At 34.3% G+C, this 57,671-nt stretch carries 58 protein-coding genes and 1 pseudogene (2 of these 59 running past the window's edge); 40 read left to right on the top strand and 19 right to left on the bottom strand.

Annotated features, from left to right (window positions below):
* Positions 1-472, top strand: the 3' portion of a protein-coding gene (locus WAX78_RS04880) for an HAD family hydrolase (protein WP_336481368.1). 212 nt of this gene lie to the left of the window's left edge; 472 of the gene's 684 nt are visible here — the last part of the coding sequence; its start codon lies beyond the left edge, outside the window; its stop codon occupies positions 470-472.
* A 1,276-nt stretch (positions 473-1,748) separates the two neighbouring features.
* Here WAX78_RS04880 and WAX78_RS04875 read toward each other — a convergent pair.
* The 3 genes from WAX78_RS04875 to WAX78_RS04865 all read right to left on the bottom strand — a co-directional run bounded on the left by WAX78_RS04875 (position 1,749) and on the right by WAX78_RS04865 (position 3,582).
* Entirely contained in the window at positions 1,749-2,189 is a 441-nt protein-coding gene (locus WAX78_RS04875; RefSeq protein ID WP_230577047.1) for a DUF2269 family protein, read from the bottom strand.
* A gap of 18 nt (positions 2,190-2,207) precedes the next feature.
* On the bottom strand, positions 2,208-2,558 hold the full coding sequence (locus WAX78_RS04870) for an ASCH domain-containing protein (RefSeq protein ID WP_336481367.1): 351 nt from the start codon (positions 2,556-2,558) through the stop codon (positions 2,208-2,210).
* 532 nt (positions 2,559-3,090) lie between these two features.
* The gene (locus tag WAX78_RS04865; RefSeq protein ID WP_336481132.1) at positions 3,091-3,582 is read right to left on the bottom strand and encodes a DinB family protein; all 492 of its coding nucleotides are present in this window, start codon (positions 3,580-3,582) and stop codon (positions 3,091-3,093) included.
* A gap of 612 nt (positions 3,583-4,194) precedes the next feature.
* On the opposite strand from WAX78_RS04865, the gene WAX78_RS04860 reads away from it, so the two are divergent.
* Positions 4,195-4,968 (top strand): Cof-type HAD-IIB family hydrolase, encoded by a 774-nt coding sequence (locus tag WAX78_RS04860; RefSeq protein WP_336481131.1) that lies wholly within the window; start codon positions 4,195-4,197, stop codon positions 4,966-4,968.
* A 45-nt stretch (positions 4,969-5,013) separates the two neighbouring features.
* Here WAX78_RS04860 and WAX78_RS04855 read toward each other — a convergent pair whose 3' ends face one another.
* From WAX78_RS04855 to WAX78_RS04835, 5 genes are all read right to left on the bottom strand, one after another.
* Positions 5,014-5,541: an HXXEE domain-containing protein gene (locus tag WAX78_RS04855; RefSeq protein ID WP_336481130.1), complete on the bottom strand. Its 528-nt coding sequence runs from the start codon at positions 5,539-5,541 to the stop codon at positions 5,014-5,016.
* Positions 5,542-5,605: 64 nt separating this feature from the next.
* Complete coding sequence (locus WAX78_RS04850) at positions 5,606-5,848, bottom strand: hypothetical protein (protein WP_336481129.1); 243 nt, start codon at positions 5,846-5,848, stop codon at positions 5,606-5,608.
* Positions 5,849-6,038: 190 nt separating this feature from the next.
* On the bottom strand, positions 6,039-6,863 hold the full coding sequence (locus tag WAX78_RS04845; RefSeq protein WP_336481128.1) for a class I SAM-dependent methyltransferase: 825 nt from the start codon (positions 6,861-6,863) through the stop codon (positions 6,039-6,041).
* A gap of 157 nt (positions 6,864-7,020) precedes the next feature.
* On the bottom strand, positions 7,021-7,461 hold the full coding sequence (locus tag WAX78_RS04840; protein ID WP_336481127.1) for a MarR family winged helix-turn-helix transcriptional regulator: 441 nt from the start codon (positions 7,459-7,461) through the stop codon (positions 7,021-7,023).
* 746 nt (positions 7,462-8,207) lie between these two features.
* The gene (locus WAX78_RS04835) at positions 8,208-8,435 is read right to left on the bottom strand and encodes a hypothetical protein (RefSeq protein ID WP_336481126.1); all 228 of its coding nucleotides are present in this window, start codon (positions 8,433-8,435) and stop codon (positions 8,208-8,210) included.
* A gap of 367 nt (positions 8,436-8,802) precedes the next feature.
* On the opposite strand from WAX78_RS04835, the gene WAX78_RS04830 reads away from it, so the two are divergent.
* From WAX78_RS04830 to WAX78_RS04810, 5 genes are all read left to right on the top strand, one after another.
* The gene (locus WAX78_RS04830; RefSeq protein ID WP_336481125.1) at positions 8,803-9,681 is read left to right on the top strand and encodes a methyltransferase domain-containing protein; all 879 of its coding nucleotides are present in this window, start codon (positions 8,803-8,805) and stop codon (positions 9,679-9,681) included.
* A 348-nt stretch (positions 9,682-10,029) separates the two neighbouring features.
* Positions 10,030-10,236 (top strand): DUF3311 domain-containing protein, encoded by a 207-nt coding sequence (locus WAX78_RS04825; protein WP_336481124.1) that lies wholly within the window; start codon positions 10,030-10,032, stop codon positions 10,234-10,236.
* Positions 10,237-10,252: 16 nt separating this feature from the next.
* Complete coding sequence (locus WAX78_RS04820) at positions 10,253-11,707, top strand: sodium:solute symporter family protein (RefSeq protein ID WP_336481123.1); 1,455 nt, start codon at positions 10,253-10,255, stop codon at positions 11,705-11,707.
* 256 nt (positions 11,708-11,963) lie between these two features.
* Complete coding sequence (locus WAX78_RS04815) at positions 11,964-12,635, top strand: HAD family hydrolase (protein WP_336481122.1); 672 nt, start codon at positions 11,964-11,966, stop codon at positions 12,633-12,635.
* 74 nt (positions 12,636-12,709) lie between these two features.
* Complete coding sequence (locus WAX78_RS04810; protein ID WP_336481121.1) at positions 12,710-13,210, top strand: GNAT family N-acetyltransferase; 501 nt, start codon at positions 12,710-12,712, stop codon at positions 13,208-13,210.
* A 196-nt stretch (positions 13,211-13,406) separates the two neighbouring features.
* Here WAX78_RS04810 and WAX78_RS04805 read toward each other — a convergent pair whose 3' ends face one another.
* Entirely contained in the window at positions 13,407-13,766 is a 360-nt protein-coding gene (locus WAX78_RS04805; RefSeq protein ID WP_336481120.1) for a winged helix-turn-helix transcriptional regulator, read from the bottom strand.
* 146 nt (positions 13,767-13,912) lie between these two features.
* On the opposite strand from WAX78_RS04805, the gene WAX78_RS04800 reads away from it, so the two are divergent.
* Complete coding sequence (locus WAX78_RS04800; protein WP_336481119.1) at positions 13,913-14,932, top strand: zinc-binding alcohol dehydrogenase family protein; 1,020 nt, start codon at positions 13,913-13,915, stop codon at positions 14,930-14,932.
* Between the two features lie 308 nt (positions 14,933-15,240).
* Positions 15,241-15,807 carry a hypothetical protein gene (locus tag WAX78_RS04795; protein WP_336481118.1) on the top strand — a complete coding sequence of 189 codons (567 nt, stop codon included), beginning with the start codon at positions 15,241-15,243 and terminating at the stop codon, positions 15,805-15,807.
* Positions 15,808-16,122: 315 nt separating this feature from the next.
* Here the strand turns inward: WAX78_RS04795 and WAX78_RS04790 are convergent, their stop codons facing one another.
* The gene (locus tag WAX78_RS04790; protein WP_336481117.1) at positions 16,123-17,523 is read right to left on the bottom strand and encodes a protoporphyrinogen oxidase; all 1,401 of its coding nucleotides are present in this window, start codon (positions 17,521-17,523) and stop codon (positions 16,123-16,125) included.
* Positions 17,524-18,383: 860 nt separating this feature from the next.
* On the opposite strand from WAX78_RS04790, the pseudogene WAX78_RS04780 reads away from it, so the two are divergent.
* Both WAX78_RS04780 and WAX78_RS04775 read left to right on the top strand, forming a co-directional pair.
* Positions 18,384-18,565 (top strand): annotated as a pseudogene (locus WAX78_RS04780) (TetR/AcrR family transcriptional regulator); the annotation flags it as partial.
* A gap of 258 nt (positions 18,566-18,823) precedes the next feature.
* Positions 18,824-19,324, top strand: coding sequence for a GNAT family N-acetyltransferase (locus WAX78_RS04775; RefSeq protein ID WP_336481116.1), 501 nt, complete (start codon positions 18,824-18,826; stop codon positions 19,322-19,324).
* A 59-nt stretch (positions 19,325-19,383) separates the two neighbouring features.
* Here WAX78_RS04775 and WAX78_RS04770 read toward each other — a convergent pair whose 3' ends face one another.
* Entirely contained in the window at positions 19,384-19,869 is a 486-nt protein-coding gene (locus WAX78_RS04770; RefSeq protein WP_336481115.1) for a hypothetical protein, read from the bottom strand.
* Positions 19,870-20,047: 178 nt separating this feature from the next.
* A complete protein-coding gene (locus WAX78_RS04765; RefSeq protein WP_336481114.1) occupies positions 20,048-20,473 on the bottom strand; it encodes a hypothetical protein in 426 nt (141 codons plus the stop codon).
* Positions 20,474-20,664: 191 nt separating this feature from the next.
* Between WAX78_RS04765 and WAX78_RS04760 the strand changes: the two genes are divergently transcribed.
* The 8 genes from WAX78_RS04760 (at position 20,665) to WAX78_RS04725 (ending at position 26,439) form a co-directional block, all read left to right on the top strand.
* Positions 20,665-21,219 (top strand): GNAT family N-acetyltransferase, encoded by a 555-nt coding sequence (locus tag WAX78_RS04760; protein WP_336481113.1) that lies wholly within the window; start codon positions 20,665-20,667, stop codon positions 21,217-21,219.
* 57 nt (positions 21,220-21,276) lie between these two features.
* Complete coding sequence (locus WAX78_RS04755) at positions 21,277-21,705, top strand: YkvA family protein (protein ID WP_336481112.1); 429 nt, start codon at positions 21,277-21,279, stop codon at positions 21,703-21,705.
* Between the two features lie 151 nt (positions 21,706-21,856).
* Entirely contained in the window at positions 21,857-22,417 is a 561-nt protein-coding gene (locus WAX78_RS04750; protein WP_336481111.1) for a class I SAM-dependent methyltransferase, read from the top strand.
* A 726-nt stretch (positions 22,418-23,143) separates the two neighbouring features.
* Positions 23,144-24,052, top strand: coding sequence for an acyl-ACP desaturase (locus tag WAX78_RS04745; RefSeq protein WP_336481110.1), 909 nt, complete (start codon positions 23,144-23,146; stop codon positions 24,050-24,052).
* Positions 24,053-24,267: 215 nt separating this feature from the next.
* Entirely contained in the window at positions 24,268-24,729 is a 462-nt protein-coding gene (locus tag WAX78_RS04740) for a CarD family transcriptional regulator (protein ID WP_336481109.1), read from the top strand.
* Between the two features lie 559 nt (positions 24,730-25,288).
* A complete protein-coding gene (locus WAX78_RS04735; RefSeq protein WP_253629179.1) occupies positions 25,289-25,453 on the top strand; it encodes a BC1881 family protein in 165 nt (54 codons plus the stop codon).
* 279 nt (positions 25,454-25,732) lie between these two features.
* Positions 25,733-25,966, top strand: coding sequence for a hypothetical protein (locus WAX78_RS04730; protein ID WP_336481108.1), 234 nt, complete (start codon positions 25,733-25,735; stop codon positions 25,964-25,966).
* Positions 25,967-26,205: 239 nt separating this feature from the next.
* Entirely contained in the window at positions 26,206-26,439 is a 234-nt protein-coding gene (locus tag WAX78_RS04725) for a YuzF family protein (RefSeq protein WP_026591141.1), read from the top strand.
* A gap of 67 nt (positions 26,440-26,506) precedes the next feature.
* Here WAX78_RS04725 and WAX78_RS04720 read toward each other — a convergent pair whose 3' ends face one another.
* On the bottom strand, positions 26,507-26,782 hold the full coding sequence (locus WAX78_RS04720) for a hypothetical protein (RefSeq protein WP_336481107.1): 276 nt from the start codon (positions 26,780-26,782) through the stop codon (positions 26,507-26,509).
* 550 nt (positions 26,783-27,332) lie between these two features.
* Here WAX78_RS04720 and WAX78_RS04715 point away from each other — a divergent pair.
* Complete coding sequence (locus WAX78_RS04715; RefSeq protein WP_413789156.1) at positions 27,333-28,967, top strand: peptide ABC transporter substrate-binding protein; 1,635 nt, start codon at positions 27,333-27,335, stop codon at positions 28,965-28,967.
* A gap of 442 nt (positions 28,968-29,409) precedes the next feature.
* Here the strand turns inward: WAX78_RS04715 and WAX78_RS04710 are convergent, their stop codons facing one another.
* Positions 29,410-30,627 carry an aspartate aminotransferase family protein gene (locus WAX78_RS04710; RefSeq protein ID WP_336481105.1) on the bottom strand — a complete coding sequence of 406 codons (1,218 nt, stop codon included), beginning with the start codon at positions 30,625-30,627 and terminating at the stop codon, positions 29,410-29,412.
* Positions 30,628-31,223: 596 nt separating this feature from the next.
* Between WAX78_RS04710 and WAX78_RS04705 the strand changes: the two genes are divergently transcribed.
* Complete coding sequence (locus WAX78_RS04705) at positions 31,224-32,117, top strand: mechanosensitive ion channel family protein (protein ID WP_336481104.1); 894 nt, start codon at positions 31,224-31,226, stop codon at positions 32,115-32,117.
* A 255-nt stretch (positions 32,118-32,372) separates the two neighbouring features.
* Entirely contained in the window at positions 32,373-33,062 is a 690-nt protein-coding gene (locus WAX78_RS04700) for a hypothetical protein (RefSeq protein ID WP_336481103.1), read from the top strand.
* Between the two features lie 64 nt (positions 33,063-33,126).
* On the opposite strand, the gene WAX78_RS04695 is transcribed toward WAX78_RS04700, so the two are convergent.
* Positions 33,127-34,506 (bottom strand): aldehyde dehydrogenase, encoded by a 1,380-nt coding sequence (locus WAX78_RS04695; protein ID WP_336481102.1) that lies wholly within the window; start codon positions 34,504-34,506, stop codon positions 33,127-33,129.
* An 829-nt stretch (positions 34,507-35,335) separates the two neighbouring features.
* Here WAX78_RS04695 and WAX78_RS04690 point away from each other — a divergent pair.
* Positions 35,336-36,166, top strand: coding sequence for an alpha/beta hydrolase (locus WAX78_RS04690; RefSeq protein ID WP_336481101.1), 831 nt, complete (start codon positions 35,336-35,338; stop codon positions 36,164-36,166).
* Positions 36,167-36,456: 290 nt separating this feature from the next.
* Positions 36,457-37,926, top strand: a complete 1,470-nt coding sequence (locus WAX78_RS04685) for an RNA-guided endonuclease InsQ/TnpB family protein (RefSeq protein WP_336481100.1) — start codon at positions 36,457-36,459, stop codon at positions 37,924-37,926.
* Positions 37,927-37,976: 50 nt separating this feature from the next.
* On the opposite strand, the gene WAX78_RS04680 is transcribed toward WAX78_RS04685, so the two are convergent.
* Positions 37,977-38,543 (bottom strand): hypothetical protein, encoded by a 567-nt coding sequence (locus WAX78_RS04680; RefSeq protein WP_336481099.1) that lies wholly within the window; start codon positions 38,541-38,543, stop codon positions 37,977-37,979.
* A gap of 543 nt (positions 38,544-39,086) precedes the next feature.
* On the opposite strand from WAX78_RS04680, the gene WAX78_RS04675 reads away from it, so the two are divergent.
* The 7 genes from WAX78_RS04675 to tlp all read left to right on the top strand — a co-directional run bounded on the left by WAX78_RS04675 (position 39,087) and on the right by tlp (position 43,520).
* A complete protein-coding gene (locus tag WAX78_RS04675; protein ID WP_336481098.1) occupies positions 39,087-39,416 on the top strand; it encodes a hypothetical protein in 330 nt (109 codons plus the stop codon).
* 239 nt (positions 39,417-39,655) lie between these two features.
* Positions 39,656-40,669, top strand: coding sequence for a hypothetical protein (locus WAX78_RS04670; protein ID WP_336481097.1), 1,014 nt, complete (start codon positions 39,656-39,658; stop codon positions 40,667-40,669).
* A gap of 296 nt (positions 40,670-40,965) precedes the next feature.
* Positions 40,966-41,541, top strand: coding sequence for a redoxin domain-containing protein (locus tag WAX78_RS04665; protein WP_336481096.1), 576 nt, complete (start codon positions 40,966-40,968; stop codon positions 41,539-41,541).
* Positions 41,542-41,701: 160 nt separating this feature from the next.
* Positions 41,702-42,592 (top strand): 3'-5' exonuclease, encoded by an 891-nt coding sequence (locus tag WAX78_RS04660; RefSeq protein ID WP_336481095.1) that lies wholly within the window; start codon positions 41,702-41,704, stop codon positions 42,590-42,592.
* Positions 42,593-42,866: 274 nt separating this feature from the next.
* Positions 42,867-43,010, top strand: a complete 144-nt coding sequence (locus tag WAX78_RS04655) for an FbpB family small basic protein (RefSeq protein ID WP_098309921.1) — start codon at positions 42,867-42,869, stop codon at positions 43,008-43,010.
* A gap of 42 nt (positions 43,011-43,052) precedes the next feature.
* Complete coding sequence (locus WAX78_RS04650; protein WP_098309920.1) at positions 43,053-43,187, top strand: acid-soluble spore protein N; 135 nt, start codon at positions 43,053-43,055, stop codon at positions 43,185-43,187.
* Between the two features lie 105 nt (positions 43,188-43,292).
* Positions 43,293-43,520: a small acid-soluble spore protein Tlp gene (gene tlp, locus WAX78_RS04645; protein WP_336481094.1), complete on the top strand. Its 228-nt coding sequence runs from the start codon at positions 43,293-43,295 to the stop codon at positions 43,518-43,520.
* A 17-nt stretch (positions 43,521-43,537) separates the two neighbouring features.
* Here tlp and WAX78_RS04640 read toward each other — a convergent pair whose 3' ends face one another.
* On the bottom strand, positions 43,538-44,827 hold the full coding sequence (locus WAX78_RS04640; protein ID WP_336481093.1) for a glycosyl hydrolase family 18 protein: 1,290 nt from the start codon (positions 44,825-44,827) through the stop codon (positions 43,538-43,540).
* A gap of 109 nt (positions 44,828-44,936) precedes the next feature.
* On the opposite strand from WAX78_RS04640, the gene WAX78_RS04635 reads away from it, so the two are divergent.
* A complete protein-coding gene (locus WAX78_RS04635) occupies positions 44,937-45,356 on the top strand; it encodes an acyl-CoA thioesterase (RefSeq protein ID WP_154711127.1) in 420 nt (139 codons plus the stop codon).
* Positions 45,357-45,381: 25 nt separating this feature from the next.
* Here the strand turns inward: WAX78_RS04635 and WAX78_RS04630 are convergent, their stop codons facing one another.
* Together WAX78_RS04630 and plsY are read right to left on the bottom strand one after the other, a co-directional pair.
* Positions 45,382-45,672 carry a HesB/YadR/YfhF family protein gene (locus WAX78_RS04630; protein ID WP_336481092.1) on the bottom strand — a complete coding sequence of 97 codons (291 nt, stop codon included), beginning with the start codon at positions 45,670-45,672 and terminating at the stop codon, positions 45,382-45,384.
* A 108-nt stretch (positions 45,673-45,780) separates the two neighbouring features.
* Positions 45,781-46,383 (bottom strand): glycerol-3-phosphate 1-O-acyltransferase PlsY, encoded by a 603-nt coding sequence (gene plsY / locus WAX78_RS04625; protein WP_336481090.1) that lies wholly within the window; start codon positions 46,381-46,383, stop codon positions 45,781-45,783.
* Between the two features lie 274 nt (positions 46,384-46,657).
* On the opposite strand from plsY, the gene WAX78_RS04620 reads away from it, so the two are divergent.
* From WAX78_RS04620 to WAX78_RS04585, 8 genes are all read left to right on the top strand, one after another.
* Positions 46,658-48,526, top strand: a complete 1,869-nt coding sequence (locus WAX78_RS04620) for an anaerobic ribonucleoside triphosphate reductase (RefSeq protein ID WP_413789155.1) — start codon at positions 46,658-46,660, stop codon at positions 48,524-48,526.
* Complete coding sequence (gene nrdG / locus WAX78_RS04615) at positions 48,523-48,975, top strand: anaerobic ribonucleoside-triphosphate reductase activating protein (protein ID WP_336481089.1); 453 nt, start codon at positions 48,523-48,525, stop codon at positions 48,973-48,975. The genes WAX78_RS04620 and nrdG overlap by 4 nt, the downstream gene beginning before the upstream one ends.
* Before the next feature lie 15 nt (positions 48,976-48,990).
* Complete coding sequence (locus tag WAX78_RS04610) at positions 48,991-49,668, top strand: response regulator transcription factor (protein WP_336481088.1); 678 nt, start codon at positions 48,991-48,993, stop codon at positions 49,666-49,668.
* A gap of 176 nt (positions 49,669-49,844) precedes the next feature.
* Complete coding sequence (locus WAX78_RS04605) at positions 49,845-51,059, top strand: S1C family serine protease (RefSeq protein ID WP_336481087.1); 1,215 nt, start codon at positions 49,845-49,847, stop codon at positions 51,057-51,059.
* Positions 51,060-51,131: 72 nt separating this feature from the next.
* A complete protein-coding gene (locus WAX78_RS04600; protein ID WP_336481086.1) occupies positions 51,132-51,545 on the top strand; it encodes a CoA-binding protein in 414 nt (137 codons plus the stop codon).
* A 526-nt stretch (positions 51,546-52,071) separates the two neighbouring features.
* Positions 52,072-54,036: a DNA topoisomerase IV subunit B gene (gene parE, locus WAX78_RS04595; protein ID WP_336481085.1), complete on the top strand. Its 1,965-nt coding sequence runs from the start codon at positions 52,072-52,074 to the stop codon at positions 54,034-54,036.
* 1 nt (position 54,037) lies between these two features.
* Entirely contained in the window at positions 54,038-56,461 is a 2,424-nt protein-coding gene (parC, locus tag WAX78_RS04590) for a DNA topoisomerase IV subunit A (protein WP_336481084.1), read from the top strand.
* Positions 56,462-56,602: 141 nt separating this feature from the next.
* Positions 56,603-57,671, top strand: the 5' portion of a protein-coding gene (locus WAX78_RS04585; protein WP_336481083.1) for a branched-chain amino acid ABC transporter substrate-binding protein. Its footprint extends 134 nt past the window's final position; 1,069 of the gene's 1,203 nt are visible here — the first part of the coding sequence; its start codon is at positions 56,603-56,605; its stop codon lies off the right edge, out of view.

Raw genomic sequence — 57,671 nt, 5'->3', positions numbered from 1 at the left:
ATATAGATTGCCAAGCAATGACATTCAGGATTTTTGGAATAATAATTTTCCACATTGTTTTTCTATAGACCAAAATACTATTAATATCATAAACACTATAAAGAAGCATGTTAAAGTTGCAATTATTACAAACGGTTCAACTCAGAGACAAAAAGCTAAAATAATGAACACTAATTTAAATAGTTTTTTTGATATAATAATTATTTCTGAAGAAGTGGGATTTAGTAAACCTGACAAACGCATATTTGAATTAGCATTAAATAAGCTTAATGTGCAACCGGAAACGGTATTATTCGTTGGAGACGATCTAGAAAGGGATATTGGTGGTTGTCAAAATGCAAATATAAAGGGCATATGGTTCAATCCTTATATGATCAAGAATGATACTGAAATAAAACCATATGCCGAGATCAATTCTTTTGATAAATTACTAAGTTATTTTACATATTCAGCATTTTCGTTATTCCGTTAACGGGCGCTTTAATTGAGCAAGGATAACAAAAAATTATCAAACTTTTTTATAAAAGGATGAGTCAATTGAATATAGAAAAAGCGTGTTTTGATCAATCTTTTTTTCAAAACACACTTTTTCTATTTGCCTCTTTTATCAAGGTTTATTAGGTTAATTTAATCAAACTTTATTTCAAGGATACAATTACACTCAAATCACGTACGTTAGGAAACGAAAAGTGGTTCCTTGAGTTATCAAGACCTAAATTATAAAAATTCATAAAATAAAAAGACTATCACATATTAGTCATGATTAACATGTGATAGCCTTTTTATTTGTTAGTTATGCTACATATTTGTCGAGTGACAATGATTAGGTATACTGCAATGAAGCATGAGTTTAGTATGAAAAAAAATTTATAGCATAAAAAAGGAAGGTGACGAAAGTTATCTTTCTTTTTTTATGCTTGCGAATCATTTTTCGATTTTTGTGCTTGTGAGCATCAGCTATCCTTAGATGGCTTGCGATTCCATATGCTGACATCGCAATGTTGTCTTTTGATTGTAGCGATATCGGAACAATCAAAAAATCTAGAGTGAGATGTTATGTTAACAAAAAGGTTGTTTATTTAATTATTTTTCCTTGTTCTATAAAGCAAGTACACACCAACTAAAAATAGAAGCATTCCTATCTGCCAATATATTCTGTTCACGTCTTGAAACAAGATAAATTCCCAATATTCAGAAGTATAATTCCAATGCTTGTATGGATATATAAGTATTACTGGTATCAATCCAAAGATAGAAGAAACTGTTCCGATTACAGTTAAAAATATCCCTAACAGCTTGATAACTATCTCCCCTTTATGATAATAAATTTAGTGTAATTTTACACCTAAAGGAAATAATTGTAAATAATAATATCTGAGTTTTATAGAATTTATTACCTGGTTATTTAGTCAGTTATTGGTTTGGAATAAAGTTTGATGTAGATTTGAAATAAAGTCGTACCGTTTATAACTAAAGTAATTGTTGCTGTAAATGTGCTTTTCATGAGGATGTGTTGTTGTTGTAAATGAGGTCATGCAGAGGTCTATAAAATTAAAAAAGTACACCACTTTCATTAAGCGGTGTACCAATATTTATATAATATGTAACATTATATAGAACCTCTTGTTTTTGTAAGAGAGGATAGCTATTGCAATTTCTTTATTTTACATAGTAGGCTTGTCCTTATTCCATGCCGCCCGGCGAATTCAAACGGCAATCACACAAAGCCGCTATCCGCCCTAGATCTATCACCCCTGCCACAACGCAGGCTTTGTCACCATGAACCATAACATCGCCATTAAAAGAACAATGTAAATCCAAACAGAACGCCGCAACAATTGAATCAAGGCGTCCTTGTCTTGGCCGGTTTCACTGAATTTCCGAATGGTCGGCGAAAAGGCGCGGGCCAGGAAAAATAATGAACTCGCCATGAGAATAAGGGTCATCACTATCCAAGGGGTCTTCCAAGTCCAAGGGCCCGCCAGTACAAGCAGAACCCCGGATGCAACCAGCACATGCCCGGCATGCTTGGCCAGCCTGACCGAAAATCGGAATACATCCAGATAAGCCTGCTGTGTTCGGGCCTCTGAAGCCCGCAGTTTTTTGATGAGCGGAAGCAATACAAAAAACGGGCCGATGGATAAGATTACACTGAAAATATGTACATACAGAAGAAGTCGATACAACATGTCCATCCTTATATCACATTAACCTTCGATGGGACGGAACTCATGAACCCAAACTCTCATCTTTGGCAGCCACGGCATGCCAGGGTGAAGAGACAGGATAGATTGCTTATATTCCTCCACATTCGCATAGCCTTCTTGATGGGCATGCTCATCAGTCAATTCGCCAAGTGACTGCGAATAGACCTTCTCCACAACATATCGGTGACCTTGAAGCTCCATCACTTCCCCGACATCCGCATATCTCCCGTTGCGGCGAGTAGCCGTTTTCTGTCCTGCAAGCACTTTTTCAATGTCCTCCTGAATCGTGATGAGACGTTCAATCGTACATGTTTTTGGCGGTAAAGCGTTCGTTTCATTTTGGTTTGTCATCCGAGTCACTCTCCTTTTTTTATTTAAACATAAGTCTACTTTATCATATAAAAAAATTATTCTATATAGCAAGTTTCTACTTAATAGGGATAACAAACTTTCATACAATGTTTATACGATAAACACCAATAATGGGAAAAAGCAGCGCTTGGTTTTGGTGCAAAAACCTCAAGATAATTGCAATTAATCTCTGAATCTTGGACATATTGATACTAGTACTCTAAAAAAGGGATGTAATCGGTATGGAAAATCAAAATTTGTTCAAATGGAAGTTTCACTTTATCTCTCTATAGTTGTCTACGAAAATTCAGTTCATTTTTTCATTTTGGGGAACAAGAGATTTCTTAAGTTGATGGCGATGTGGCGGTACCCCATAGAAATATAGTAAAAGCTTATTCCATAATTGGGAGCATAAGTGGAGTAACGAAAAAAACCCCAATTTAACTGAGAAATTGGGGTTTTATTTGATGTAACAGTTAGCCACTTTCAATTGTTTTTTTAGGTGTGAAACTCAAGCAATTTTAATCATCGTTTATAAATATGAACGCTGAGCTGGCCATGAACCTTGGAGTTTGCGAAGTTGTACAATTTGTCCTGTATGATAAGCATCGTGCAAAAGGATATTAAGATATTGTTGCCAAACTGGTAGAGAAGGACTTGGTTCATCCAGTTCTGCTTCTTGAAGGGATGTTAATGAAGATTGTAAGGCATCATGTACTTGAAGTGTTCGCTTCACTGTTTGTTGCCAAGCATCATCATCATTAGGTCCACCTTGGACAAACGTGTCATCATTATTTTGTGGAGCAACAAATGTGTCATCTTGATGTAAGCGGGAAAGTAAGCGTTCTTTAAAGGTTAGTAAATGGTTTACATTTTCCCAAATCGTATTACTGGCCTTTCCTTCTGGTTGCCAACATGCTTGTGCAGCGGTAAGATTCTTTAACGCTTCTGATATCGGTGGGTACCATTCTTCTTCGTAAAAAACTTGCTTGACTCCATTTTGCAACATTTCTTTTTTACTCATTAGTATAGCCTCCTTTTTTATAATTTTCCAAGAAAATACAGAATAGTTAAAATATACATGGTCTTTATATCTGTGGAGCCCAATCGTTGAAGATTTCACTCAGACAAATCTGAAAACAATGCTCGGTAAGATCGCTTCTAAATGGGAAGTATATCTGATGACTTATTGGCATCAAAAACAATGGATATATGATAGTAGTGTATTTTTAAATGAAATAAAAAATTCTTATTAAACTAAAGCATGCGTTAGTTACATTAGGACTAAAATAGCCTGTATCAATGATTACTTGGTAATCATTGATACAGGCTTTATTTTTCAGTAACTAAATGTCCTTATATATATTTAAAACATGTTGGTCCTTTTCTATTTTTTGAAATATCAACAATTATCTTTAATAGAGAGAAATAATAAAAATTTAGAATGAGATGTGTGTCTGTTAGAAAATCAGACGTTAATTTTATTTCACAATGATTCATGTTTTTCTTACCTTTAGAAATGTTGCTAATTAAGATATCTAAGCTTATATTATTAGAGTGTATAACTTTTAGATTATTTTTTATTTTTAGTTACTTATCGTTTGATTTACTTATTAATTTTTAAGGGAGTTATCTTATGGATTATAGAATTGTATTTTTTGATGTTGATGGAACTCTTACACACCATGAAAATGGTAGTATTTCAGATAGTACGAAAGAAGCTATAAAAGCACTGAAAAATAAAGGGTTAAGGGTGGTTGCAGCAACAGGAAGGCCGTTATCCATGTGCGATGAAATAAGAAAATTAGGAGTAGACACGTTCATCACAGCAAACGGAGCTTATGTGAAGTACAATCAAGAAGTTCTTTATAAAGTACCAATGGATAAAAACATTATTCGAGAAGTGGTTGAATTTGCATATATCGAGAATAACGGACTGTCATTCTTTACAGAAGATTTTAGTATGAACGGTGTAGAAGATAAAGCAATACTAACAGCATTAAATGAAACGTTGTCATTGAATGCTTATCCAACTATAGATAAACATATTCATAATCAAGAGGTCTATTTGATGTGTTTGTATGCTACTGATGAAACGGTAGAGAAATACATTCACAAGTTCCCACATTTAACGTTTAGCAGATGGCATCCTTTTGTTTTAAATGTATTACAAGAAGAAGTATCTAAATCTCTAGCTATCAAAAGTGTCTTACAGTATTTTGACATTGATCAATCAGAGGCTATTGCGTTTGGGGATGGAGGAAATGATATAGACATGTTGGAGTTAGTAGGACTTGGGATTGCTATGGGAAATGGCAATGAACAATTAAAAGCAGTTGCAGATTTTGTCACGAAAAAGTCAAGTGAAGATGGAATCGACTTTGCTCTAAGAAAGTATGGAATTATTTAAGGATTCATAAAGAACTGATATTTCATTTATGTTTGGAGTGATGTTTTACTGTTCATATTGAGCTAACCATTTGTTGAATATATCCATAACTTTGTGAATGATAGCTAAATTGACCACCATGATTATAAAGCCTAAAATTGAATACAAGACAATAGTATCTAATGGGAATAACTGTACTATATGCTTAATGATATAAATACAGATAGGTAAACAAATAATGCTTGTAATAATAGCAGGGACATATCTTCGTATGATCAATGTTTGAAAGCAATGTATTACTAAGTGTAAAGTAAATGCAATAAACAAACCTAGCCATAAGCTATACCAATTCATTGCATAGGAAAAAATTGTAATTATACTAATTAAAATAAATTCTTCTGCCACTCCAAGGGCGAAAGATGATGTTGTAATATTATCAAAATGAGGTAATAACCTTTTTGATAACGTAGGAAATCTTTCACATAAATAGCCTCTATTTTTCCTTATCCATGGTTGTATGAAAATTATTTCTTCAAAATCGTGAAAAATAAAAAGTATTGGAAAAAGCCATACCATCACTTGTATATCATTCATTGTCATCCCCCTAAAATTCTAACTTAATAAAAATGAAGCCTTTACTAAAGGCTTCATTTTTGTATCATAAGAAGTATATTTTTCCTAATACAAGGAGTATAAATATAGCCACCCAAAAGGTAAGCATAAATGTAGCTTTTTGTTTTATTTGATAAGCTCTCACTGCTTGAAGTACGGTCATTACAAATAGTAGAATCATTAAAATATTGGAGCTGATTGATTCAGTGATAAAACCATAAACAGAGACAACAAGAACAGCTACAGCACTTAATAATGACAAGGTTTGAATCAGTTTTGATAACGTCATCATATATCCCCTTTTTGATGAATGATTCCATAATATATATTCAATTAGACAAATCGATATCCCTAAAAGATATTTATGACAAAAAACATGGCAAAGAGCCATGTTTTTCATTGTTTCCATTATCAATATTCCGTCAATTATACTGGCATTTTTCATACTTTGTAATCTTATTAGGTCTCCGGGGTTACTTTCATCTGTCCTCAAAGCGTAGATGGACGAATTTCAGCATCTTTATCAAATCAACAATTCGTACCATTACGCGTGTGCTGCTTTCCCATTGTTTTTTTGTAGGTATTCCTTTAAAGAACGATTCACAGCTTAATACCTTTATTTTTGGCGACCATTTTTCCATAGATTTTGGATTATTGACGTAAAAGTACATTATGGCACCTTTGTTGCCAGACTTTTTAACTGTGCGGTTTGAAAGTCCAAGCGCAAATTTTGATTCCGCGTCGAAATACAATTCGCCACCAGGAAAGCGCTGTGCCATGGCGGAAAACATTTCTTTAAGTTGACTTTCCTGAAAGTAATAAAAAACTCCTGCTGAGACGAAGAGTATTCCATCATCCTTATTAAATTTAATGTCGTCAAACCATGAAATATCAAAAAAAGATTTGGCAATGCTGACATTTCTCGGTGAATCTGCTATTAAAGTTTTACGAAAAGTTATTGCATCGGGCAAATCGAGATTATACCAATTGATCGTACCGTTGTCGATTCTTGAAAAAGTGGTATCTAACCCAGAGCCGATGTTCACAATGGTGGCTCGAGGATGCTTAGTGATAAAATTTCGGATTGTGTCATCAATTTTGCGAGCACGAACGATGTAGGTTATCCCGCCGTATTCACCAAAAGTTTTGGCTATATCGGCAAAATCAAAATCACATCCTTTGATAATGTTAATAGCTTCCTTGTCATCCAAAATTTCTGGATTCTTCTCGCTGCCACTAGCACGTCCCCAAAGGGGGATGAGCATAGTACCTTGAACAGATTGTAAATCTATCATTTTCACCATAAAAATCCTCCGTTTCAAACTGCTGTATCAGAAATCCTGTTGTACTAGAAGATAAATCAATAATAGTGCTATTTGTGAAAATAAATTCAGCCTATTCTTACGTAAGGGATTTTGTGTCCAATTCCAATAATCGAAACACATTCTCTTTACTTCATGATTAATTATCCTCAGCCATCTTTGATAGCATTCTATTTGTTTTATGTAATCCGTACAACAAGTCACGTCGATCTTCATCTGATAGTTTTTTAAGATTATCTGTGAAATTGTTATATATCTGTTTCCATCGTTCATGTTGCACATCTTCTGCTTTTTTTGTTAGCGAAATTAAAATTGCTCGTTTATCTGAATCATCTTGTTTCTTAGTTATATAGCCATCTTTCTCCAAGTTACGTACTGTTACACTGAGTTGTTGCTTCGGTATATTTAAATCATGAGCTATCGTTTTCAAATTTACAGGCTTACCTTGCTGGGAAACATATTCAACTACGTGCTGTTCTATATGCGTAAATTCCGATGATTTTTCGGATAATAACTTGAAAGTTCCAAACATATTTATTAAGAGATTCAAGTATTCGTTTAATAAATCTTTATCAGCCATTATTTTCTTCCTTCATCAATTTAGTAAATATTATATTACTATTTTTCAATAAAATAAACGTTTTTCTCTGTTTATTGTAAATGATTGTTTACAAAATAGGGAAGTAATTTAATGAGCTGTTACGTTAACTTCACATGAATACAATATATTTTTTCTGTGTATTACATGATAAAATGGAATATAAAGGAATTGGATGGGGTGAGTAAGTAATGGAAGCACTGGTAGAAGTGTTGAAATACATTACATATATATTAGTCATATTTAGTGTTGTATTTGTTATCATACATAGGAATTATCTATATCCGTCTAACTCTTTGCTTCTCTTTTTTGGATTGGGAGGTGCCATAGCATCAACAAGAGGGAACTCGATGTTTAATATGTTTTTAATGCTTCTTTGTGATACTGTTGTTTTCATATCTGTCCTTTTTATTATGAAAGATATACGAAAGTTTCGTAACAAGACAGCTGAATAGAACTTGCTTTCAGATGTGAGGGTTGTTATACATACTCTCATTTTTTTGTTTAGTCTTATATTAGAGGTACATTCAACTAAATATCACATTTTCTACGTTAAGACATTTACTGGAAGTGGCATTCTTGATTTTCTTACGATTAAGATTTTTTTCACCATAATCTCCCGTTTTTAGTGAAATTAAAGATACGTTTTTTCTTACTAAATAAGAGCATGTTTTAGTTAATCTTTTTATATTAAAAGAGAAGGGGAGATAAAACAGGGTAAATCTATATTATTTTTTCTTAAAGTCTTCTAAAGGGCTCTTATTGCTTAGTTCAACGAAGAAAGGAAAAAGTAATAAAAAGAGGCAACGTAAAATTTCACTTGAAAAACGAAAGGTTTCGGCTGAAATATATTGTCTTTGATTACAATACGGACAATCCTTACCATCGTTTTGAAAAAAAAGAGACCATACATCTTTTGCTTTCCATTTCGCCTTACAATTTGTACAACGAGTCATAATACTCCTCCTATTCTTTTGACCCATTTTTTAGATTACAATCCGTGTGGTTTCCGAAATATACCATTTAATTATACATAAAATGGTAGGTTATGTTAATTGAATATATATAGTGTACAACTAAAATCTCCTCTATTTAGTCTTACTTTTTGATAAGGGCGTGGATGATTGAGATCTCTCATCTTTTATAGGTTCTTTCTGTCTTGGTATATTGTTTGCGGTATTCAACAGAAGAAAGGAAAGGGAATTTAAAGAGAACATAACCATTCGTAGATGAAGGATAAAACTTTACTGAAATGAATTTCTGCTTTTGTGACTTAAGTTAACTCAAAATACTAACTAAAAATGGAGAAAGGAGCTTGTTATATTGGAAGATTATTATTGGGATCATAAGTTGGATTATTTAAAGAATACAAGAGATTTGTATTATAACGATGACTATTTAGGATTTTTAGTGAATTCAGTTTGGAAAATTTCTAAACCCGTACATATTATTGACTTTGGATGCGGATATGGATATTTAGGACTAAAACTGTTACCTCTGTTGCCGTTAGGTTCAAGGTATACAGGCATTGATAAAGGACAGCAATTGATTCATACAGCAAAGAGTCTATTTCAGGACCTTCCATATGAAGCTGAATTTATTGAAGCTGATAGTACTGAAATTGAATTAGAGAGTAAGTATGACATAGCGGTGTGTCATGCATTTTTATTACATATGGCTGATCCGATAAAAATGCTGCAGAAAATGATTCATTCAGTCATTGATGAAGGTAATATCATATGTTTTGAACCGCACTGGATTTCCAATATGTCTTCGTACAACCTTAACAAACACGACCAATCAGAAATTATTCAGCTTGGGTTTCTTCAAAAACTGTTTGAAGAAGATACAAAACGAAATGGAAAAGATGGAAACATCGGGATTAAGTTACCGACCTATATGAGCGAATTAGGGGTAAAAAATATTGATTGCCGAGTTAGTGATAAGGTTAATTTTCTTGACTCTAATATAAACGAAACAGATAAACAGAGATTATATGATTCACTCAAAGAAGAAGGATTAGGTGCAGTTTCTACTGAAAGGAACGAGTTTATTGAGAACTTAATAAATCGAGGGGCTACATTTACTGAAGCACAGGATCAGTATGAAGCAGAACTACGATTTTCTAAAGCATTTAATATTAATTCCTCTTTAATCTACGCTCCAAGTATGAAAATTACTTTTGGAGTGGTAAAAAAATAAGAAACATAGATTTTAGAATTCAAAATGAAGAAAACTGCTTATTTATTTAATCTATCAAGAAGATGGACGAGGTCCCTATAATCTTAATTCGCACTAATGTGCTATTTTCCCTATTTTTAGCATCACTTGGCTTCTTATGTTTCGTGATGTTTCGATATCACCAAAATCGTGTAAGGTAAGTTATGACTTTATAAAAAGCACGGCCGATTTTTCTTTTCGGCCGTGCTTTTGTATGTTTTGATCTATATTCATTGTTATTAATTTTTAATCAAAAAAGGAAATTACCATTTTATGTAGAAAATGATAATTCTATAAATTGTTATATTATTTTGAAAGGAGGTGTACACTATGAAGTTCAGCAGTATTCTTATTGGAATGATCATTCCGTTTGCAGCTATTGTTGGTGTCTTACCATTTATTGCATCATCTGATATAAGCATCATGGGGTTCCCAATCATTTATTTTTGGATTTTTCTATGGCTGCCGCTTACCTCGCTTTGTCTTTGGTTATCTTGGATGTTGTATGATCGTCATAATCTGAAGGGGGATTTATAGAAAAGGGGGATATCGTATGTCACTAATTATTTTTTCTGTTATCATACTTTCTACTATTCTGTATGCTGTATATTCAAGAGAGAAGAGTGAGCAACTCAGCGTAGAGCAATATTTAGTAGGAGGCCGAAAATTTAACGCTATATTGTTATTTTTCTTAGCTGTGGGTGAAATCTACGGTGTAGGTACTATTTTAGGATTTCCAGGTGGTGTATATGCAAAAGGGCCAAGTTATGGAATATGGTTTTTAGGGTATATCTTATTGGCTTATGCTGTCGGCTATTTCTTTGCACCTTTAATTTGGAGGGCCGGTAAGCAGTACGGTGCTATGACCATAGCGGATATTTTTAAAGGTCATTACTCGCATCGAGGTTTGGAATTGACTGTTACGATAACAGCACTCATTTTTTTAATTCCATGGGCTCAATTACAATTCGAAGGGCTGGTTGTTTCTTTAAATGCACTGGGGTTTCACTTATCAGCTCCTATAGCGACTATTATCGCTGGAGTTATGGCTTATATATACATATCGGTATCAGGCGTCAAAGCACCGGCTATTATTTCTATCGTAAAAGATATCCTGATGTTTCTTGCTATTGTGATTGTAGGCGGAGCAGTTTTACACAAGGTTGGCAGTGTGTCCCACCTATTTGAAATGGCGAAACAACAGGGGGCTTTAGTCAAAGTTGACAAACCAATGGATATGAACTTTGCAATTTCAACTATCATTTTTCAAGCATTTGCATTTTATGCAGTTCCTCATGTTACAGGTGTGTTTTTTACTGGCCGTTCTGAACGAGCGATAAAAAAAGCACAGATTGTTATGCCGCTCTATATGTTTATGTTTCCGTTTTTAATCATCATCTCGTATTTTGCTCTGGCCACAATACCAAATCTAGACAAACCTAACAGTGCATTTATGGCTACGGCAATTTCTCTGCTGCCTCCATGGTTAATTGGCGTTATTGCAGCAGGAGCAGTGTTATCAGGCATTGTAGTGCTATCTATGATTAGCCTTGTTATTGGTGCTTTAGTTTCTCGTAATCTTATAAAGAATATATCGGAACAAGCGCAGCTAAAATCAATTAAAGCTGTAGTCATCTTATACTTACTGCTATCTATGGCTATAACGATTTTTGCCCCTAGCTTAATGATATCTCTTGTTAATACAGCTTATTATGGATTTGGACAGATTCTTCCAGGGTTTATCGGTGTTTTCTTTATCCGTAAACTTACTCCAATTGGAATTGCCGCAGGTATTCTTGTCGGAGATGTGGCGGTACTTGGAATGAGTATAGGAAAAATTAGTATTTACAATATAAATATCGGTCTTATTGCTCTTATATTAAATGTAATCGTTGCATATACAGTCAGTGTGTTATTTAAAAGAAATCCAATTTTCGTAACTCCCATCACAAAACAAGAAAATTCTAGTCAGCCTTCAATTTCGTCACAAAAACATGTGGGGAGCTAATATTAAATATATTTTTTAAAATTATAGGAAGCTGATATAATGCAGCTTCCTATTTCAATTTAATTTTGTATTGGTGTATGCTTGATTTTCTAAAATATATTCCAATCAGAGAAATAATGATTAAGGCAACCATAAAAGGCCAAAAGATCCTCTAATTTGGGAGATTCTTAGAGAAGTGGATAAATGGAGCCAGAATACGGGATGGATTCTTCAAAAATCAGATGTGTAACAATCGCTTAAGTAAGGGGGAGAAAGAATGGTTAAAGCTGTTATTTTCGATTTAGATGGAACTCTATTAGATAGAGATAGTTCTCTTAAACTCTTCATTAAAGATCAATATAAGAGGTACATCAATGAACTAAAACATGTGCCTGAAGAGTTATATGTAAATCGATTTATTGAATTAGATAATAAAGGCTATGTTTGGAAAGATAAAGTATATAAGCAATTACTCCAAGAATATGTTATCTCTAGTTTAACTTGGGAGCAGCTGTTAGAGGATTACATAAGCAACTTTCAACATCACTGTATTCCTTTTTCTAACATGGAGCACGTATTACAAGAGCTTAAAAATAGAGGGATATTATTAGGTATGATTACAAATGGATTCACTGAATTCCAGTTACTGAATATTCGTGCTCTAGGGATTGATAAGTACATGGATATCATATTAGTTTCAGAGCAAGAAGGCCTTAAAAAACCTGAAGCTGAAATCTTCCTAAGAGCTTTAGAAAGATTAGGTGTCAGTCCTGAAGAAAGTGTATATGTAGGTGATCATCCAGAGAATGATGTAGTAGGAGCTCGGAATGTAGGAATGCATGCAATATGGAAGAAGGATGCATTTTGGGGAAATTTGTATACAGATGAACATGTAATCGATAATTTACAAGAGTTGTTATCCATAGTTAATACACTTCAAGGAGTTTAGATAGTGGAGATTTACATTTATGTCATTTAATTACGAAACGATTATCAAATTCCTTAAAGTAAGGGGAGAAAAATTTGAGTTATATTATTCGGAAAATGAATAGTAGCGATACAGAGGAAGTAAAGAAAATAGCAAAAATAACTTGGCAGGATGCATATGGACATATCCTACCTTTAGATATTCAAGAAAAGACATTGGAAGAAGCTTATTCTCTTGAGACGATGCAATATAGATTTGATAATTCGATAATGCTAGTCGCGCAGGAAGAGAAAAAAATAATTGGTTATGCTTTTTTCTCTAAGAAACAAGAAAACGGGGGAGCATTGTTAGAATCGATCTACATACATCCTAATCATCAAAATAAAGGGATTGGGTCAAAGTTAATGCAGGAAGGGACGCGAATACTAGAACCATTAAATAAACTATCACTACATGTCTTAAAAAGAAATGAAAGCAGTTTATTGTTTTACAGGTCAAAGGGATTTCAAGTCGAAAAGGAATTTAATCACAAGTTTCAGGAATTCCCAGTTACCTTTATTAGAATGTCCTTAGAATTGAAGCAATTAGACAAGTAGCTATACTTAATTATTATTACTAGATAACTGGGACAAAGTGATTTGATAAATATTTATTTCACGCTAAAAATAGGAAGCTGATATAATTCAGCTTCCTATTTCAATTTAATTTTCTATTGTCACTGATTGATTCCCAGTGTATATGTGCTAAAAAAATATCATACTGTTACAAGAAAACATGTGGGTTAAACAGTTATTATGATAGTGTTTCTGATTTTTCCACTAACCGAGATCTGTACATTTTTCCCCAGTTCCTCATTTGGACAATAATCGGTTCTAGTGTCCTTCCGAATTCAGTTAAAGAATACTCTACTTTAGGGGGAACCTCTGGGTAAACTTTTCTATGTACAATTCCGTCATTTTCTAGTTCGCTTAATTGTAAAGATAACATTCGTTGTGTAATGCCGGGGATTAATCTCCGCAACTCATTGAAACGCTTTTTTTCATCTAATAGATGATACAAAATAACACCTTTCCATTTTCCGCCGATAACATCAAGTGTTATTTCAACAGGACAACCCTCCTGGCAACCATAACCGCTTTTTCTATTCCTCATAAAGACAGCACTCCATAGTAATATTTATTGATGGTAACAGTAACACTAATGATACTATACTACATGAATGTGCCTTCTTACATAATTTAATTTTGCAATTTATAATGCAAGGAGAAGACAAATTGTATTAAATGGAGGAAATGAACATGAAAGCAATTGGCTTATTAGAATATTTACCGATTGAAAATGAGAATAGTTTGATTGATATTGAATTACCAAGACCTATACCGAAAGGGAGAGACTTACTCGTTAAAATTCATGCGATTTCTGTTAATCCCGTTGATACAAAAGTTCGAGCGCCAAAAGATAAAAAAGAAGAAGAGCCGAAAATACTTGGATGGGATGCTAGTGGCGTTGTTGTAGAAGTTGGAGAAGATTGTACATTATTTCAACCGGGTGATGAAGTTTTTTATGCAGGGAGTATCACAAGACCTGGTACATATAGTGAATATCATCTAGTAGATGAAAAAATTGTTGGAACAAAACCGAAAAATTTAACCCACGCACAATCAGCTGCTGTACCTTTAACAGCTATTACAGCGTGGGAAGGAATGTTTGAACGTTTAGCAATTGATTTTAATAATAAGGAAAAGAACAGATCAAAAAATATTTTAATCATTGGCGGTGCAGGTGGTGTTGGTTCTATTGCGATACAATTAGCGAAATGGGCAGGTCTTAACGTCATTACAACAGCTTCTCGAAATGAAACGAAAGATTGGGTTAAAAGCTTAGGTGCTGATTATGTAATCAATCACCATAAAGCATTTAAAGAACAATTGTCACAGATTGAAATAGCAGAAGTTGATTATATTCTTTGCCTAAATAATACGGATCAACATTGGAACGGTATGGCAGAAGTAATCAAACCACAAGGGGGAATTTGTTCGATTGTAGAAAATGAGAAACCATTAGCATTAGGTTTATTAAAAAGTAAAAGTGCTACATTTGTTTGGGAATTCATGTTCACACGACCTATGTACTATACAGAAGATATGATTAACCAACACCTTTTATTAAATCAAGTGAGTGAATTGCTTGAGCAAAATACGATTAAAACAACATTAAACGAGACATTATCACCAATTCACGCTGCTAATATTAGAAAAGCGCATGCGATGATTGAAACAGGAAGTACGATTGGGAAAATCGTATTAGAAACATTTTAAAACTATAAATGAATAGTATATATGAAAAATGGAGCTGTATGTATTATGGCTCCATTTTTTAATGGATTAAAAATTATTATGTTTATCCTCTTCAAACATAAACGGCCTGCTCTTTTCTAATTTCATAAGATTCCTCATATATATATTATTTCACAGAAAACATCTTGTAAGTAATATTGAATCGCTGTAGAAGAGTGAGTTGCTTCACTTTCAAAATTTTTATAGTAGTAAGGAAGGAAAACGAGGGGGCGGTGTGAAAGAGCGTTATAAGGGGTGCAATTTACATATATCAAGCGGGAGGGAATTGTATGTATATTTTTATTGGGATTGGCATTTTAATTGTGATTCTTGTTTTTTTATTAGCAGAAAAATTCGCTCCAAATTCAGTTATGATGGTAAGTTTTCAAGGGAAACAACTGAAAAAATTTCTTCTAGGACTTACGATTATTTCTATCTTTTGTATAGCTTACGGAATATATCATAAAATGACATACAAACTCCCGTTTATTGATATTACAGTAAACAATGAGAAATATACTGTTTTTGGAAACGTTGGAGAGTTAGGGTATTATTCGGATACATTGATTAAAAAAGGGCAAGAAACGCAAATGTATATAATACTTTGGAAAGATATTCACCCAGCAGATGTTCGAATGTTCATCACGTATCCATCTGGAAAAGAAGAAGTTTGGGAACCTAAAATGTCTTTGCTTACGGCTAGATCTATACAAGACTTGAATCAGAAATTTAAAATAAAAGAAATTTATGAACTGTCTCCTTATACGTTTAAAGAAGCAGGGGATGTAAAACTAACTTTAAAAAATGGCGTGAATGTGATGGGAAGTATGCATGTGAAAGTGAAAGAATCAAAATAATGATTCTTGAATTAACTATGTATACAATTTGACTCTTTTTATGCGGCGTCTTCTTTTTAACAGGAGTCAGTGAACTTACTGTCGAATTTACAGGAAATGGGAAGCGCGAACCTACGGTGTTGCTTAAAATTAAGGGGGATAGAAATAAGAAAGAGTGGATGAATATTGGATTATTTAGTCATACATAGGCATAAAACGAATTATTCTAACCTATTACCTTAGTGGAGGGCAGTTTATCTCCCGCCTAACTTCTTTGCTTTCGCCGAATTTTGAGGTGGGAGTATTACTGCCCGTTAATGCGGGATAAAGGTGGCATTACTCCGAACAATTATGTAATGCTTTCATAATCTTATCTGCCGTATTCTTTCCATTCCCTATGCAAGCTCCAATGCCTACACCATAATATGAAGCACCAGCTAAGTAAACATTTGGAAAAGCAGCTGACAATTTCTCATTCAAAGATTGAACTGCCTGATTATGTTCTAAATGATAATTTGGCATTAAGTCTTTCCAGTTTGTAACTTCAACAATCTGCGGCTCACCCTGAATTCCAAGACTTTTTTTAATATCAGATAAAGCAACTTGAATGAATTCTTCTTTACTATTATTTTTAATCTTTTCATATGCTGGATTTGAACTTTTATAAAACATTCTTACTAATAAGTTTTGTTTATTTGATGTATGCTTCCATTTCCTACTTGTCCATGTACAAGCATCACAATATAAATTACCATTTCCTGAAACAATAAAGCCTGTCCCATCTGCCGGTAATTGATTATCAGGTATTTCAAATCCTAAATAAATACTAATAAGAGATGAATTTTTGAATTTATTGAAATCACTGTTTAATTCGGCAGAACTTAATACTGCTTGTGCAATATCGTGAGGAGTAGCTAAAATAATATAATCCGCTTTTAGTTTCTCTTGATTCGAAAAAGAAACTTCATACCCATTACCGACTCTACTTACATTCGTCGTTGTTACTCCTTTTCGTATTTCTGTCTCAGTCAACACCTCTTCTAACCGATTAACAATCGTAGAGAGTCCTCCTTTGAACGATAAAAACTTTTTATTTCCAGCTGCCTGGAATTGTTTTTTGTTCACTTCAAACCCTTTAATAATACTGCCGTAGTTATTTTTATAGTCAAGTAAATATGGTAATGTAGATGCCATTGTAAGTTCATTTAATTTACCAGAATATACCCCTGAAAGGACAGGAGAAATTTGCTTCTCAACTAATTCTTTTCCTAAAAAGCTTTCTAAAAATAAAGCAAGCGATGTATCTTTCGTAAAGCCTTTGTTTTTAGTAATAAAATCTTTCAGTGCAATAATTTTCCCTTTCGCTGAGACTAACGTACTGTTAAACAACGACTCTACACTTGTAGGGATTCCAAATACTGTATCGGCGGGAATAGGATGTAACGTATTCTCTGAATAAATGTAAGAAATACCAGTTTCGTTATATACCATATCATCTTCTAGATTCAGTTCTTTTACAAGGGGCATCACATTTTCATTTCGAGCAACAATTGAATCTGCTCCTATTTCCATAATAAAATCATTTTCTTTTACACTGTGAATTTTCCCGCCTAAATATTCCTCTTTTTCTACAAGGATCAATTTTAAATCTATATTGTAATCCTTTTTTAATCTTTCTAAGTAAAACATAGTAGAGAGTCCCGTAATACCTCCACCTACGACAACAACTGTTTTCATATCTACTGAGCTCCTAACCGATACTATAAATTGATAAATTTCTTTATTATTATACCCAAAAGTTAGCTTTCTCGACTAGCAGCTTACACAGTCTGTAAAAAATTAGACAATATATACGAACACATTTCAGGCTGATTATGATGTACTGGGTGATTAGGGAACAGGAATAACTGCAATATGACAACTCTTAACTTATAAAACTTCTAAAGCATCTCTTATATTACTCACACTTAATAACTAACAATAGGACTAAGTATCTTATCATATAACAAGACACCTAATCCTCTAAATTTACTTTAGATAATTTAGCAATTTATCAAATTCTGTTTTCATAAGTTTAGGCTTAATTTTGTATAAAGGAACCCCTTTTAAAGAAGCTTCTGGTTGTGAATCAAAATAAGGTAGTGCTATTGCTGGTCAAAATCCAAAATCCAAATTCTTGTTCCACTTATTTCCGATAGTAACAATTATATCTTCTGTTCTAAGTTTTATCCCTTGTAATTCTTTATGTTGATGCTTAGCTGCTTTAAATGACTGCTTGTTCTGTTCAGTAATAACTCAAACTTGGTCGCAAATAGCAAGGGTTTCTTTCGCTAAAGTATTATCCCACGAATGTAGTTGTTGCTAATCTACTATGGTATATCAACTCTTTAGCTTGCAATGGGGTTAATTCTATATCTTTTCCGGTTTCCTAACAAGAGTAAAAGGGTAATAGATAATATATATGTATTGTATCTACTACCCTTTATTTTTCCCTAATCTGCTCCGTCAGACGCACGGTTAGTGACCAAAACAAAAGGGCCAAAGCACTGACAGAGCCGCCTAATAGACATACTCCGTTCCATCCAAAGTTTTCATAAATATTAGTAGAAACAATTGTCCGAGGTATTCGTTCAGGCGAACTTGAAACAGCCTAAATGCTAAAACTTTAGCACAGACACTCGTCGCTTCATTAATCGGACTTACTGTGTTGATGAAATCTCGTCCTGAACGCTCATTTATAGATAATTCCGTAGCAATGACATTATCATTTTTAAAATAATTTCAGTTTTATCTATTATATCAGTTTCCTCATTTGCAAAATGAATAGACCATCATCTAGAGAATGATGTAATAGGGAATCGGAATGCGGGAATGCATGGAATATGGAGGAAGGATATATAGATGAACATGTAATTGGTGATTCATAGGAGTTGTTGTCCAAAAAGAATACATTCCAAAGAATTTAATATAAAAAGGTACAGAGGAATGTAAAAAAGCCAAATTGAATATGTAGATAAATAATATTGGGGGGATTGGATTGTTCATAAGAGAGGCAACAGAAAAAGACGCAGAAGGCATTTTATATATTCGAAAAAGCATTATCTCTCAAAATGAATTTTTTCTAGTTACAAGTGAAGAATTTCATGTAGATATTGAAATGCAGAGAAAGAAAATCATTACAAATAGTCAACAGGGAGGTGTAACATTTGTTGCAGAAGACGGTGAACGTATTGTTGGTTTTTTAGTGTTTACTAGAAACTCAATGAAGCGCTTAAATCACACCGGTTCATTTGGAATAGGGATTTTAGATAATTATCGTAATCAAGGTATAGGAACAAAAATGCTTTTACAATTAATAGATTGGTCAAAAACACAAGATGGCATAGAGAAAATTTGTTTAGGGGTTTTATCAACAAATGAAAGAGCGATAAACGTTTATGAAAAAATAGGCTTTAAAGAAGAAGGGAGAGAGAAGCGGCAAATTAAATTTAAGAATGGACAATATGCAGATAATGTTATGATGGCATTGTATTTGTAATAACTCCAAAACGTAATAAAATTGCAGCGGATTTCTCCAATGCAATTTTTATTTTATATTTAACTTGCTTTGACTTTAAAACTTAAGGAAGATTCCCCGCGTAGTTCATTACCGTTACCTATATACCATTGAAATAATACATCGTATTGGTAAGGGTTTGCTTGTTTTGGTACAACTATTTCAATATCTGTATCCTTCAGATGATAAATAATGGTTTCTCCTGTCATAATATTGTACAGGATAACCTTATTGGGATTCTTTTTAAATTTTCCCCATGAAATTTCTATATGATCACCACTTTTTACATCAGTTGTTGGGATACTAGGAGGGTTATGCTTTATTTGACTACAATCTTCATTCCAACAAAAATTCTCATATATGTGATCTATACTACTACCGTTTAATTTAATAGTAGGTACTGGTGCTGATTTTCCATCTAATTTTGCATGATTCAGGGAACCGATTAGCGAATTGCCAAGAATAATTAAGAACATGATTAATCCTATACTTATAAAGATACCTATATATAATTTCTTTCTTTTCATTTTTGTCCTCCATATGCAATAGAGTTAATTTATATTAAAACATACTTCATTCATACGGATAAAAAACAGAACTTCGAGCAATATTACTATTAGTGAATGGTTCGCAACAATAGCTGATTAATATGTATAGATGTTCTAGAGCTCAAGTTCTGAATTGTGAAGGCAGTAGCAATGATTTTTACTTATCAGCTTTTACTAAAAAGATAGAAATAAGGTAGATGATTAGAAGAATAATATATAAATTCCAAATACTTGGAATTGCAGCGATGCCTAAATAGGTAGTAGCTGGTAACAACCATGTGAAAAAAATACTCATTAAAATTAGTCTTCTCATGATTAGTGCAACTAATGCTAAACAAGAAGGAAGTAATAGCATAATGAAAACACTAAAAATAGTTTGTTGATTGGGTGGTTCCGCAGTATAAGGGTTAAGATAAAGGAAAATTATCGAAAGTGAAAAAATACCTACAGACGAAATTCCTCCAGTATAATTACTGATACGATTTTTCACAACTATAATCACCTCTGCATAGCCAATAGATTCCTTTTTAACTGTAGCCGTATTATTTATAAAAGGTCTTTGAGGCCATGTTTTTAGAGTCATTGTATTACATTCTCTGTGGTTATATTAACGCCCGTTCTTTTTTAATAATACATTCCACTATGTAAATACATATTCCTTCATTTTCTTTTTAATTGTTTTTAGAGGATACGCTTTATTGTTATTTGAATTATCTTAGAAATAAAAAATAGTTTTGATATAATCAATGAAAAGCAGAATAAAGGAGGATTTCAATGGAATTCCCAACTCTAGAAACCGACCGTCTAAGTTTAATTGAGATAAATCAAACGTATAGCCAAAATATATATGATATCTTTTCACTTGAAGAGGTAACGCGTTACTATGGCATGAATTGCTTTAAAGAGATAGAACAGGCAGCTAGAATGATTGATTCTTTTGCGAAAAATTTTCAAGAAAAGCGTGCGATTCGCTGGGGAATCGTTGTGAAGGAGATAAATGATTTTATCGGTACAGTAGGTTTTAATAATCTACAACTTTGGAGTAAACGAGCTGAAATTGGTTACGATATTCATCCTTCTTTTTGGAGGAAAGGATATGCATCTGAAGCTGTTAAAGCGGTTTTAAAATATGGTTTTCAAGAATTAGATTTATTTCGTATCGGAGCTATTACCTATCCTGAAAATGAGGCATCATCTCATTTATTATTGAAAATAGGTTTTCAGAAAGAAGGATTATTGAGAGGTTATATTTATCAAGAGCATCATTCAAATGATGCTTTAGTTTATTCCATTTTGAAAACAGATTGGGAGAAAGAGAGGAATCTCTAATATTAAGCTTTCTCTGAGAATAGAAAACTACAAAAAATGAAAAGAAGAGGAGATATTTTGAGTCAAAATAAACAAATTCAAACAGAAAAAGGGCTATCAACTATACAGAAAATGAAAAAATGGGCTAAAAATTTAAAGACACAACTTCTTGTGCTGTATTTGGCATATCGAGATGAAAGAGTCCCTTGGTATGCTAAGTTATTTACAATGCTTGTTGTTGCTTATGCTTTCAGCCCTATTGACTTAATTCCGGATTTCATTCCAATCTTAGGGTATCTTGACGATCTCATTCTTGTTCCTTTAGGCGTATACTTGGCGTTAAAGCTTATCCCTGAAGAAGTATTAGAGGATTGTAAAAGGAAGATAGAAGGACAATCATCTATGAATAAACCTAAGAATTGGATAACAGGATTTCTTATTATTAGTATTTGGCTAATTGTTTTCGTGTGGATTGTAAACCTCGTTTTATCCTATATGAATTATTAATGAGTGGGAGTAGTAGGCCAGGCCATGCTCACTATAGAAAATGATGGGAATTAAAAATACCATTCTATAAGGATCATATATGTAAAAGGAATTTGGATAATTTTGTCGAATTTATTTATCAATGAATTAAGGTTCTTATGAGGTGAAAGTGATGGTAATAAAACAAAACGAAATTAAAGTAGTAGTTGGAGCTGGAGCATTTAACAATAATCCAGGTTGGATTCAAACTCAAGAAGATGAACTTAACTTATTAGTTGAAACTACCTGGAAAGAAAGATTTGAATATAACTCCATTTCAGCTATTTTAGCTGAGCATGTATGGGAACATCTTACTTTTGAAGAAGGTGTAAAAGCAGCTAAAATTTGTTATGAATTTTTAAAACCATCAGGTCATATTCGTTGTGGCGTCCCTGATGCATTTTTTCCAGATGAAACCTACCAAAATATAGTTAAAGTAGGCGGACCTGGACCTAAAGACCATCCAGCTGCAAGCCATAAAATAGTTCATAATTATAAAACATTAACGAAAATGTTTGAAACTGCTGGATTTGAAGTAGTTTTACTTGAATATTGTGATGAAAATGGGCAATTTTATTACAACGAATGGGATGCGAACGATGGTGTTATTTTCCGTTCAAAAAGGTATGATTCTAGAAATCAAGGAGATAAACTTGGTTTTCCATCGCTAATTGTTGATGCGATTAAACGGTAAGTAATTCAACTAACGCATGCGTTAGTTCTATAAGTCCATGAGTCGCAAATGCGGCTTTTTTTGTTTGTGCTGTAATTATTGCGGTAAAGATTCCTCCGTTCAATAAGGGGGAGGACGCACATTGTAACATTTTTATACGCTAAGGGATTCTCAAAACTCTATAACACGAGTTGAATTGAGAATTTGATTTAAAGATGAGTTTTGAGACACTAATTAAGCTCTTTTCAGCACCTTTTACATTGAAGTGCATTTGACTCAAATACCTACTGGCGATATCGTTTAGAGTAGTAAAATCAACGTTTTCTCATGTCGGATTTTGCTTAGCGTATACTTTCGTTAAAATGTTGGCGGTACACCATGTCCATCAACCTAATATTTTGAAGTATCCCTAAAACGAAAATTTTTTGTCTTTTATAGCAAAGAAATTCATTTTTCTCGTTTTGGGGCACCAAGAATTTCTTAAGTTGATGGGCATGGGGTGCTGACGCATCGCTATCAAGCTAATATTTTGAAGTACCCCCAAAATAAAAATTTCCTTTTTCTACAGTTAGTTATTTGAGAAGTTAGCTTTTTTTCGTTTTTGGGGTGTTTACTTTTCTTAAGTTGATAGGCATGCGGCTGAACCCCAAAAAAGGAAAGTAATATCTATTTAAAGAAATTTTAAAAGATAAAAACGAATGTAATTATAGAATGACTATCTATGATAAGAAAAGGAGGCACTTACATATGCTAACAAATGATTTAGATTTCCGATTAGAACCACGCTTAAAAGAACTGTATGAACAACATAAAATAAGAGCACAGAAGATAGATTGGGGTTATCATGAGTTTTTACCATGGGATAAGGGTATGGACTTTAAAAGAGTTCCTTGGGATGAAAGTCAGGTTGCACTTCCTTCTGGTGTAATTACGGCCATTGAAACAGCTTTATTAACAGAAGTGAATTTACCATGGTTTACAATGTATTTATCTGCAACTTTTAAAGGGTCCCTTTCTGTTATTACGGACTTTATTCATACTTGGACTTCAGAAGAGGATCAACATTCGAATTTGTTGGAGACATATTTACTACTTACTCGAAGCGTGAATCCTAAACGATTACATGAATTAAGAAAGTCAGTCGTTGAAGGTGGATTTGAGCCTGATTTTCACACGCCAATCGAAGCCATGACGTATACGACGCTACAAGAACTTGCAACGATGGTGTTTTACAATAATGTAGCTAAGGTTGCAAGTAAGCATGATCCAGATCTTGCTACATTATTACGCCGTCTTGCAAAAGATGAAACCCTTCATTATGCGTTTTATCGAGACGTGATTCGAACACATTTGGAATTGGAACCTAATTATTGTTATCATATTGCCAATGTGATTATGAATTTTAAAATGCCAGGTGCAGTCATGCCTGATTTTGAAAATAGAATGGCTGTGATTGCAAAAGAAGCTAACTATGGGCCACTACAATATTTTGATCAAGTACTTGATGTAGTAGTTGATTATTGGGGGTTAAAAGATTTACGACCAATTGCACCCCTAGCTGAAAAAGCAAGAATTGAGATTTTGGAGTACCACACAAGATTGAAAAAAATACGGGATCGATTTGGTCGTTTTCAAGGGAAAACTGATCTACGTTAATGAGTAGAGATTTCAGAATATAAGCGGGGAAATTCCCCTTCCCTTTATGGGAAATCTGACACACTCCCTATTGTTTTGGGGGCGTTTTTTACTTAATTTAATTTTTGTCAAAAGTAGTTGACGGTAAAAATGATTTTATGATATTATAAAATATTTGATAAAAAATAACGTATATGTTAAAGTTAAGAAGGTTACCATATATGGAGGTGGATTATATGTTTCAAATTGGCGATAACATTGTTTATCCAATGCACGGAGCAGGTATAATTGAAGCCATAGAAGAAAAAGAATTCTCAGGGGAAAAACAACAGTATTATGTCATAAAAATGTCGATCAGTAATATGCAAGTCATGATTCCTACGGATAAAATATTGAATTCGAATATACGCCCAGTTACTGATATACTTGCATTAAAGCACATTATACACATTTTTCAGCATGAAGAATCCTGTAAATTACTGCCGTGGAAACAAAGACATAAAGTGAACACAGACAAAATAAAAACGGGTGAAATACAAGAAGGTGCTGAAGTTGTACGCGATTTAATGCGTATGAAGAAAGAAAAAGAACTGAATACAAGCGAAAAAAAATTGTTGGATGATGCATATAAATTTTTGGTCAGTGAACTAGAATTAATTAAAGGAATTACTGAAAATCAAATAAAAAGTTTCTGTTAAGGTTCATTATAGATAATGTATTATATCACCCGAAAACATCCTGAATTTTTCGGGAATGTGATGAGTATTAAAAGCAAATCATTTCAAAGACATTCAATTTCTTCAATTCACTTTTAGAGTAGGAACCTCTTTTGTTATTACTTCAATCTAATCCATTTTTATTATAAAATTTCTTTTACGATCGTTCGAAGTTTCATCAAATAACTCGATTAAATAGTCACTTGATTTTTGTACTCCTGATTCACACTGGCACGGACAAGGAGCCGTAAGGATGAAAGAGAGGTAGGGCTTTCATTGTTTTAGGTAATATACTATCTAAGTCATTATTTCTAGAAGAAAAAACAATCAATCGCATTTCTATCTTTAAGAATTTTTTTACAATTACTGAGACAATGAATAGTAATTATTTATCTTCTTTTCATAAGAGAGATGCGCGAGTTGGTAACATCTAAATATATGGTCAACGATAAAAAATGATGGGATTTCTAGAACTAGAACCCATTTTTACAATTTATTTAACATAATAAGATTAAATGGAACAATAAGAAGGAGTGAAGATATGAAACGCATGCCAACGCAAGAATTAAGTAACGAGTTAAAGAAGCGGAAAGGAATTACTTCTATTAAGATTGAATCTTATGAAAAAATTGAAGTTGGTGGAATTCTTGTAAATGGACCGGCTGTTATTTTAATTAATCAAGAATACCTAAAAATTGTTGAATGAACGAAGAAAAGGATGATCCTTTACAAAAAGGGATGATCCTTTTTGTTTGTTGCAGCTAATATGGGATATACATAACTTTTATCTGATGTGTTGGGGTTAAGAGGAAGGAGAGGGTCAGGATTATCATGGTGGAAAGCTTAATATTGGTAGGATTTCTTTTTACGTTATATAAATTAGTTGATAAAAAAACAAACTAATTATTTAAAACGATAGATTGTTTCCTTTTTAAGGGCGAGATTTATTTGAGAGTGAAATGGATCATTTAAAGGAGGAATTTAGATGGATGCAAGGAAAGAACGCATAAAATACGAGAAGATGTCAAAGAATTATGATCGTATTTATTTAGTTTCGTTTATCCTATTAATTGTACTTGTTTATAGTAGTGTGATTATCATAGGAGCTACAGGGGGAAAATATGGAGTGTTTTTATTGTTAGCAATTTTACTTAACGCACGTATTACGAAAGAATCTCAAAAAAAGTATGAGCGCTATTCTAATAAAGGGCGTATTTAAAATGATACATATCCTAAAAGGAACAACCTAGGTGTACATTCAAAATATCCCTATATCATCTCCTATTAACTAGTAAAAGTAACTTTATATAAATCATTTTTTTAGCAATGTAGAAATAGAAACCGTACCTTATTAAAATGTTATTTCCGTTCCTATAATGAATTATCCTTCTAGCATATTGATAAGATTTATATCATATATTAGGAGAAAGAATGCAAGTTAGAAAGGAGTCTTATAGAATGAGTTATTCGGAAGGAAATAACTTGAGTGAACAACATATGGTAAGTGCACCCAATCCCTACGTATATCAGACATTACAATCAGTAATTGGTAAACATGTGGTTATTGAAACTGTAAGAGGTAATGTAAGAGGAAAGTTAAAAGATGTGAAACCAGATCATTTGCTCATTGAAGATACGATGCCATATATTGTACGCATTCAACAAATTGTATGGATTATGCCAAAACAATAATCAAATTATATCTAATCAGATTTATAAAAAATTAGTGTCATAGTCCACCAAGTAAAAACACAGGGTTTTATCTCTGTGTTTCTTCAAATTTCCGTTTTTGAATATATGCTTGAGCATGAATAAGTTCTTCCTGAAGTTCTTCTAATTCTTTTGTAGATTCTGATTCAATAGCCATGTAAGTAGTAACTAAACTGATCATCATATCCATCTTCTCTACTATATTTTGAATGACTTGTTCAGATTGCTCTTTTTGAGGGTGTTGTATTGCTATTAATACATCTTCCATATAATTGTTCTTTCTTTGCTGGATATCATAAATAAACTGTTTTGTGTTTGAGTTCATTTGTTGTTCCTCCATTTTGGATATATTTCCATTCTATCATATTTGAATAGAAAATATTGGATCCCCCCTAAATTCACACCAGTCTCGCACATCTCCTCAAATATACAAACTAATTCCTTAACGTACAGGGAACTAATCGAAATGTGTCAATTTTGTGTCTAAACGTACAATTTTCTTTTTTTGATATGGTGACCCCATCGCCATCAACTTAACGCAAATAAACTACCCCAAAACGAAAAAAACGAGCTGAACTTACAGAAATAACTGTCAAGAGATAAAAATTTCGTTTTGGGGGCTACCTGTTCTGTTAGGTTGATGGGCATGGAGTGACCTGTTTTTTTGGCTTGATAGGTATGCGGTCGAACCTCAAGAAGCAGGTAAAGAGTGTTGTCCATTCGCTAACTTAGATTTATATATTAATCCTTGCTTTTATATCGGAATACAATGATAATTAAGTTGTTATACTATTTTCATAATTTCCTTTGTTTTATTCAAAGGTAAAACAAAGAAAAGTTTTCATCTAGCCAATATATTATGTATGAAGGGGAGTATGGAGATGAATCAAAAAGTAGGATATACAGCCTTATCTGTACTACTAACTACAAGCTTATTTGCTACAGCCTGCAGTAACAAATCAGAAGAAACGAAAACAGTTGCTGTATCAAAACCAACGAAACAGGTTGTAAATGTAACGCAAACAGCGGAAATTTCCACTTTAGACTCTACTTTGGCAACAGATTCTGTATCGATTTCTGCCATGAATAACGTATTCGAGGGATTGTATCGCGTGGACAAAAATAATCGGCCGGAACCAGCCCTAGCTAAGTCCTATACACTTGGCCCAGATAAAAAGACGTATACTTTTAAACTTCAGGATGCAAAGTGGTCCAATGGCGATCCTATTACGGCCGCAGACTTTGTTTACGCTTGGAAGCGTGCTGTAAATCCAGAAACAGGTGCAGAATACGCATATTTACTATATGATGTGAAAAATGCGAAAAAAATTAACGAAAAGCAGCTGTCAGTAGATGAACTAGGTGTTAAAGCAATTGATGATCATACATTGCAAGTTGAGTTGGAGAATCCGGTTCCATACTTTATTGATTTAGTTTCTTCTACAACTTTCTATCCATTAAATCAAAAGTTCGTGGAAGGACAAGGGAAAAAATATGGTTTAGAAGCAAATGCTACACTATATAATGGTCCATTCATCATAAAAAAATGGAATCATGAGCAGAACCTTCAGCTTGTAAAAAATCCAAATTATTGGGATAAAGATAAAGTGAAACTGCAGGAAGTCAATATTAATGTCGTAAAAGATACTTCTACCGCAGTAAACTTATACACCGCAAAGCAAATTGACCGTGTAGACTTGACCGGTGAATTAGTGAGTACATACAAAAATGATGCAACCCTGAAAACTTATTTGAATGGCAGAACAAACTTCTTACGTTTGAATGAAAAAAATAAAGTGTTAGCAAATCCTAATGCCAGAAAAGCAATTAGCTTAAGCATCGACAAAAAAGGAATTGCAGATGTAATTCTAAACAATGGCTCTGTACCTGCTGATTATTTAGTGCCTAAGGAATTAGCCTTTGGTCCAGATGGGAAAGATTTCCGGAAAACAACTTCTACCTATGGCCATCTTGATATAAAAAAAGCAAAAGATTATTGGGAAAAAGCGAAAAAGGAACTTGGTGTCACAAATGTAACATTAGAGATGTTAAATTACGATGATGACAGTTCTAAACGGGTTGCAGAAAATTTAAAAGAGCAGCTCGAGAAAAACTTAAGCGGATTAACGATTAATATTAAACAACAACCTAATGCCCAAAAATTGAAGCTAGAATCGGCTATGGATTATGATATCTCTCTTTCCAGTTGGGGAGCTGATTACCCAGATCCAATGACTTACTTGGATATGTTCGTTACAAACGGTGCATTTAATCAAACCGGATACTCCAATCCAAAATATGATGATTTAATTAATCACGCTAAAACAGATTTGCTTTATAATTTGCCAAAACGTTGGGAAGTGTTGAAAGAAGCTGAGAAGACCTTGTTGAATGATGCTGTAGTTGTGCCTCTATATCAAAAAGGGACTTCTTACCTTCAACGTCCATATTTGAAAGGCTTCTATGTATACGGTCCTAACACTTATAAATATGCCTATATTGAAAAATAAACAATTTATATAGACAAAATAGGGGGGGTTTGATCAAACTTTATTTTAAAGTAATATATGTGGATACTTAGCAACATTTGTTAATGTACAACATTCCAATCAATATGGAACTCGATATTCTTTGCAATTTCTCGATCCTATATTACAAGAAGTATATGTAAGGAAAGAAAGTCACATATTTTATCAAAAAGAAATTATCTCGGTAGAAGAATCAGTTATTCAGGGGTCACGTCACATCGCTATCAAGCTAACAAAACAAAAATGGGGTCCCACCACATCGCTATCAAGTTAAGAAATACATTCTTCCCCAAAACAAAAAAATGAACTAAATTTCTATGGACAACTATGAAAGGATGAAATTTTCGTTTTGGGGATACTTCAAAATCTTAGGTTGATGGGCATGTGGCGGTACCCCTTGTGGTAGAAATATTATACATTGAAATCAAATACTTGCTACAGCTGTTAAACTATGAATACAAGAAATAAACTCATTAACAAATGTATCAATCTCTTCTTTCGTAATAATATACGGCGGAAGTAAGCGGATGATATTCCCTTGGGTGACATCGACTAACATCCCTCTATTCAATAACTCTAACTGCAATTTCTTTACGTTTTCACTCGTATCATTCAAACTAATTCCAAACATCATCCCAGAGTGACGTACCTCTTTAATAAAATAAGAATTCTCCTTCTGAATTTCTTGAAGTTTATCATTTAAATATAGTGACGTTTCATAAGCTTCCTGCATTAAACCATCATCAATTAATGTTTTTAATACCGTTAATCCTAAAGCCGTTCCCATTGATGAATGAGCAAATGTTGTTCCATGATCTCCTGGTGAAAATACATCACATAGCTTTTCACCTACAATGATTCCTCCTAGCGGTATCCCGCCTCCTGCCCCTTTACCAAATTGAATAATGTCTGGTGTAATATTGAAGTTTTGATATGCAAATAATTTTCCTGTTCTGCCCATACCACTTTGTATTTCATCAAAAATTAGAATTACACTATATTTTTCACATAGAAGCTGAACCCCTTCTAAATATTCACTTGATAAAGGAAATATCCCGCCACTTCCTAGTACAGGCTCTAGCATAATTGCAATGGGATTTTCATTAATAATCGTTCTTTCTAGTTCTTCTAAATTTTCTCGTTCCACTTCATATACAGGGATAGATGTTTTCGGGAAATTTTGATATATATTTTCTTGTCTTGTAAAGTGAAGAGCTCCTAATGTACGCCCGTGGAAACTATCTTTCAGTACAACTACTCCTTCACGTTCTTCGTTTGTTATAGATCTATATTTGTCAATTAATTTCAATGTTGTTTCTGTCGCTTCAGTACCTGAGTTTGTGTAGAAGACCTTACCATTTTGCAAAGTATAATCAACTAATTTCTTTGCATAGTCAATCGCCACTGGATTTAAAAAATGGAATGGAAGATGCAAGCATTTCGTAACTTGTTCTAATGTAGTTTGCACAATGTTAGGATGATTGTAGCCTAATAAATTCACACCTACACCGGAAAATAGATCTAAATATTCTTTACCGTTCACATCATACAGTTTACAACCTTCTCCTCTTTCCATCGCAATATTCGTACGACAATACGTAGACATAATGTATTCTTTATCTAATTGAAACCAATCCGTCATGAAAAATTCCTCCTAGTTTTTCGTCCCTTTTCTTATTTTCAAAAGCAAAACAGAATTTATATAAATAAACCTTAAAATTTCATCAAAAGCATTTCCTTCACAATATTCATTTTTTCATAATTCTTTTTGTTTCAACAGGTCCACTACATATACGTTTTTTTCTTCTAGCGGTATGTTACTAATTTGAATTTTGTATGTAAGTGTCTGGTATATCTGTTTTCTTTTCGTCCTCTTGTTTAATAAAAAAATGAAAAAAATGCATTTTTTTTCATTATTTGGTTTTTGACTAGTGAAGGTAACTTTTTTTCGTCACCATCTTTATCATAAGTAGATAAAGTATAGACATGTTTATTATCTTTGATCTCACCTTCACCTTGGATTTGAAATAAAGTCGTCCCGTTTATAAAAAATTGCACCTTTATACCCCTTTAGATAATCTAAAGGGGTATATTTATAGTAAAAAGGAAAGGAACATCTGGAATTGAAAGAACGATTAAGGAACTGTTGAGTGACAATAAGTTGTTTCGTTAAAGGTTTATATTGTTGAAGATGAACTGTGAATAAAAATCAAAATACATAGTCAAGGAAGTGGATGGATGAATTTATTAACTGTTACTGAGGAATTTTTTAATTATGTAAGGGAGTTTTTACTTTTAAGATTTATACTATTTGCTTTGGTCCTCATGACTTTTTCCTTTGTCATAAACCGTATTATTGATTGGTTCTTTAGGAAGTCAAGCTTTTTTGATGAAGAAGTAGAACAGACGATTCAAAGTGTAATTCGTTCAATTTTAAGGTATGGAATTTTAATCAGTCTTGCTTTTTATCTAATTAGTCAATTTGTAGATATAAAAGGTATTCTTACAGGTGCAGGGATTGCCGGAGTTGTCATCGGTTTTGCTGCACAACAGATGCTAAAAGATGTTATATTAGGGTTCGCAAGATTAACGGACAAAGAGTTTCGTGTTGGCGATTTCGTTACTTTTAACGGAACAAGTTCAGGTACCATTGAGGAAATCGGTATTCGCTTTATGCAAATTCGTGAATGGTCGGGAAAACTCCTTACCATCCCACATGGAGAGATTAGAACGATACAAAATTTTAACAAAGGCTGGATGCGGGTTCTTGAACGGATTACGGTAAGTTATCAGGAAGATCCTACAAGAATAAAGGAATTGTTAGAAAAAGTATGTGTTATCTGCAATGAAAAATTGGAACAAAGCCTATATAGGATAGAGGACGAGGCTGTTGAATCATTTCAATATGTTGGTGTTACAGACTTAAATCCAAATCTTAAATATGTTGGGTATGAATTTTGTATTGTAGGTTTGGTTAAACCTGAGGAGTATTTTGAAACCTCCAGGCAAGTAAGGTTTGAACTAATGTCTATATTCCATGAGAATCAAGTACAAATGCCAGCAGCGAATATGTTCGTTCATACTGAAAAATTACAGGAGGTTCCTGGAGAGCAGCTTTCACCAAGCAGGTAAAGAAAACTAGCTGATTGGAGAACCTAGGTCAGTTTATGAGGTGTGATTGGAAATTATATTTAGAATTTGGGTTTGTAGACCGGCAGATTTCGATGAGCTTAAGGGGGCAACTACCCACCACTTAAACGCTAACGCGTTTTGAAGTGGGGCTTGTAAAAAGCCCTGGTTGTCTAGCCTTAGTCTTTTATAGACTCCGTTCGTAGGTTGCATACTCAAGAATGATTCCCTAGTTCTTGGCTCTATGGTGGCTCTGATATGGCAGATAACCTTGTAACGGTACATGAAGAATGTCATCAAAAATTCCATCAAGGGAAAATCAAACACAATTTCAAGAAACCAAAACAATATAAAGAAACAACTTTTATGAATATACTACGTTTACAAATTGTGAGGCGTTTAGATTGTGAGATTACGTATGGCAGTTGCACAGCACTAAGACGAAAAGAGCTACGTTTATCTAAAACACATGCACACGACGTCATCGCGATTACAAATCCAAAACGGTTACAAGAATATGACCAAAGTGGTGAATTTCGCATCAAACAATTTAGAAAGAAAAAGCGTTCTCTCCATGAAGCAACTGCAAGAAAAGGAAGGAAAACGAAAAATACAAATGCAAATCGAAATAAGAAAAATACATCACATGTAGATGGAATCTATTTAGGTGATAAGGTGAAAGGATTTGGACAAATAGGATTCGTAACGGGGTTTACAGGGAAAATGGTATACGTACAAGATATCGATGGACACTATATACAAAATCCGTCTAAATCCTATAAACAAGTGAAGATATCGGATATAGAATGTATCCACCATAATAACAATTGGTTGTTCTTACAAGGAGTTAGGCTGTGCCTAACCGAAATTCATCCCCACCTTACCGCTAGGCTACTGCCTGTTACGCGCTTGAAGATGGGGACTTCTTTCGGAAATATGTTAAATTAGGTATTCCACTCCTATTTTACTTTTGGTTGCCATACCCTATGTTCAGTAAACAGTTTCTTTCTTATTATTTAAAAATCTTTCGCAAAATTTTAATTTTGTTCTTATACGGTGGAAATACAAGCCCTAAGTCTATCTTTGAGCTTTTCTTTAAAATGCTTTTACGATGTGTAAAAGTATCAAAACTATGTTTTCCATGATAAGCACCGAACCCTGCATTTCCTACTCCACCAAAAGGCAAGTGGAGATTAGCCATATGTGACATGGTATCATTGACGCATCCTCCCCCAAAAGAAATTCGTCCTAATACCTGTTTTTCAACATTTTTATTTTCAGTAAACACATACAAGGCTAACGGTTTGGGATGGCTGTTAACCATATGAATGACCTCATCTAAATCATTGTACTCCATAATTGGTAAAATCGGTCCGAAAATTTCTTCTTTCATAGCTGCATCATCCCATGATTTTACTTCAAGAAGTGTTGGTTCAATATATAGATGGCTTCTAGATGAATTTCCACCAAATACTATATAATTTTGGTCTTGCTCTAATATAGAAATAAGTCTATCAAATTGTCTCTCATTAACAATTCGACCGTAATCATTGCTTTTTGATACATCTGATCCATAAAAATTTGTGATGATTTCTTTCATTTTCGAAATCAGTTTTACCTTAACAGATTTGTGTACAATAACATAATCAGGTGCAATACAGGATTGCCCAGCATTTATGAATTTTCCCCAGATAATGCGTTTGGCTGCTATATCGAGGTTAGCGGTTTCATCGACAATAGCTGGTCCTTTTCCACCAAGTTCTAATGTTACTGGTACAAGATTTTTCGCTGCAGCTTCCATGACAATTTTTCCAACTTGAACGCTACCAGTAAAAAAGATATGGTCAAATGGTGCATGAATCAATAAAGAAGTTGTTTCTCTGTCTCCTTCAATTACACGAATATATTGCTTATCAAACGTTTCACTTATCATTTTGTTAATTACAGCTGAAACATTTGGTGCATTTTCTGAAGGCTTGAGAACTACACAATTTCCTGCCGCAATTGCCCCAATAAGAGGTTCAATTAGTGATTGGAATGGATAATTAAAAGGGCCAATAATTAGCACTGTACCGTATGGCTCTTTTATTATGTAACTTTTGGAAGGTGCAAAATGAATAGGTGTTTTTACTTTTTGAGGTTTCATCCACTGTTTTAGGTATTTCATTATAAAGTTGATACTGTTAAATGCGAAACCAATTTCTGCAGCATACCCTTCAAACTCGCTTTTGCGTAAATCTTGATATAATGCGTTCAGCAATTGATTTTCATATTTTCGAATAGAATTTTTAAATTTTTCTAACTGTTCAAGGCGAAATTGAAGACTTCTTGTATAATCATTATGGAAAAATTGTCTATGCTCTTGAATGAGTTGTTGAATATTATCAACCATTAGGGAAATCCCTCCAATAGCAAGTAAGTAAATCTTGGATCATACTATTATTTTCTATGCTCATCACCTCAATAGTCTCCTTAATACGGGAATCCTAAAGCCTAATGTACTTATTTGTATATCTTTTCAATCCAATTGATGAAAAGATATTGCATACTTATTTCAATAACCATTAAGAAGATGTGAAATGAGTAATGATACATAACAAAAAGATACAATGCACTAAATGGTACGCTTAAAAGAATACTGCCGTATTTATTTTTAGTAAAGAAGTAAATAGCTGCTCCGCAGATCATTCCGATAAACAATGATTCCAGGGCTATAAATAGAATGGAGTCTCTGTAGTAGAAATCTAATATGTAAGTAAATTGGCCTGGAAAGTTTGAATGAAAAATCCAAAGTAAGATAATCCATATATTTATAGTAATAATAAAATCTTTTCCGAAATGTACTGTTATAAATGTTCTCCAGCTGCGATACTGTAAAACTCTTACAGTTCTTGTCACGAGAAATATAAGAGCGAAGAATCCGGCCCAAGTAATCAGTATTTGTGTGATTTCTGAAATGGTAATCACTCCTTTTGGGTATATGTCACGCATGTAACGATTGCTATTGCATTAATGAACATCATGATTCGAAGTAATTTGTACATGTTTCTTGAAAATGACTTTCATTTTATAGGAATGTATTCGGTAAAGGGGATAATCAGTCCTGCTCTAATCATGTATTGAAATATGAGCAAATACGAAAAAAATAAAATGAATATTCACTCATTTATGGTAATATATTGTATAATTGTAATATAGAACTGCTAAGGGAGAAAATGATGATGCATGAACATTTTGTAAGGGTTGTGGGAAATGGTCAACCAATTATCTTTCTGCCAGGAACAGGTTGGTCAGGTGATATAGGGTTGCATATAGCTGATTCTGTAAAAGATTCTTACCAAGTGCATATGATTGATTTACCTGGTATTGGACAGAGTAAGGGCTTGGACGGAGTTATAAAATTAGAAGACGCTGCTAAATGGTTACATCGTTATATTACTAAGTTAAATGTGGAAAAAGTTATTTTAATTGGACATTCATTAGGAGGAGCCATCTGTTTATCCTATGCTTCTCATTATTCATCTCAAGTAGCGGGACTTGTGTTATTAGACATAGGATATGATAAAATACCGCTGTTTCCTGTGAAGATGTTTGGGAAATTAGGATATATGGTTCCGTTTATTAGTGTTTTACATAGATGTTTCGGTAATAAAATGTTAGGTAAAGAAGATGATAAACCGTCTAATGAAGCGAAGGATGAAGAAAGAATAAAATCCCAAATAGAAAAACATGGATTTCCAGATAATGAGTACACAAGACAAGCGATAAAAAATCAACAACCAGCCAATACAGAGGGTATTAGTTTATTATTAGCGCTATATCGAACCAATCTTCCTAGAATCTTAACTTCTATACAAGTTCCGAGCATATTGTTTTATGGAAATCGGTATCAGCAGCCTATGAAATTACAAAATAAAATTAAGAAAAAGATTATGTATATTAAGAAAAAGCACCCTAGTATTGATATTCAAGAATTAAATGGTGGACATTATGCTCATTTGCAAGATGAACTTGCGTTAAGTAAAATGAAAGCTTTCATTCACTCTTTGTAATAAACACGATATTACTATATTCATTGTCTTGAAATACAACTGCATGTGCCAAAAGGGAAGGGTGTAAGTGAGTCGTAGCTTGTAATGTTTATTTTAGATTTAGGCCTATAAAAAAGAGATCGTTATTCGATCTCTTTTTTATATACTTCTATCATACCTTTCGAGAGGACTCCCACCTCTAAACATATGTGAAGGTGGTGAGGTGAATCGAAAAAAATATTTTATGTTCAAAAAATAACAGAAACATACGTTCTTGTTTTGGTATAATATCCTTAACAAGGAGGTGAAAAATGACAATGGAAAATCAAACAAATTATAAAACTCTTCAGATTTGGATTAAAAAAGGACATCGTATGTATTCTTATTTTCAAGAATCTTGCCAAAATGCTAAGAATATGTACAACACGACAAACTTTTATATACGACAAGTGTATACAGGTTTGACACAAGATAAGGAGTTGCAACCTTTACAAAAAGAAGTTTTGGATATAATTTCCAAAAATATTAAGAAGATGAATGATACACAACTTCTTGCCTATCAAAAGAAATTGGAAAAAGAGAAAACAAAACCAAAAGAAAAACAAAAAGAAGTGAAATGTAATTTGTTTTCAGAACCAACTACAGAAAAACCTTATGTAGATTATAATTTTCTGGATGCATTATTTAAAGCCATGATTCAGAATGATTATCGTGCTTTGCCTACTCAATCTAGTCAATCCATCATGAAAAATGTATTCCAAAATTGGAAGTCTTTTTTTGCTAGTTTAAAAGATTATAAAAAGAATCCAAATAAATATACTGGAAGACCTAGAATTCCCAAATATATTCGTTCTTCTGAAAAAGAGATTCTGTATACAAATCAAGATTGTGTCATTAAAAATGATAAGTTTCTAAAGTTTCCAAAGACAAAATTGCAATTAAACATTGGGAAATTAGGATTTACTGAAGGTAAATTGAAGCAAGTTCGTGTCATTCCAAAATACAATGAATATGTAGTGGAATTGGTGACAGATGTTCCTTCAGAACAACAATCCGTTGAAGAGAATGGGCGTTATATGAGTATTGATTTAGGTATTGATAATCTTGCAACCATTGTAACAAACACAGGTATGAAACCTGTACTTGTTAAGGGCAAACATGTCAAAAGCATAAATCAATATTACAATAAAATGAAGAGCCATTTTACAAGTGTTCTCAGGAAAGGTAAACAAACAAAGGAAGGACCTTTTACTTCTAAAAGAATAGAAAAACTTCACCAAAAGCGTTACCTGAAAATAAAAGACATCTTCCATAAAGCTAGTCATCATATTGTAAAACTAGCTCAAGAAGAGGAAGTTTGTAAAATCGTTATTGGTCAAAACAAAAGTTGGAAGCAGGAAACGAATATGGGAAAGAAAAATAACCAAACGTTTTGCCATATCTCGCATAGTGTATTGATTCAAATGATTACATACAAAGCAAATGCAGTAGGCATTCAAGTTATTGTAACCGAGGAATCTTACACATCAAAAGCAAGTTTTCTAGATCATGACTTTATTCCAACTTATAGAACAAACGACCAAAATGCAACATTTTCAGGAAAACGAATGAAGCGTGGTATGTATCGTTCTGCAAAAGGAATCGAAATCAACGCAGACGTAAATGCTGCGGCTAATATTTTACGAAAAGTAGTCCCGAATGCATGGACAAACGGGATAGAGGGGTTAGGCGTGAAACAGCTCGCTAGTGTGTTAACTCCACTGACGTTAATCGTCCGTTAGGTCGAAACGTTAGAAACCCCCACTTCAAGCTTTGCTAAGTGGGGGAGTATTCATTCACTTTGATTTAATAGATACCCATATTTGAAGGAGTTTTCAAAGTTGAATTCTTTTACTTGAGTTATTTTGTTTGTTTTTGGATTGTATGTAAAGATTTTGACTGTATTGTAACCGCCGCTGTTAGGATCGGTGTTTCTAACAACGAATGTATTCTCTCCAATTTGTGTCATATTGTTTTTGTCATATACTTCGTTATTTGTAGGTCGAACGTTTTGATGGTTTGAAGAAGTCTTAATCACTTTGACTCCACCTGAAAATAATGTAACGATGATGAGTATAACGAGACATACCCTTATCATTCGTAATTCTTTAGCAATTGGATGCTCTTCCATATCGTTCACTCCTTCTTCTTTCTGAATGTAATAAAATATATATTTTGTAAATACAAATAAATGAGTAGTATCTACAACAAACAAAAAGAGCCCTAATGTTTTGCTTACACTTGTTACTTCACTCGGATACGTATATGCGATTAACTCAAGCAATATTATATTTAGTGATAATAACAATTGCACAATAGCGGAGTGGGATTTTATCATGCCGTGTATGAAAGATATCATTTATTAATTTGTATGACATTGCTTTGGGAATAAGTCCCCGTATGTAATGAAGGTTGTATTAAATTGCACTAGAAAATATCTGTTTTCTCTTATTATGAGGGTTGAAATCTTAATTTTGTCTTGTTGACCGAAGAGGCAAGTGTATCTCTTGGTTTTTAATATTGTTTTATTTTATACGAGCACACAAATTCAGGGGTACATAAAAACAGCTGAAAAGGATAAAAAATTCTTTGAAACAGAAGCAAAACAAAAAGCAGCTAACGATATTGCAAAACTAAAAAATTAAAAAATTCTCAACAAAACTCCGTATCTGGTGCGAAGGTAAGTGAAGGAGAATATGTAAAACTTAATGATCCAGAATATAGAGATATCTTATCTGACTCTAAAACTAAATCTACAATTTCTACACTTGCAACAAGATCTCCACTTGGTACAAAAGGAGATGTATTAGTAAGCTATGAGATTAACTCTGGAAGTTCTTCCATCGGGGTAGGGCATGCTGCTATTGTATCTAGAGATTACACCCGTTCCATAGAGTCTTTTTTGAAATCCTGGAGCCCTATTGGCAAAGATGGTGTACAATATTATCCAAATACGTGGAAAGGAAGATCCAATGTATATGGTCTCTGGGTAAAAGGTGCTTCCAATACGATGTATTATAATGCTGCGGGCTATTCACAAAGTAAGGTTGGTAGTCCTTATAACAAGAATTTTTTTAACAAATTCTCTACTAGCTCTTTCTACTGCTCTCAATTAGCTTGGCGTTCTTGGGAACAGCAAGGAATCAATATCGATTACAACAAATTTGATACAGTTGTTTCACCGATGGAGGTAGTTAAGTCAGGTAATACAACAATTTTCTACTCTAATTAATTAAATGTAGAAAATTCTAAAAGCGACCATCAACGGTTTGTTAATGGTCGCTTTAGTATTAAATTAGTATATAAGTGAAGGTGGGTTAAAAACATATGAGGAATCTTTTTTTATCTAGTGTTTCTATTTTATGTTGTATAATTTTTTTAACTTCCTGTATATCTAATGAAAGTAGCACCTCCTTATCCCCTAGAAGTAGTGAGAAAACATTAAAACAAATCAGTAAGGCAGAATATTTAGTGTCCTATACGAATGGATTTAAAACGGGGGGGTACCTGACAACATACGATAAAGAAGGGAATGTTTTAGCGAAGGCTCCTATTGAAGGACAAAGTATTATCACAAATGCCAAAGACGAGAATGGATACTATTTCTCTTCTAGTCGAAATGACAAACATTATAGTGTTACAAAACAAGGACAGATTGAAATTGTATCTAAACCAAAAGATTTACAAGATAAAAGTGCAGCCGCCTATTTTATCCAAGCAGAACATGGATATGTCTTTTATGATATGAATATTGGTATGTCAAATGAAAAGGACGGTTACATAAGCGAATTAGTATATGGAAAAAAAGGACAGACACAACAACATATCAAATTAAAAGGTACTATACAGGGTGCTCATATTATAAATAATACTTTATACGCTTTCTCTCAAACAATTCAAAAGTTATATGTATCTTCTATCAATCTTTCTACTAATAAATTATTAAAAGAAGTAGAAATTCCAAATCAAGATGTATTATTCGCTTCTACTTATCATAAATCCATGTTTCAAGTTTGGAATGACAAGCTTGTATTGTCACTTAGCGATACCGTAAATCAAAAATTACCAACAAGACTTGTTATTATTAATCCGGACAACGGAAGTATTGAAAAGGAAATTTTATTGAAATCAGTACCAATGCACTTAGAAGTCATAAATAATGAATTATACATATTTGATCAGTCTGCGAATATCCAAGTATTAAATACCAACTATGAAACGATTAAAACTTACTCTATACAAGATACATCAGCCTTTTTTAATGAAGTAGAACAAAAAGAGGGCGGAATTGCAGATATTCAAATTGAACAAAAGAAAATATACATCCTTTATCAATATACAGGTAAATCTTCAAGAAGCGGGAAAAAACGAGGAGAAATTCATAGCTATTCTCTAGAAGATGGTAAAAAGCTAGACGAGACAACCTTAACGTTTGATAAAAACTGGGAAGATATAACATTTGTTGTGACGAATCCAGACGAATAAAATCTGATTTATTAACTACTAAGCTACCATATAAAAATCCAAGATAAAGAGAGGTTTCGCTCCGAAGCGAAACCTCATTTATTTGGTTGAAAATAGTTCTATATCTCCCGTTTCTAAGAAAGCTACTCTCACCCAAGAAACAGATTCATCACATCATGAACTGCATTTTCGTTTACAAAATATATGTTTCTTTCCATAGAGAATATTTCCATCTTTGTCCGTATAAGCTAAAATAAAGTAAAACTTTCATCATTGAGGATCTTGGGGATAAAGATAAAATATAAGGAATGGTGCATATGTGGCGGAAAATATCTATTGTTGTTGTGTTATTATGTTTAGCTGGTTATGCAATATATGAGCAGTTTGGAAAAGAGAAAGCGCAAGTAACAGACAATCAAAAGCAAAGTACAGAGGATGTAAAAGAAGCAATTGCACAAAATGGGATTGAAATTGGGAAAATAGCGCCTGAATTTGAATTGTCCAAGCTTGATGGTACAAAGGTGAAGCTTTCTGATTTAAAAGGTAAGAAAGTTATTGTGAATTTTTGGGCAACGTGGTGTGGTCCATGTCAGCAAGAAATGCCGGATATACAGGCATTTTATGATAAGTATCAGAAAGATGTAGAAGTATTGGCGGTGAATTATACAGCGTCAGAAGGGGCTAATGGAAAAGAGAAGGTCCAAAAATTTGCAGAAGGGAAAGGGCTTACTTTTCCGATTCTTCTTGATACAGATATAAAAGTAACGACTACCTATAAAGTTATTACAATTCCAACTTCATATTTTATTGATACAAAAGGAGTTATCCAGGATAAATTTATTGGACCGATGACGGTGAAGGAAATGGAGAAAAGAGTTGCGAAATTAAAATAAAGTGAAACTTCCATCCGTGGGGAAGAACTGCCCGTGAATAGCGGGATAAAAGATGAAAAAGGAATGGTATATGTGCCATTCCATTTTTCTATTTAAAGGCTAATTGAGCTTCTTTCATTATGTTAAGTTATAATGTAAATAAAAAGCTAAGGAGAAGATTATGGGGAATTTCACAGGTGATTATGTTGTAATCGATTTTGAAACAACAGGATTTAATCCTTATCAAGATAATATTATTCAAATGGCTGCGATTCGGTATCGAAATCATATATGTACCGATCAATTTGTTTCGTATGTGAATCCAGAAAAGATGATTCCGAGCCGCATTACAATGTTGACAGGTATTCGGAATTTTGATGTGGCAAGTGCTCCGACAATTGATATAGTATTACCGGAATTTATTGCATTTATTGGAGAAGATACGATCATTGCTCATAATGCTTCTTTTGATATGAGGTTTTTAAAGAGTAATATGGAACGATTAGGACTCGGCACACCAAAAAATAAAGTGCTGGATACACTTAGTTTAGCAAAACGATATATAAAACATGTACCAAATCATAAATTAGAAACATTGAAACGATTTTTACATATTCAAGTACGCTCTCATAATGCATTAGATGATTGTTTCACTTGCGCTGCTGTATATCAAAAATGTGTAGAAGAGAAGAATGGAAAAGAGAAGAAGGTGATTTCTCAAGGTTTAACAAAAGAAGAAGAAAGAGCCTTTGAAATCATAAAAGAAATATTGGAAATGCATAACAAAGACACAACAGTTATTCGTCATGTTTGTGTCGGGAATTATTTGGATATCAAAGCGCTTTATTCATTTGTAAGAATTAAACTAAAGGGAAGAAAAAAATACGTATTAACGAATAAAGAGCAAGAGGAAATAGTAGCTATGTATCCGACTGTTATATGTGAACCTGCTACAAAAAGCGAATTAGGTGTTACAAGAATTATGATTGATCAGCCTGAGGATTTGGTTGCTTTTGAAGTCCTCATTCTTGCCGCGTATGAGGAGGGAATGAAGACTTTGCAGCGTTCATAAAATGAAACTTCTGCAAGTGTGGGCATCTCACACTTGCCTTCTTTGTTTTTTCAAAACTTTATCCCGCATGAACGGGCAGTAAGACTCCCACTGATGGAAGTTTCACTTTATTGCCTATGAATAGCGAGATACGTGCAAAGGTTGTTTACGATACTTCAGTTTATATTGTGGTTAAATGGATTAATGATGCTAAAAATAAAATTTTCTCATAAATCTGATTAGGGAGTTTTTTAACTGTTCATACTAGTAAAACGAAAGAGAAAGGGTGAACAGTATGAGAAGAAATCGACGAAGAACGTTTGAAGAACTTGTAATGGAAAATAAACGGCAACTACTTAATGATCGTGATGCAATTGAACGGATTGAAGAAAAATTAGAGAAGCGATTTGAAACGCGTATTTTCAAACAGGCTGAATAATTCTTATAGCTAGTATGATACTAGTTGTAAGGAGGCGATATTATGGGTAATCCAAAGAAACATCCACAAGATTTTGCTCCAAACCAGATTGGAACACAATCGAGAGCAGCTGGCGGTAATAAAGGAAAACAAATGCAAGACAAATCAGGGAAACAACCGATTGTTGATAACGGTTAAAGAGAGGGAGAATGGAAGCATTCTCCTTCTTTTTTTGCATACATAATTAAAGATATTTTTTACAAACTAATGTTGTATGTATTTTCAATAAAGGAGGAAGACATGATGCCAGAACAAAACAAAGCAAATCCAGATGATCGTAGTGATAACGTTGAGAAATTGCAAGAGGCGGTATATAACACAATTGAGAATATGAACGAAGCAAGGGAAGCTGCGGAGTTTTCAAATGAGAAAGACCGCGAAGCAATCGAAGCGAAAAATGAGCGCCGCATGGAAAGTATTGAAGGAATGCGAAGAGAAATTAAAGAGGAAGCTGCATATCGTAATAAATAAGAGAAGGCTGACAGTTGTCAGCCTTTTTTTGTAATGGAAAAATTTTCAGTAAGGAGACGCCAATTTTGCGGGAATGGTAATCCGATTTTCCAATAACTAATACCGCGAATTCCTTGTTCTTTTATTAAATTAAACTTACTTTGAACAGACCTAGCATCTTCAAACCATACTTCATGCTTTACTCCGTTTTCATCGTAATAATTGAAATGCGGAGCTTGTGAAGTGAAATCGTATTGAATTGGGACATTATATTTCCGGGCAAGTGCAACAGCAGCAACAGAACTAACTGCTTTTGCAGGAGGATTTCCCTCTTTGAATGGAAGAATCCAATCAAATCCGTATAAGTTTTGTCCCATCATAATTTTACGTGGCGGCATTTGTGATTTTGCATATTGAATGACTTGTTTTACAGGACCAATTGGAGATACTGCAAGAGGCGGTCCACCTTGCCATCCCCAGTCGTATGTCATAATAACAACGAAATCAACAATTTCACCTTGTGCCTTATAATCATGAGCTGCAGCTGGACCTTTTTGAGTTGAACTTGTTTTTGGGACGACAGTTGTACTTAGTGTATATCCTTTTGGGAGACGTGTTTTTACTTTGCGTAAAAATTGATTATATGCTTCGCGGTCTGCCGGTGCAAAGTTCTCAAAATCGAAGTGGATATCACGCATTCCGTATTTTTGAGCGGTTTGTAAAATGTTTGTAATAAACGTATTTTGAATGGTTTCATTGCGTAAAATAATGCTTGCTAATTCAGAGCTAAAACTTCCATTTTCAAGATTTGTAATAACGAGCATTGGAATCGTCTGCCCTTGTTTTGCAATTGAGACAATTTCAGATACTTGTGTAGGTTCTTTCAGTGTTCCATCACGCTTTGCCTCAAAGCTAAAGTAGGCTAAGTAGGTTAAATATGGATTGATAGCTTTGGTGGAAGTAACTAAGCTTTCTTTAATCGGAATTGTGGATGGTTGTAAATAGGCAATGGATTCAATAATTTTTTTTGTTCCTTTTGGTACATATAGCTGTTGTCCGACTTGGAGTGGGGATTTTAATGATAAATGATTCACTTTTGCTAAACTGGCGAGAGGTACATTGTAGGTTAAGGCAATTTTATATAAGCTATCGCCAGGCTGTACATAATAAGTATTTCCTTCCGTATTCACGATTAATGCTTGCCCGATTACGAGTGTTTGAGCTGGATTTAATCCATTATCTTTCACAATCGTTTCTGGTGTTGTTCCGTACTTCTGTGCTAATTTATATACGTTATCACCGCTTTGCACAGTTATAATTTGTAGCATATGCTCACTCCTTTAAAGAAAAAGATCCGCCACTTCTATTTTATTTTCAGTTTCTCTGTATTATGATTAAAGGTGTAGAAAGAAACGCAAGCGAGAAGGAGACAAAACGATGTTTGTAGCAGAACAAGAAATTGACATTCGTTATGCAGAGACAGATCAAATGGGTGTCGTGTACCATGCGAATTATTTAGTATGGCTAGAACTTGGGCGTACGAAGTTAATTCAAGATTTAGGGTTTTCATATGTTGAAATGGAGAATGATGGGGTTGTATCTCCTGTACTTGATTTGCAAATTACATATCGAAAAGCAATGCGTTACGGAGAAAAAGCAATTGTGAAAACATGGGTGGAGTCTGTGAGTCCACTACGCGTGGTGTACGGCTATGAAATTTATAATGGAAACGGCGAACGTTGTATTACAGCGTCTACAACAAATATTTGTGCAAAAAAAGAAGGCTTTCGTCCGGTATCATTTAAAAAATTGTACCCAGAGTGGTATGAGACATACGAGAAGATTAAAAAACAATGAAAAAACGTGGCTTAGGCCACGTTTTTTATTTTTCGTAATGAAATTGTGGGAACTCATCATCATTACTGAATGTAACAGATAAATTATGTCCGTCAAAGAACCATTCATCATCGCCTTCAATAAAGAAAGTAATGCCATCTTCTTGAACTTGTACAGCAGGAGTAGCTGGATTATCTTTACGAATTCCTAATGAAAGTCCTTTTTGAACAGTGCTACATCCACCGTATTGTATGAAAAAGCGAATAGCATCGCCTGTTTGTAAACCAAGCTCATTTTTATACCAGCTTACTGCTTCTTTTGATACTGAAATGTTCATCTAGTGTTCCTCCAACATAATTACTTTTTCTTTTAGTATAAAAAATAACGCAAAAAGACGCCATTTATATGCTTTGCGTTTTCTTTTTGCGTTATGTGGGTTACAATCTTACTTTTGTTTCTGTTGTTTCTTTGTTAAATTTGCTTTTGGCTCTGTTTTATTTATAATTCGTCCAATATTTGCACGATGTCGATAAATAACCATACCAGCTAATAAACACATCGCAACAATGAAGATTTTATCCCCGTTTATAATTGCTGCAATAACAGCAACGATAGCTGTTAACATAGAAGAAAGTGAAACGTATCTCGTCGTAAATAGTAGGGTAAAAAAGATAACAGCTAGTACTACAAAGGTAACTGGCGCGTAGCATAATAGTACGCCAGCAGAAGTAGCAACTGCTTTTCCTCCGCGGAACTTTGCGAAGATTGGGTATACATGACCAAGTACTGCAGCTAATCCGAACCATAGAGGATGGATATGTAAACCGAAAATCATCGGTAGAGCTGTAGCTAATGTTCCTTTTAGAATATCAGCAATTGTAACAATGAAACCCGCTTTTTTCCCTAATGTACGAAATGTATTCGTTCCTCCTAAATTTCCGCTGCCATGCTCGCGAATATCGATTCCATAGCCAATTTTTCCAACGACAAGTCCAGATGGAATCGAGCCAAGTAAATAAGCAACGATAAATAAAAGATATGTAAGCATAAGTTCAGTCTCCTTTATTCAAATGTGTTGATAAAGGGTAAAAAGAGTTTTTCCCGTATATTGTACCATACATTTGTAAAGAACACATTTCTTTTTTATAAAGTGAAACTTCCATCAGTGGGGGTCTTACTGCCCGTTCATGCGGGATAAATAAAAGGTTCGATGAATGTTTAAAAAATTTTCACAGAATGTTACATTTTTCACATACCCACCCTTACTATATGTTGTATCATTTTGATAGTGAATGAACAAGATGTTGTTGGGGGTTTAAGGAATGAAGCAAATAATAGAAAAAAACAGTAAATATGAAGAAAACCTAAAGGATATTTTTACGAAAATTATTTATGCAAATGAACAAGATTTAATGCAAGAAAATGCGAATGTTGACGGTCGTTCTCCGATGGGAATGATGGGGAAATTTGCATCTGAAAGTGCAAAGTGTTATGCGGTGGAGCAATTACTTTCAGAAGAAGTAAAAAAAGCAATTGATCAAAATATTTTATATCCGCATGATTTAGATTTTTATGCAACAGGTACGACAACTTGTTCGCAAATTCCATTAGCTCAAATGCTTGAAAATGGGTTTCATACAGGTCATGGATATATGCGACAGCCGCAAGATATTAAAAGTGCGTTGGCGCTTTCCTCTATTATTTTTCAAGCGAATCAAAATATGCAGCATGGTGGTCAATCATTTGCGCTGTTTGATATAGATTTAGCACCATATGTGAGAAAAACGTTTGAAAGAAATAAAAAACGTTTAGCAACATATCCATTAACAGTTAAGCAAGTAGAAGAGTTTGCGTGGAAAGAAACAGAAAATGATACGTACCAAGCATGTGAAGCATTTATTCATAATTCGAATAGCATGCATAGCAGGGGCGGAGGACAAGTTCCATTTATTTCAATTAATTACGGAACGGATACATCAAAAGAAGGAAGATTATTGATTAAACAATTGTTACGAGCAACGCAGGCTGGATTAGGAAAAGGAGAAACACCTATTTTTCCGATTCAAATCTTCAAATTAAAAAAAGGTGTAAATTTTGAAGAAAAAGATCCAAATTATGATTTATTTGAACTAGCATTAGAAACGACAGCGAAACGATTGTTTCCAAACTTCTCATTTTTAGATGCGCCATTTAATGCGGAACATTATGATGGCCGTCCTGAAAGTGAAGTATGTTATATGGGGTGTCGTACTCGTGTTATGTCCAATATTCATGGGGAAGAAACAGCGATTGGAAGAGGAAATTTATCGTTTACATCTATTAACTTAGTGAAATTAGCATGTATTAGTGAAACAAAAGAAGTATTTTTTGAAGCTCTAAATGGTTATGTCGACCTAGGTGTTCGTCAATTATTAGAAAGATTTTCTTATCAGTCGACGAAAAAAGCAAGAGATTTTCAATTCTTATATTCACAAGGAGTATGGCGAGGTGGCGAAAAACTTCAACCTGAAGATTGTGTTGCTGAAATTTTAAAACAAGGTACATTAAGTATTGGTTTTATCGGCCTTGCAGAATGTTTAGTCGCTTTAACAGGAAAACATCATGGGGAAGATGAAGCGTCATGGAAGCTTGGATATGAAATTATTGAATATATGAGAAAGAAAATGGATGAAGCAACAGAGAAATATCAATTGAATTTCTCGTTAATTGCTACTCCGGCAGAAGGATTATCAGGAAAATTTATTAAGAAAGATCGAGCTGAATTTGGAACGATTACGGGTGTAACGGATCATAATTATTATACAAATTCATTCCATATCCCTGTTTATTATCCTATTCAAGTAATTGATAAAATTCGTTTAGAAGGACCGTTTCATGCACTTTGTAATGGTGGTCATATTACGTATATTGAATTGGACGGAGCGGCTGTTCATAATCAAAAAGCATTACAGCAAATTGTAAAGGCAATGGCACAAAATGGTGTAGGGTATGGATCTATTAATCATCCAGTGGACCGCTGTAAATGTTGTGGCTATAATGGTGTGATTGGGAATGAATGTCCAAGCTGTAGAAATGAAGATGAACATTATTTTGAAAGAATTCGTCGCATTACTGGATACCTTGTAGGAGATATGTCAAAGTGGAACAGTGCGAAGCGCAGTGAAGAAGCGGAGCGGGTGAAACATATATGAGAGTAATGAATATCATTCATGATAGTGTAGTAGATGGTGAAGGGTTGCGGACAGTCGTATTTTTTGCGGGCTGTCCGCATCGCTGTTTTGGCTGCCATAATCCACAGTCTTGGAATATTTGTAATGGAATTGAGATTACAAAGGAAGAAATGATAAAAGAAATTGAAAAAAACCACCTTACTGATGTAACATTTTCAGGTGGAGATCCATTTTTTCAAGCTGCTGAAGTGAAAGCAATAGCAAAAGCGGTGAAAAAAATGGGAAAAAATTTATGGATTTACACAGGTTATACATTAGAGGAGATACAGAATTCACGAAATAATGATATGATAGAATTGTTGCAGTATGCAGATGTATTAGTAGATGGAAGGTTTGAGCTAGCGAAACGAGATCTTACATTACCGTTTCGAGGAAGTTCAAATCAACGTATTATACGATTGAAGGAGTAAAAGGACGGGATAGAATTGAATAAAACAGTTTTACTTGTTGAAGATGAAAGAAGATTGCGAGAAATTGTTAGCGATTATTTTCGAAATGAGGGCTTTGAAGTTATTGAAGCTGAAGATGGAAAGGAAGCATTAGAACGGTTTGCTGAGCATACAGTGGATTTAATTATATTAGATATTATGCTGCCAGAAATTGATGGCTGGTCTGTATGTAGACGTGTAAGAAAAGAATCAGCGGTACCAATCATTATGTTAACAGCTCGTTCTGATGAGGATGATACTTTACTTGGTTTTGAATTAGGAGCAGACGAATATGTAACAAAACCGTTTAGTCCGAAAATTTTAGTTGCACGTGCTAAAACATTATTAAAACGTGCGGACGGTGCGTTAGGTCAAGCTGAAGAGAATACACTTTCTTTTGCGGGTATCGATGTGAATCGTTTGTCGCGTACTGTAATGGTAGACGATGAAGAGATTACATTAACACATAAAGAATTTGAGCTTCTTGTTTATTTAATGGAGAATAAAGGGATTGTATTATCTCGTCAACATTTATTAGATCAACTTTGGGGGTATGATTACTTCGGAGATGATCGTACAGTAGACACGCATATTAAGAAACTTCGTAATAAATTAGGAGATAAAGCAACACATATTGGTACAGTTATTCGTGTCGGATATAAGTTTGAAGAGTAATATTAGTGCCTATCTATACATTTTTATACTTAATTGTATGTACAATTTTTTATACTTGATTAATTATGAAATATGATTGTATTTTTTTGTTTGGATTTCACGATGAGTTCACAGAAAGGACACAGATCGTGATTATACTAAAAATACGATTTAAGTAGAGAGGGGATAAATAAGTTATGGGATATTATAATCAAACAGAAACGAACGAAACTCGTACCGAAACAGTAAAATCGAGCAGCAAAAAAGGGTACTTTTTTACAGGGGTTGTCGGTGCTGTTATTGGTGCCGTTACAATTAGTTTTGCAGCTCCGTATATGCCTTGGACAAATAACTCTGTGATTTCATCTTCTTCTGGAACAAAAGTAGAGGGAACGGCGGTTCCAGTTGTTAATAAAACAAAAGGTGCAACAGATCTCCCTGGTATGATTGAAGGAGCAAAAGAAGTAGTTGTAGGTGTAATGAATTTCCAAAAAAATACAGATCCATTTTCCCAATCAGCAGGACAAGAAGCTGAAGCTGGTTCAGGGTCAGGTGTTATTTATAAAAAAGTTGGAGATAAGGCACTTATTGTGACAAATAACCACGTTGTAGATGGTGCAAATAAATTAGAAGTGAAGTTAAGTAATGGAACGAATGTGCCAGCGAAGTTAGTAGGAAAAGATCCTTGGTTAGATTTAGCGGTTGTTGAGATCGATGGAAAAAATGTTAATAAAATTGCAACACTTGGCGATTCAGATAAAATTCGTGCAGGAGAATCTGCGATTGCAATTGGTAACCCACTCGGCTTTGATGGAAGTGTAACAGAAGGGATTATTAGTAGTAAAGATCGTGAGATCCCGGTTGATATTAACGGGGATGGCCGTCCAGATTGGCAAGCACAAGTTATTCAAACAGATGCTGCGATTAACCCAGGGAATAGCGGTGGTGCCCTATTCAATCAAAACGGTGAAGTAATCGGTATTAACTCTAGTAAAATTGCACAACAAGCAGTAGAAGGAATTGGCTTTGCCATTCCAATTAATGTAGCAAAACCAGTAATTGACTCTCTTGAAAAATATGGTGAGGTAAAACGACCTGTTATGGGTGTTACAGTAATGGGTCTTGATGAAATCCCAAGTTATGCATTAGGTCAATTTAAGTTACCAAAAGATGTAACAAGTGGTGTTCTGTTAAGACAAATTACTCCAGGATCACCAGCAGAAAAAGCAGGGTTGCAGCAATATGATGTTGTCGTTGCCTTTGATGGTCAAAAAATAGACAATGCAGTTCAGTTCCGTAAATACTTATATGAGAAGAAAAAAGTCGGCGACAAACTAGAAGTGACAGCGTATCGAAATGGTGAGAAAATAACGAAAACATTAACATTAGCTGATAGTGGTACTACGAATTAATAAAGAAAGTCTCTTTCATGTTGAAAGAGACTTTCTTTATCGGCTATACTAAACTAACAGGAGGGATTACATATGACAATTGAAAATCCAACTCGTACGGAAATTGGAGAGATTTTAAAGAATAGTAAGACTATTGCGGTTGTCGGATTATCTGATAATCCAGGACGTACTTCTTATATGGTGTCAAAAGCGATGCAAGATGCAGGATACCGTATTATTCCTGTTAACCCAAAGGTTAGTGAAGTATTAGGAGAAAAAGCGGTAAAATCATTGGCTGAAATAAAAGAGCATGTTGATATCGTCAATGTATTCCGTCGTTCGGAGTTTTTAATGGATGTTGCCAAAGAGTTTACTGCGATTGAAGCGGATACATTTTGGGCACAATTAGGTATACAAGATGAAGAAACATATCGTTTTTTGAAAGAAAAAGGCTATACTGTCATTATGGATCGTTGCATTAAAGTTGAACATGTAATGACAAGATAAAGTGAAACTTCCATCATTGGGGGGGCGGTTCGCCTTCCAATGATGGAAAGCTCTCATTAATCGGGCTTTTACCGGGAGTTATTCCCCGCCTATCTTCTCCTCGCTTCGCTCTGGGTTTTGAGGGGGGATACTACTCAAAATAGCGGGATAGATCGTATTTGTGAAGTTTATTGAGCTCCTATTCGTATAATAGGGAGGAGCAGATGGACGAGGTGTTCATCATGAAGTTTTTTAAAGGTTGTTTTTGGGGATTGCTGCTTGTCACTCCATTTTGGATTATTATCATTTTGTTGATTATTAAATGGTGAAGTATGTAGTTGTTTTTGGAATACATATCCATGTTTCGTTGACAAACGATTACTTTTCTGAAATAGTAGCGTAGAGGAATCCTTGTGACAAGCAAGGATTTTTCTTATGAAAATAGTATATAAAAGAAATAACGTCACTTGCCAAAAGTGAGTAAAAGGCGTTATTCTATAATAGAAAACATATGTTCTGATTTTTGGGTAGGAAAGGGGCAAGGAGTTTGGCTAAGCGTCAATTTCAATATGATGAAAATGCAATTCAAGTGCTAGAGGGACTTGAAGCTGTTCGGAAACGCCCGGGTATGTATATCGGGAGTACGGATAGCCGCGGATTGCATCATTTAGTATATGAGATCGTAGATAACTCCGTTGATGAAGCATTAGCGGGATTTGGCGATGAAATTAAAGTTGTAATACATAAAGATAACAGTATAAGTGTAGTAGATAAAGGGCGCGGTATGCCGACAGGAATGCATAAGCTTGGAAAACCGACACCAGAAGTCATTTTAACTGTACTTCATGCAGGTGGTAAGTTTGGACAAGGCGGTTATAAAACGAGTGGTGGTTTGCACGGTGTTGGCGCATCAGTTGTAAACGCGTTGTCGGAATGGCTTGTTGTTACAATTAAACGAGATGGTTACGTATATGAACAACGATTTGAAAATGGTGGTGTTCCAGTTACGACACTTGAGAAAATCGGAAAAGCAAAAGATACTGGAACAACGATTCATTTTAAACCAGATCGAACGATTTTTAGCACAACGAATTATAATTATGAAACGTTATGCGAGAGATTACGTGAATCAGCATTTTTATTAAAAGGCATGAAAATTGTACTTCAGGATAAACGCAACGATTTAGAAGATGTTTTTCATTACGAAACGGGTATTGAAGCGTTTGTTTCTTATTTAAATGAGGAGAAAGATTCGTTGCATCCAGTTGTATATTTTGCAGGAGAGCAAAATGGAATTGAATCAGAATTAGCTTTTCAATTTAACGATGGGTACTCTGAGAACATTCTTTCCTTTGTTAATAATGTGCGTACGAAAGATGGCGGTACGCACGAAGCTGGATTTAAAACAGCTATGACACGCGTATTTAACGAGTATGCACGTAAAGTTTCTTTGTTAAAAGAGAAAGATAAAAACTTAGAAGGAACGGATATTCGTGAAGGATTAGGTGCAATTGTTTCCATTCGTGTTCCAGAAGAATTGCTTCAGTTTGAAGGACAAACGAAAGGCAAGCTTGGAACAAGTGAAGGGCGTTCATCTGTTGATGCTGTTGTGTCAGAGCATTTAGCGTATTTTTTAGAGGAAAATCCTGATGTGGCTACACTTCTTGTGAAAAAAGCAATTAAAGCAGCACAAGCTCGTGAGGCAGCACGAAAAGCGCGTGAAGAAGCGCGCAGCGGCAAAAAGAAAAAACGTTCAGAAGGAACATTGAGCGGAAAGCTGACACCAGCGCAGTCGCGTAATCCACAAAAGAACGAGTTATATTTAGTAGAGGGTGATTCTGCAGGCGGTTCTGCAAAGCAAGGCCGGGATCGTCGTTTCCAAGCTGTTCTTCCACTGCGCGGTAAAGTTATTAATACAGAAAAGGCAAAACTCGCCGACATTTTTAAGAATGAAGAAATTAACACGATTATTTATGCAATTGGCGGCGGTGTTGGAGCGGAATTTTCTGTTGAAGATATTAATTATGACAAAATTGTTATTATGACTGATGCCGATACAGATGGTGCACATATTCAAGTACTGCTATTGACATTCTTCTATCGTTATATGAAGCCGCTAATTGAAGCAGGTAAAGTATTTATTGCACTTCCTCCTTTATACAAAGTGAGTAAAGGGAAGGGGAAAAGTGAAATCATTGAATACGCTTGGTCTGATGAAGAGCTTGATGATGTCACGAAAAAGGTCGGAAAAGGTTATATTCTACAGCGTTATAAAGGTCTTGGTGAAATGAATGCGGACCAATTATGGGAAACAACGATGAACCCAGAGACGCGCACGTTAATTCGCGTTAAAATTGATGATGCTTCACGAGCAGATCGCCGGGTTGCTACATTGATGGGGGATAAAGTAGAACCGCGCCGTAAATGGATTGAGCGCAATGTTCAATTTGGTATGCAAGAAGAAGGAAATATTTTAGAAAATGAAATGATTATAGCAACGGAGGTGGAATAACATGCAAGCAGAGAAGTTTCATGACCTCCCGCTTGAAGATGTGCTTGGTGACCGCTTTGCACGTTATAGTAAATATATTATTCAAGACCGTGCGCTTCCAGATGCACGCGACGGTTTAAAACCAGTACAACGTCGTATTTTATACTCTATGTATGTAGAAGGAAATATAAATGATAAGCCGTTTCGTAAGTCTGCCAAAACAGTTGGTAACGTAATTGGTAACTATCATCCGCATGGTGATTCGTCCGTGTATGAAGCGATGGTACGTTTAAGCCAAGATTGGAAAGTACGAAATGTATTAGTTGAAATGCATGGAAATAATGGTAGTGTCGATGGTGATCCGGCAGCGGCGATGCGTTATACAGAGGCTCGTTTATCACCAATTGCTTCTGAGTTATTACGTGACATTGATAAAGAAACAGTGGAATTTGTTTCAAACTTTGATGATACAAGTGAAGAGCCGGTTGTATTACCAGCTATGTTTCCAAATCTTTTAGTGAACGGATCTACGGGAATTTCAGCTGGTTATGCAACAGAAATTCCACCACATCATCTTGGAGAAGTTATCGATGCAACAATGCTGCGAATTGATAAACCAAACAGTACTGTAGATGATTTATTAACGCTGATTAAAGGGCCAGACTTCCCGACAGGTGGGATTATCCAAGGGCTTGATGGGATTAAGAAGGCATATGAAACAGGCAAAGGAAAAATTATCATCCGTGGAAAAGCGGAAGTTGAGACGATTCGTGGTGGGAAGCAGCAAATCGTAATTACAGAAATTCCTTACGAAGTAAACAAAGCAAATCTTGTAAAGAAAATGGATGAGCTACGTTTAGATAAGAAGCTGGATGGAATTGCTGAAGTTCGTGATGAAACGGATCGTACAGGTCTTCGTATTGTTGTCGAATTGAAAAAAGATGCAAATGCAGAAGGTATTTTAAATTATTTATATAAAAATACAGATTTACAAATACCATATAACTTCAATATGGTAGCAATTCATAATCGCCGCCCTACACTAATGACATTACCAAAGATTTTAGATGCATATATTGGGCATCAAAAAGAAGTTGTAACACGTCGTTCGCAATATGAATTGCGAAAAGCGGAAAATCGTCAGCATATCGTGGAAGGTTTGATGAAAGCTTTATCAATCTTAGATAAAGTCATTGAAACAATTCGTGCTTCTAAAGATAAACGTGATGCGAAAAATAATTTAAGTGCAAGATTCTCTTTTACAGAAGTACAATCAGAAGCGATTGTATCACTGCAATTGTACCGTTTAACAAATACAGACATTACAGCATTAGAAAAAGAGGCCGAAGAGCTACAAACGAAAATTACAGAATTACAAGCGATTTTACAAAGTGAAAAAAGACTTCTTCAAGTGATTAAATCGGACTTAAAGAGAGTAAAGAAAACGTATAGTGATAGTCGTCGTGCTGTAATTGAGGAAGAGATTGAAGAAATTAAAATTGATGTGGAAGTGATGATTCCACATGAAGATGTCATCGTTACTGTAACGAAAGAAGGATATGTAAAGCGAACTGGTTGGCGCTCGCATAATGCATCGAACGGAAAAGACTTCGGTATGAAAGAGGGCGACATCTTACTCGAACGCTTTGATACAAATACAACCGCGACAATTCTTTTATTTACAAATAAAGGGAATTATATTTATCTTCCGGTATACGAAATGCCAGATATTCGTTGGAAAGATTTAGGTCAGCACGTTGCGAATATTGTTTCGCTTGACCGAGATGAAACACTCGTCTTTGCAACTGTTGTTCCGAATTTTGACGAAGAGAAGCGATTTATTACGTTTGTGACTAGAAATGGAATGATTAAGAAAACAGAATTAAATCAATATAAAGTGCAGCGTTATTCACGTGCATTTGTTGCGGTTAATTTAAAGAAAGATGATGAAGTCGTTGATATTTTTGTTACAGATGGAACGCAAGATATTCTTCTTGCAACGCACGGTGCATATGCACTTGTTTTCAATGAAGAAGAAGTGAGTCCAGTTGGCGTGCGGGCAGCTGGTGTAAAAGGAATGAATGTGAAAGAAGATGACTACGTTGTATGCGGTCTTCCTATCAATTCTGAGAAAGATCAGCTTGTTCTCGTTACGCAACGAGGCGCAGTAAAACGATTAAAAGCAACAGAAATTGAAAAATCAACGAGAGCAAAACGAGGACTCGTTATCTTTAAAGAATTGAAAAAGAATCCATACCGCATTGTCGGTGTAGAAATTGTTCGAGCAGATGAAGTTGTTTGTATGCGAACAGAAAAGCAGATAATAGAAGAACTTGATCCGAATACACTCCGTAATAAGGATCGTTACAGTAACGGAAGTTTATTAATAGATGTAAGTGATGTTGGTCTTGTTGTGGAAACGTGGCCACAGAAAAAAGAACAGTAAAAAAACGCCCGCCTCATATAATGAGTCGGGCGTTTTTGTCTAAATTTGTCTGAAGAATAGTAGTTGTACAAATAAAATACTTCCATTATTATTTAACTAAATATTTTAAATGTTCAGAAAAATGAAAATGGGGGTATATGGGTGATAAAAAAAAAGAATTTTGCTTTTGTTCTTTCAGCGGTATGTGTGTTTGGTTTGTTAACGGGATGCGGCAATAAAACAAATGGTAATGCTGATACAGCAAGTACGGGAGGTGGAAAGGTCATAAAAATTGCGACTCAATCACCGCTTTCTGGTGGTTCAGCAACGCAGGGGGAAGCAATTAAACTTGGTGCACAGCTGAAGATAGAAGAACAAAAAGAAGAGTTTAAAAAATTAGGATATGAACTAAGGCTTGTGCCATATGATGATCAGGCTGATCCAAAAAAGGGTGTTGCGAACGCACAAATTATTGGCGCGGATAAAGAAATACTCGGTGTCGTTGGACATATGAATTCAGGAGTTGCGATTCCATCTTCTGAAGTGTATGAGAAAAACAATGTTGTTATGGTATCACCTACAAATACTGCCGTTGAAGTAACAGATCGTAATTTGAAAGTAGTAAATCGTATATGCACAAGAGATGATTTTCAAGGTCCTGCTGGAGCAGAGTTTGCGTTAAAAACACTGAAGGCAAAAAGCGTTTTTATTATTGATGATAAAACAGCTTATGGAACAGGTTTAGCTAAAGCATTTAAAACAGAAATTGAAAAATTAGGTGGAACGATTGCAGGTTATGAATCTATTACGGTTGGAGAAAAAGATTTTAATGGTGTGTTAAATAAAGTACTAGCGAAAAAACCTGATTTAATTTACTTTGGTGGTCTATATGCAGAAGGTGGACTATTAGTGAAGCAAGCCCGTGAAAAGGGCCTTGCGGTTCCATTTATGGGCGGTGATGGTATGGATTCAGCAACGATGGTAGAAATCGCAGGTAACTCTATTGAGAATACGTATTACACTTCTATCGCTGCTGATCCGAAAACGACAGAAAAAGGAAAGAAATTCGCAGATGATTATAAGAGCAAATTTAATAAAGAGGTAGAAGGATATTCAGCTTATGGTTATGATGCTACGGGTGTACTTTTGCAAGGAGTGAAAGATGCGATTAAAGCAAATAACAACAAAATGCCAACTCGAGAACAAGTACGCGATACTGTTCGGAAAACAA

This window comes from Bacillus yunxiaonensis (assembly GCF_037104695.1).
Lineage (GTDB): Bacteria > Bacillota > Bacilli > Bacillales > Bacillaceae_G > Bacillus_A > Bacillus_A yunxiaonensis.
The sequence above is the reverse complement of the archived record's forward strand: the minus strand, read 5'-3'. Positions and strand labels throughout refer to the sequence as shown.

Coding starts and splice junctions, on each gene's coding strand:
- WAX78_RS04660 (WP_336481095.1), top strand. CDS start 41,702: ATGGGGAATTTCACAGGTGATTATGTTGTAATCGATTTTGAAACAACA.
- plsY (WP_336481090.1), bottom strand. CDS start 46,383: ATGCTTACATATCTTTTATTTATCGTTGCTTATTTACTTGGCTCGATT.
- WAX78_RS04730 (WP_336481108.1), top strand. CDS start 25,733: ATGGATGCAAGGAAAGAACGCATAAAATACGAGAAGATGTCAAAGAAT.
- WAX78_RS04635 (WP_154711127.1), top strand. CDS start 44,937: ATGTTTGTAGCAGAACAAGAAATTGACATTCGTTATGCAGAGACAGAT.
- WAX78_RS04870 (WP_336481367.1), bottom strand. CDS start 2,558: ATGACAAACCAAAATGAAACGAACGCTTTACCGCCAAAAACATGTACG.
- WAX78_RS04650 (WP_098309920.1), top strand. CDS start 43,053: ATGGGTAATCCAAAGAAACATCCACAAGATTTTGCTCCAAACCAGATT.
- WAX78_RS04770 (WP_336481115.1), bottom strand. CDS start 19,869: ATGAAAAGAAAGAAATTATATATAGGTATCTTTATAAGTATAGGATTA.
- WAX78_RS04875 (WP_230577047.1), bottom strand. CDS start 2,189: ATGTTGTATCGACTTCTTCTGTATGTACATATTTTCAGTGTAATCTTA.
- parC (WP_336481084.1), top strand. CDS start 54,038: ATGCAAGCAGAGAAGTTTCATGACCTCCCGCTTGAAGATGTGCTTGGT.
- WAX78_RS04600 (WP_336481086.1), top strand. CDS start 51,132: ATGACAATTGAAAATCCAACTCGTACGGAAATTGGAGAGATTTTAAAG.
- WAX78_RS04735 (WP_253629179.1), top strand. CDS start 25,289: ATGAAACGCATGCCAACGCAAGAATTAAGTAACGAGTTAAAGAAGCGG.
- WAX78_RS04605 (WP_336481087.1), top strand. CDS start 49,845: ATGGGATATTATAATCAAACAGAAACGAACGAAACTCGTACCGAAACA.
- WAX78_RS04715 (WP_413789156.1), top strand. CDS start 27,333: ATGGAGATGAATCAAAAAGTAGGATATACAGCCTTATCTGTACTACTA.
- WAX78_RS04845 (WP_336481128.1), bottom strand. CDS start 6,863: ATGGTGAAAATGATAGATTTACAATCTGTTCAAGGTACTATGCTCATC.
- WAX78_RS04790 (WP_336481117.1), bottom strand. CDS start 17,523: ATGAAAACAGTTGTTGTCGTAGGTGGAGGTATTACGGGACTCTCTACT.
- WAX78_RS04705 (WP_336481104.1), top strand. CDS start 31,224: ATGAATTTATTAACTGTTACTGAGGAATTTTTTAATTATGTAAGGGAG.
- WAX78_RS04750 (WP_336481111.1), top strand. CDS start 21,857: ATGGTAATAAAACAAAACGAAATTAAAGTAGTAGTTGGAGCTGGAGCA.
- WAX78_RS04620 (WP_413789155.1), top strand. CDS start 46,658: ATGAAGCAAATAATAGAAAAAAACAGTAAATATGAAGAAAACCTAAAG.
- WAX78_RS04695 (WP_336481102.1), bottom strand. CDS start 34,506: ATGGTTGATAATATTCAACAACTCATTCAAGAGCATAGACAATTTTTC.
- WAX78_RS04840 (WP_336481127.1), bottom strand. CDS start 7,461: ATGGCTGATAAAGATTTATTAAACGAATACTTGAATCTCTTAATAAAT.
- WAX78_RS04850 (WP_336481129.1), bottom strand. CDS start 5,848: ATGACGTTATCAAAACTGATTCAAACCTTGTCATTATTAAGTGCTGTA.
- WAX78_RS04835 (WP_336481126.1), bottom strand. CDS start 8,435: ATGACTCGTTGTACAAATTGTAAGGCGAAATGGAAAGCAAAAGATGTA.
- WAX78_RS04725 (WP_026591141.1), top strand. CDS start 26,206: ATGAGTTATTCGGAAGGAAATAACTTGAGTGAACAACATATGGTAAGT.
- WAX78_RS04765 (WP_336481114.1), bottom strand. CDS start 20,473: ATGACTCTAAAAACATGGCCTCAAAGACCTTTTATAAATAATACGGCT.
- WAX78_RS04690 (WP_336481101.1), top strand. CDS start 35,336: ATGCATGAACATTTTGTAAGGGTTGTGGGAAATGGTCAACCAATTATC.
- WAX78_RS04815 (WP_336481122.1), top strand. CDS start 11,964: ATGGTTAAAGCTGTTATTTTCGATTTAGATGGAACTCTATTAGATAGA.
- WAX78_RS04820 (WP_336481123.1), top strand. CDS start 10,253: ATGTCACTAATTATTTTTTCTGTTATCATACTTTCTACTATTCTGTAT.
- WAX78_RS04700 (WP_336481103.1), top strand. CDS start 32,373: ATGGCAGATAACCTTGTAACGGTACATGAAGAATGTCATCAAAAATTC.
- WAX78_RS04720 (WP_336481107.1), bottom strand. CDS start 26,782: ATGAACTCAAACACAAAACAGTTTATTTATGATATCCAGCAAAGAAAG.
- tlp (WP_336481094.1), top strand. CDS start 43,293: ATGCCAGAACAAAACAAAGCAAATCCAGATGATCGTAGTGATAACGTT.
- WAX78_RS04760 (WP_336481113.1), top strand. CDS start 20,665: ATGGAATTCCCAACTCTAGAAACCGACCGTCTAAGTTTAATTGAGATA.
- WAX78_RS04745 (WP_336481110.1), top strand. CDS start 23,144: ATGCTAACAAATGATTTAGATTTCCGATTAGAACCACGCTTAAAAGAA.
- WAX78_RS04685 (WP_336481100.1), top strand. CDS start 36,457: ATGACAATGGAAAATCAAACAAATTATAAAACTCTTCAGATTTGGATT.
- WAX78_RS04630 (WP_336481092.1), bottom strand. CDS start 45,672: ATGAACATTTCAGTATCAAAAGAAGCAGTAAGCTGGTATAAAAATGAG.
- WAX78_RS04710 (WP_336481105.1), bottom strand. CDS start 30,627: ATGACGGATTGGTTTCAATTAGATAAAGAATACATTATGTCTACGTAT.
- WAX78_RS04665 (WP_336481096.1), top strand. CDS start 40,966: ATGTGGCGGAAAATATCTATTGTTGTTGTGTTATTATGTTTAGCTGGT.
- WAX78_RS04865 (WP_336481132.1), bottom strand. CDS start 3,582: ATGAGTAAAAAAGAAATGTTGCAAAATGGAGTCAAGCAAGTTTTTTAC.
- WAX78_RS04640 (WP_336481093.1), bottom strand. CDS start 44,827: ATGCTACAAATTATAACTGTGCAAAGCGGTGATAACGTATATAAATTA.
- WAX78_RS04805 (WP_336481120.1), bottom strand. CDS start 13,766: ATGAGGAATAGAAAAAGCGGTTATGGTTGCCAGGAGGGTTGTCCTGTT.
- WAX78_RS04740 (WP_336481109.1), top strand. CDS start 24,268: ATGTTTCAAATTGGCGATAACATTGTTTATCCAATGCACGGAGCAGGT.
- WAX78_RS04680 (WP_336481099.1), bottom strand. CDS start 38,543: ATGATATCTTTCATACACGGCATGATAAAATCCCACTCCGCTATTGTG.
- WAX78_RS04825 (WP_336481124.1), top strand. CDS start 10,030: ATGAAGTTCAGCAGTATTCTTATTGGAATGATCATTCCGTTTGCAGCT.
- WAX78_RS04860 (WP_336481131.1), top strand. CDS start 4,195: ATGGATTATAGAATTGTATTTTTTGATGTTGATGGAACTCTTACACAC.
- WAX78_RS04655 (WP_098309921.1), top strand. CDS start 42,867: ATGAGAAGAAATCGACGAAGAACGTTTGAAGAACTTGTAATGGAAAAT.
- nrdG (WP_336481089.1), top strand. CDS start 48,523: ATGAGAGTAATGAATATCATTCATGATAGTGTAGTAGATGGTGAAGGG.
- WAX78_RS04800 (WP_336481119.1), top strand. CDS start 13,913: ATGAAAGCAATTGGCTTATTAGAATATTTACCGATTGAAAATGAGAAT.
- WAX78_RS04795 (WP_336481118.1), top strand. CDS start 15,241: ATGTATATTTTTATTGGGATTGGCATTTTAATTGTGATTCTTGTTTTT.
- WAX78_RS04855 (WP_336481130.1), bottom strand. CDS start 5,541: ATGAATGATATACAAGTGATGGTATGGCTTTTTCCAATACTTTTTATT.